General features: G+C 37.6%; 57 protein-coding genes and 5 tRNA genes (2 of these 62 only partly in view). 49 read left to right on the plus strand and 13 right to left on the minus strand.

The window, feature by feature from the left end:
- The 3 genes in view from coaD to LW137_RS02605 are tightly spaced (at most 9 nt apart) and all read left to right on the plus strand, a layout consistent with a single transcriptional unit that may run on beyond the window.
- Positions 1–29, plus strand: the 3' end of a protein-coding gene (gene coaD / locus LW137_RS02595) for a pantetheine-phosphate adenylyltransferase (RefSeq protein WP_233032898.1). The gene continues 454 nt to the left of window position 1, outside the view; the window shows 29 of its 483 coding nt (coding positions 455–483); its start codon lies beyond the left edge, outside the window; it ends in the stop codon at positions 27–29.
- Positions 20–595 (plus strand): dTMP kinase, encoded by a 576-nt coding sequence (tmk, locus tag LW137_RS02600; RefSeq protein ID WP_233032899.1) that lies wholly within the window; start codon positions 20–22, stop codon positions 593–595. The genes coaD and tmk overlap by 10 nt, the downstream gene beginning before the upstream one ends.
- Positions 596–604: 9 nt before the next feature.
- Entirely contained in the window at positions 605–1,165 is a 561-nt protein-coding gene (locus tag LW137_RS02605; RefSeq protein WP_233032900.1) for a ComF family protein, read from the plus strand.
- A 97-nt stretch (positions 1,166–1,262) separates the two neighbouring features.
- Here LW137_RS02605 and LW137_RS02610 read toward each other — a convergent pair whose 3' ends face one another.
- The 5 genes from LW137_RS02610 to LW137_RS02630 are packed head-to-tail and all read right to left on the minus strand — an operon-like array spanning position 1,263 to position 6,258.
- Positions 1,263–2,396: an ABC transporter permease gene (locus LW137_RS02610; RefSeq protein WP_233032902.1), complete on the minus strand. Its 1,134-nt coding sequence runs from the start codon at positions 2,394–2,396 to the stop codon at positions 1,263–1,265.
- The gene (locus tag LW137_RS02615; protein ID WP_233050771.1) at positions 2,393–3,520 is read right to left on the minus strand and encodes an ABC transporter permease; all 1,128 of its coding nucleotides are present in this window, start codon (positions 3,518–3,520) and stop codon (positions 2,393–2,395) included. The genes LW137_RS02610 and LW137_RS02615 overlap by 4 nt, the downstream gene beginning before the upstream one ends.
- Positions 3,514–4,524, minus strand: a complete 1,011-nt coding sequence (locus LW137_RS02620) for an HlyD family secretion protein (RefSeq protein ID WP_233032906.1) — start codon at positions 4,522–4,524, stop codon at positions 3,514–3,516. The genes LW137_RS02615 and LW137_RS02620 overlap by 7 nt, the downstream gene beginning before the upstream one ends.
- Positions 4,525–4,533: 9 nt before the next feature.
- Positions 4,534–5,895, minus strand: a complete 1,362-nt coding sequence (locus tag LW137_RS02625; protein ID WP_233032908.1) for a TolC family protein — start codon at positions 5,893–5,895, stop codon at positions 4,534–4,536.
- Between the two features lie 9 nt (positions 5,896–5,904).
- Positions 5,905–6,258 (minus strand): rhodanese-like domain-containing protein, encoded by a 354-nt coding sequence (locus LW137_RS02630; RefSeq protein ID WP_233032910.1) that lies wholly within the window; start codon positions 6,256–6,258, stop codon positions 5,905–5,907.
- Between the two features lie 191 nt (positions 6,259–6,449).
- Between LW137_RS02630 and gyrA the strand changes: the two genes are divergently transcribed.
- The 12 genes from gyrA to LW137_RS02690 all read left to right on the plus strand — a co-directional run bounded on the left by gyrA (position 6,450) and on the right by LW137_RS02690 (position 17,783).
- Entirely contained in the window at positions 6,450–8,924 is a 2,475-nt protein-coding gene (gene gyrA, locus LW137_RS02635) for a DNA gyrase subunit A (protein WP_233032912.1), read from the plus strand.
- Positions 8,911–9,333: a hypothetical protein gene (locus tag LW137_RS02640; protein ID WP_233032914.1), complete on the plus strand. Its 423-nt coding sequence runs from the start codon at positions 8,911–8,913 to the stop codon at positions 9,331–9,333. Before gyrA ends, LW137_RS02640 begins: the two co-directional genes overlap by 14 nt.
- Complete coding sequence (locus LW137_RS02645) at positions 9,330–10,640, plus strand: sigma-54-dependent transcriptional regulator (protein WP_233032916.1); 1,311 nt, start codon at positions 9,330–9,332, stop codon at positions 10,638–10,640. The genes LW137_RS02640 and LW137_RS02645 overlap by 4 nt, the downstream gene beginning before the upstream one ends.
- Positions 10,641–10,743: 103 nt before the next feature.
- Positions 10,744–10,944, plus strand: coding sequence for a UbiA family prenyltransferase (locus tag LW137_RS02650; protein ID WP_233032918.1), 201 nt, complete (start codon positions 10,744–10,746; stop codon positions 10,942–10,944).
- On the plus strand, positions 10,917–11,507 hold the full coding sequence (locus LW137_RS02655; protein ID WP_233032920.1) for a UbiA prenyltransferase family protein: 591 nt from the start codon (positions 10,917–10,919) through the stop codon (positions 11,505–11,507). Before LW137_RS02650 ends, LW137_RS02655 begins: the two co-directional genes overlap by 28 nt.
- Entirely contained in the window at positions 11,507–12,079 is a 573-nt protein-coding gene (locus LW137_RS02660) for a glycosyltransferase family 39 protein (RefSeq protein ID WP_233032922.1), read from the plus strand. Before LW137_RS02655 ends, LW137_RS02660 begins: the two co-directional genes overlap by 1 nt.
- On the plus strand, positions 12,060–13,100 hold the full coding sequence (locus LW137_RS02665) for a hypothetical protein (RefSeq protein WP_233032924.1): 1,041 nt from the start codon (positions 12,060–12,062) through the stop codon (positions 13,098–13,100). Before LW137_RS02660 ends, LW137_RS02665 begins: the two co-directional genes overlap by 20 nt.
- Positions 13,097–13,459: a DMT family transporter gene (locus tag LW137_RS02670; RefSeq protein ID WP_233032926.1), complete on the plus strand. Its 363-nt coding sequence runs from the start codon at positions 13,097–13,099 to the stop codon at positions 13,457–13,459. The genes LW137_RS02665 and LW137_RS02670 overlap by 4 nt, the downstream gene beginning before the upstream one ends.
- A gap of 2 nt (positions 13,460–13,461) precedes the next feature.
- The gene (locus LW137_RS02675; protein ID WP_233032928.1) at positions 13,462–14,415 is read left to right on the plus strand and encodes an NAD-dependent epimerase/dehydratase family protein; all 954 of its coding nucleotides are present in this window, start codon (positions 13,462–13,464) and stop codon (positions 14,413–14,415) included.
- Positions 14,412–14,999, plus strand: coding sequence for an HAD-IB family hydrolase (locus LW137_RS02680; protein WP_233032930.1), 588 nt, complete (start codon positions 14,412–14,414; stop codon positions 14,997–14,999). Before LW137_RS02675 ends, LW137_RS02680 begins: the two co-directional genes overlap by 4 nt.
- Before the next feature lie 12 nt (positions 15,000–15,011).
- Complete coding sequence (locus LW137_RS02685; protein ID WP_233032932.1) at positions 15,012–16,487, plus strand: DUF6056 family protein; 1,476 nt, start codon at positions 15,012–15,014, stop codon at positions 16,485–16,487.
- Between the two features lie 150 nt (positions 16,488–16,637).
- Positions 16,638–17,783, plus strand: a complete 1,146-nt coding sequence (locus LW137_RS02690; protein ID WP_233032934.1) for a hypothetical protein — start codon at positions 16,638–16,640, stop codon at positions 17,781–17,783.
- Between the two features lie 22 nt (positions 17,784–17,805).
- On the opposite strand, the gene LW137_RS02695 is transcribed toward LW137_RS02690, so the two are convergent.
- From LW137_RS02695 to murJ, 3 genes are read right to left on the minus strand one after another with little or no spacing between them, the layout of a single operon-like run.
- Entirely contained in the window at positions 17,806–18,180 is a 375-nt protein-coding gene (locus LW137_RS02695; RefSeq protein WP_233032936.1) for a group III truncated hemoglobin, read from the minus strand.
- 43 nt (positions 18,181–18,223) lie between these two features.
- Positions 18,224–19,630 carry a cysteine--tRNA ligase gene (gene cysS, locus LW137_RS02700; RefSeq protein ID WP_233032938.1) on the minus strand — a complete coding sequence of 469 codons (1,407 nt, stop codon included), beginning with the start codon at positions 19,628–19,630 and terminating at the stop codon, positions 18,224–18,226.
- The gene (gene murJ, locus LW137_RS02705; RefSeq protein ID WP_233032940.1) at positions 19,627–21,063 is read right to left on the minus strand and encodes a murein biosynthesis integral membrane protein MurJ; all 1,437 of its coding nucleotides are present in this window, start codon (positions 21,061–21,063) and stop codon (positions 19,627–19,629) included. The genes cysS and murJ overlap by 4 nt, the downstream gene beginning before the upstream one ends.
- A 101-nt stretch (positions 21,064–21,164) precedes the next feature.
- Here murJ and LW137_RS02710 point away from each other — a divergent pair, with 101 nt between their 5' ends.
- The 34 genes from LW137_RS02710 to fusA all read left to right on the plus strand — a co-directional run bounded on the left by LW137_RS02710 (position 21,165) and on the right by fusA (position 51,635).
- Positions 21,165–21,800 (plus strand): DUF969 domain-containing protein, encoded by a 636-nt coding sequence (locus LW137_RS02710; RefSeq protein ID WP_233032942.1) that lies wholly within the window; start codon positions 21,165–21,167, stop codon positions 21,798–21,800.
- Entirely contained in the window at positions 21,800–22,702 is a 903-nt protein-coding gene (locus LW137_RS02715) for a DUF979 domain-containing protein (RefSeq protein WP_233032944.1), read from the plus strand. Before LW137_RS02710 ends, LW137_RS02715 begins: the two co-directional genes overlap by 1 nt.
- 11 nt (positions 22,703–22,713) lie before the next feature.
- Entirely contained in the window at positions 22,714–23,355 is a 642-nt protein-coding gene (gene pcp, locus LW137_RS02720) for a pyroglutamyl-peptidase I (RefSeq protein ID WP_233032946.1), read from the plus strand.
- Positions 23,352–25,175 (plus strand): hypothetical protein, encoded by a 1,824-nt coding sequence (locus tag LW137_RS02725; protein ID WP_233032948.1) that lies wholly within the window; start codon positions 23,352–23,354, stop codon positions 25,173–25,175. The genes pcp and LW137_RS02725 overlap by 4 nt, the downstream gene beginning before the upstream one ends.
- Positions 25,172–25,741: a Holliday junction branch migration protein RuvA gene (gene ruvA, locus LW137_RS02730; protein WP_233032950.1), complete on the plus strand. Its 570-nt coding sequence runs from the start codon at positions 25,172–25,174 to the stop codon at positions 25,739–25,741. Before LW137_RS02725 ends, ruvA begins: the two co-directional genes overlap by 4 nt.
- Before the next feature lie 49 nt (positions 25,742–25,790).
- A complete protein-coding gene (gene rpmE, locus LW137_RS02735) occupies positions 25,791–25,994 on the plus strand; it encodes a 50S ribosomal protein L31 (protein WP_233032952.1) in 204 nt (67 codons plus the stop codon).
- Between the two features lie 3 nt (positions 25,995–25,997).
- Entirely contained in the window at positions 25,998–26,831 is an 834-nt protein-coding gene (rsmI, locus tag LW137_RS02740) for a 16S rRNA (cytidine(1402)-2'-O)-methyltransferase (RefSeq protein ID WP_233032954.1), read from the plus strand.
- Positions 26,828–27,511 carry a TrmH family RNA methyltransferase gene (locus LW137_RS02745; protein WP_233032956.1) on the plus strand — a complete coding sequence of 228 codons (684 nt, stop codon included), beginning with the start codon at positions 26,828–26,830 and terminating at the stop codon, positions 27,509–27,511. Before rsmI ends, LW137_RS02745 begins: the two co-directional genes overlap by 4 nt.
- The gene (locus LW137_RS02750; RefSeq protein ID WP_233032958.1) at positions 27,508–28,383 is read left to right on the plus strand and encodes a hypothetical protein; all 876 of its coding nucleotides are present in this window, start codon (positions 27,508–27,510) and stop codon (positions 28,381–28,383) included. Before LW137_RS02745 ends, LW137_RS02750 begins: the two co-directional genes overlap by 4 nt.
- Entirely contained in the window at positions 28,377–29,225 is an 849-nt protein-coding gene (locus tag LW137_RS02755; RefSeq protein WP_233032960.1) for a hypothetical protein, read from the plus strand. Before LW137_RS02750 ends, LW137_RS02755 begins: the two co-directional genes overlap by 7 nt.
- A complete protein-coding gene (locus LW137_RS02760; RefSeq protein WP_233033158.1) occupies positions 29,222–30,499 on the plus strand; it encodes a homoserine dehydrogenase in 1,278 nt (425 codons plus the stop codon). The genes LW137_RS02755 and LW137_RS02760 overlap by 4 nt, the downstream gene beginning before the upstream one ends.
- A complete protein-coding gene (locus LW137_RS02765; RefSeq protein ID WP_233032962.1) occupies positions 30,492–30,818 on the plus strand; it encodes a YraN family protein in 327 nt (108 codons plus the stop codon). The genes LW137_RS02760 and LW137_RS02765 overlap by 8 nt, the downstream gene beginning before the upstream one ends.
- A gap of 182 nt (positions 30,819–31,000) precedes the next feature.
- A complete protein-coding gene (trxA, locus tag LW137_RS02770; protein ID WP_233032964.1) occupies positions 31,001–31,318 on the plus strand; it encodes a thioredoxin in 318 nt (105 codons plus the stop codon).
- 84 nt (positions 31,319–31,402) lie between these two features.
- A complete protein-coding gene (gene trxB / locus LW137_RS02775; RefSeq protein WP_233032966.1) occupies positions 31,403–32,332 on the plus strand; it encodes a thioredoxin-disulfide reductase in 930 nt (309 codons plus the stop codon).
- Positions 32,332–33,105, plus strand: coding sequence for a 4-hydroxy-tetrahydrodipicolinate reductase (gene dapB, locus LW137_RS02780; RefSeq protein ID WP_233032968.1), 774 nt, complete (start codon positions 32,332–32,334; stop codon positions 33,103–33,105). Before trxB ends, dapB begins: the two co-directional genes overlap by 1 nt.
- Positions 33,102–34,067: a tRNA modification radical SAM protein MnmL/YtqA gene (gene mnmL, locus LW137_RS02785; protein WP_233032970.1), complete on the plus strand. Its 966-nt coding sequence runs from the start codon at positions 33,102–33,104 to the stop codon at positions 34,065–34,067. The genes dapB and mnmL overlap by 4 nt, the downstream gene beginning before the upstream one ends.
- On the plus strand, positions 34,057–34,770 hold the full coding sequence (locus LW137_RS02790) for a tRNA (5-methylaminomethyl-2-thiouridine)(34)-methyltransferase MnmD (RefSeq protein WP_233032971.1): 714 nt from the start codon (positions 34,057–34,059) through the stop codon (positions 34,768–34,770). The genes mnmL and LW137_RS02790 overlap by 11 nt, the downstream gene beginning before the upstream one ends.
- Positions 34,771–34,828: 58 nt before the next feature.
- Positions 34,829–34,904 (plus strand) — tRNA-Thr (locus tag LW137_RS02795).
- A gap of 35 nt (positions 34,905–34,939) precedes the next feature.
- Positions 34,940–35,024 (plus strand) — tRNA-Tyr (locus LW137_RS02800).
- Between the two features lie 40 nt (positions 35,025–35,064).
- Positions 35,065–35,141 (plus strand) — tRNA-Gly (locus LW137_RS02805).
- Positions 35,142–35,208: 67 nt separating this feature from the next.
- Positions 35,209–35,283 (plus strand) — tRNA-Thr (locus LW137_RS02810).
- A gap of 96 nt (positions 35,284–35,379) precedes the next feature.
- Complete coding sequence (gene tuf / locus LW137_RS02815) at positions 35,380–36,579, plus strand: elongation factor Tu (RefSeq protein WP_233032973.1); 1,200 nt, start codon at positions 35,380–35,382, stop codon at positions 36,577–36,579.
- A gap of 13 nt (positions 36,580–36,592) precedes the next feature.
- The gene (rpmG, locus tag LW137_RS02820; RefSeq protein ID WP_115569960.1) at positions 36,593–36,751 is read left to right on the plus strand and encodes a 50S ribosomal protein L33; all 159 of its coding nucleotides are present in this window, start codon (positions 36,593–36,595) and stop codon (positions 36,749–36,751) included.
- Positions 36,752–36,771: 20 nt separating this feature from the next.
- Positions 36,772–36,847, plus strand: a tRNA-Trp gene (locus tag LW137_RS02825).
- A 27-nt stretch (positions 36,848–36,874) separates the two neighbouring features.
- Positions 36,875–37,057, plus strand: coding sequence for a preprotein translocase subunit SecE (gene secE, locus LW137_RS02830; protein ID WP_233033160.1), 183 nt, complete (start codon positions 36,875–36,877; stop codon positions 37,055–37,057).
- Positions 37,058–37,083: 26 nt separating this feature from the next.
- Positions 37,084–37,611 carry a transcription termination/antitermination protein NusG gene (nusG, locus tag LW137_RS02835; RefSeq protein ID WP_233032975.1) on the plus strand — a complete coding sequence of 176 codons (528 nt, stop codon included), beginning with the start codon at positions 37,084–37,086 and terminating at the stop codon, positions 37,609–37,611.
- 32 nt (positions 37,612–37,643) lie between these two features.
- The gene (rplK, locus tag LW137_RS02840; RefSeq protein ID WP_233032977.1) at positions 37,644–38,069 is read left to right on the plus strand and encodes a 50S ribosomal protein L11; all 426 of its coding nucleotides are present in this window, start codon (positions 37,644–37,646) and stop codon (positions 38,067–38,069) included.
- Between the two features lie 14 nt (positions 38,070–38,083).
- Positions 38,084–38,788 carry a 50S ribosomal protein L1 gene (rplA, locus tag LW137_RS02845; RefSeq protein ID WP_233032979.1) on the plus strand — a complete coding sequence of 235 codons (705 nt, stop codon included), beginning with the start codon at positions 38,084–38,086 and terminating at the stop codon, positions 38,786–38,788.
- A gap of 79 nt (positions 38,789–38,867) precedes the next feature.
- Positions 38,868–39,350 carry a 50S ribosomal protein L10 gene (gene rplJ, locus LW137_RS02850; protein ID WP_233032981.1) on the plus strand — a complete coding sequence of 161 codons (483 nt, stop codon included), beginning with the start codon at positions 38,868–38,870 and terminating at the stop codon, positions 39,348–39,350.
- An 11-nt stretch (positions 39,351–39,361) separates the two neighbouring features.
- Positions 39,362–39,739: a 50S ribosomal protein L7/L12 gene (rplL, locus tag LW137_RS02855; RefSeq protein WP_233032983.1), complete on the plus strand. Its 378-nt coding sequence runs from the start codon at positions 39,362–39,364 to the stop codon at positions 39,737–39,739.
- Between the two features lie 156 nt (positions 39,740–39,895).
- Positions 39,896–48,541 carry a DNA-directed RNA polymerase subunit beta/beta' gene (locus LW137_RS02860; RefSeq protein WP_233032985.1) on the plus strand — a complete coding sequence of 2,882 codons (8,646 nt, stop codon included), beginning with the start codon at positions 39,896–39,898 and terminating at the stop codon, positions 48,539–48,541.
- A 77-nt stretch (positions 48,542–48,618) separates the two neighbouring features.
- Complete coding sequence (rpsL, locus tag LW137_RS02865; protein ID WP_027326825.1) at positions 48,619–49,002, plus strand: 30S ribosomal protein S12; 384 nt, start codon at positions 48,619–48,621, stop codon at positions 49,000–49,002.
- A 12-nt stretch (positions 49,003–49,014) separates the two neighbouring features.
- Positions 49,015–49,482: a 30S ribosomal protein S7 gene (rpsG, locus tag LW137_RS02870; RefSeq protein WP_233032987.1), complete on the plus strand. Its 468-nt coding sequence runs from the start codon at positions 49,015–49,017 to the stop codon at positions 49,480–49,482.
- 74 nt (positions 49,483–49,556) lie between these two features.
- Positions 49,557–51,635, plus strand: coding sequence for an elongation factor G (gene fusA / locus LW137_RS02875; protein ID WP_233032989.1), 2,079 nt, complete (start codon positions 49,557–49,559; stop codon positions 51,633–51,635).
- Positions 51,636–51,694: 59 nt separating this feature from the next.
- Here fusA and LW137_RS02880 read toward each other — a convergent pair whose 3' ends face one another.
- The 5 genes in view from LW137_RS02880 to LW137_RS02900 are tightly spaced (at most 1 nt apart) and all read right to left on the minus strand, a layout consistent with a single transcriptional unit that may run on beyond the window.
- Positions 51,695–53,602, minus strand: a complete 1,908-nt coding sequence (locus LW137_RS02880; protein ID WP_233032991.1) for a motility associated factor glycosyltransferase family protein — start codon at positions 53,600–53,602, stop codon at positions 51,695–51,697.
- Positions 53,599–54,879, minus strand: coding sequence for an RNA polymerase factor sigma-54 (locus LW137_RS02885; RefSeq protein ID WP_233032993.1), 1,281 nt, complete (start codon positions 54,877–54,879; stop codon positions 53,599–53,601). The genes LW137_RS02880 and LW137_RS02885 overlap by 4 nt, the downstream gene beginning before the upstream one ends.
- Entirely contained in the window at positions 54,876–55,598 is a 723-nt protein-coding gene (gene lptB, locus LW137_RS02890) for an LPS export ABC transporter ATP-binding protein (RefSeq protein ID WP_233032995.1), read from the minus strand. Before lptB ends, LW137_RS02885 begins: the two co-directional genes overlap by 4 nt.
- Entirely contained in the window at positions 55,595–56,002 is a 408-nt protein-coding gene (gene tsaE / locus LW137_RS02895; protein ID WP_233032997.1) for a tRNA (adenosine(37)-N6)-threonylcarbamoyltransferase complex ATPase subunit type 1 TsaE, read from the minus strand. Before tsaE ends, lptB begins: the two co-directional genes overlap by 4 nt.
- A 1-nt stretch (position 56,003) precedes the next feature.
- On the minus strand, positions 56,004–57,089 hold the 3' portion of the coding sequence (locus tag LW137_RS02900; protein ID WP_233032999.1) for a DNA polymerase III subunit gamma/tau. The gene runs 564 nt beyond the window's last position; the window shows 1,086 of its 1,650 coding nt (coding positions 565–1,650); the start codon falls outside the window, past its right edge — the gene reads right to left on this strand; the stop codon is at positions 56,004–56,006.

Here is a 57,089-nt window from a genome sequence, read left to right on the forward strand (position 1 = left end):
TGCAAGAAAAGGGTTATAGATGTATCTAGCATTAGAGGGAATTGATACTGCAGGGAAGAGCACACAGATTGCGCTTTTGAGAGAGAAAATGCCTCAAGCAATTTTTACTTGTGAGCCTGGGGGGAGTGAGCTTGGAAAAAAGCTAAGAAAGATTTTGCTTGAAGAAGAAATGGAACTTGGCAAGGAGGCTGAGTGTCTTTTGTTTCTTGCTGATCGTGCTGAGCATATCCATCGTGTTATTTTGCCCAATCAAGATAGGTTGATTATCTCTGATCGCTCATTGATCTCTGGGATTGCATATGCAAAAGATTTGGATTTTCAAAAGCTTATTGAACTGAATTTATTTGCAGTGCAAAATATTTTGCCTAATTGTGTTGTGCTTTTGGAATTGACGCAAGAAGAATTAGAAAAAAGATTGAGCGTCAAACACCAAGATAGGATTGAGCAAAGGGGAGTGGAATTTTTGCTTGAGATTCAGCAAAAGATGGTTGAGGCTTGTCATCAGCTTAAAATCCCACTTCTAAAAATTGATGCCAAAGAAAGCATTGATTCTATTCATCAACACATTCTGAAGCATATCAAAATCTTTTCTTAGGAGCTTATGATGAAGTGCTTAATTTGTGGCACTTGGAATCTAGGCTCTTTAATATGCCAAGCTTGTTTTCCTTCTATTGTGATGGGAACTAGGATTGTTGAGGGGATGAGTGTGTATAGTTTTTATGCTTTTAGCGATGTGGAGCTTTTGATGCATTATAAATATACTTTGATCGGATCTAAAATATTTTCCTTGCTTGCAAGAAAGGCACGAGATCATCTGCCCTCTGAGATTGTGTTTCCAAAAGGTGTTGTAGGTGTGGGAATAGATGATTGTGTGAGCAAGGGTTATTCTCATACGGGTGTGTGTTTGCATGCATTTAGATCATGTGGGATCATTCCTATTTATGGAGAGTTGAGGGCATCTCATCAAGTGAGCTATGCAGGAAAGGATTTGAAATATAGGGAAACACACCCAAAAGGCTTTCAAACTCATCTAAGAGAAAAAGATGTTGTGATTTTTGATGATGTGATTACAACCGGAACAAGCTTAAAAGAAGCAAAGAGAGTTTTGGAAAAAGAGAGGAATCGTGTGCTTTGTGCATTTACACTTTGTGATGCAAAAAGATAAGAATCTGGACTTTCTATCATTGCGCTTCATCTTTAAAATAGAGCGATGTTTTTTGTATGAAGATATTCTATGATTTGGATTGATAGGGGGGGGGGGATTATAGGAGCTTTTGAGATGAGCTTTTGGCCTGTTTGATATATAAGACCAAAAGAGCAAGGAATGTATAAAAGATTCCTAGTCCAATGAGATGTTGAAAGTAGGGATAAACACTATAAAAACTCGCTCCCATTTCATTGAGACGCAAGAGGGCATTGACGCCGTGATAGACGGGGACAAACTGGATGAGTTGCTGAATTGGAGAGGGGATGGCAAAAGAGGGCCAAATAAAACCAAGAAGGAAGACAAGTGGGAGTGAGCAGAGCAAAATAATGATTGTTGCTTGATAGGCTTGTTTGACTAGAGCTCCAAAAAAATTCCCCATTGAAACAAAAGCAAAAATAAAAGCAAGAGACATCAGCCAAAAATCTAGAATCTGAGCGTGTCGTGTAATCCCATAAAAAGAAAATCCAAATCCAAAATAAAACGCAAACAAAGCAATTGAAAGCAATCCAAATAAAATCAGTCTTGAAAAAACAAGAGAGATGGGAGAAATTTTTCCACGATAATGAGAACCAAAAATCCCCATTCCCACTAAAATCATTTGATGCAGGATCACAACAAAAACTGCTGCAAGGGCATAATTAATATATCCCAAAGAGGGATTGAAGAGGGGGGAGGATTTGAGGTTGAGCAGTTCTTTTTGGATTTGATAGTGGGGGGTTTGGATTCCATAAAGAAGGCGTTGTTTTTCTGAGATTGTGGGTTTGAGTGCTTCTGTGGCTTCATGGAGGCTATTGATAATCGCTCCATAGATGAGGAAGTAAGATGAGTTGGCTAAAAATGCAAGATGCGGAGAGCTTTGCAAGAATGCATCTTTTTCAAATCCCTTGGGAATATAGAGGATTCCAAAGATTTTCCCTTCTTCAAGGAGGTGTTGTGCTTGTGTGAGAGAGGTTGCATATGCTTGGATAGAGATTTCTGGACTAGAATCTGCCAAAAAAGCAAGGGTGCGGGAGAGATGAGTTTGATCTTCATCGATAATGGCAATTTGCTGAGTTTTGACGACATCGTTGGCATAGGGTGTGGGATAGAGAAGAAAATATACCAATGGGCCAATAATGCAGACTGTCAAAACTGAAATATCTTTCAATAAGCGTTTAGCTTCGCTTAAAAAAATTTCAAAAAAGATCATTTTTGATTCCTTAAGACATAAATGACACAGCCGATCAACCCAAAAAGAAGAAAGGGAAGCATCAAAGAGCATAAAGAAAGGGCCAAATCAATTCTCCCTCCATAATTGGCTTGTTGGATATAAAGCTCTAGATAATGGCTTACAGGCAAGAGATCACTCCAAAATCTTGCAAAAGAATCCATGCTATTGGTTGGAAAGGTGATACCTGCAAATGCAAAACTTGGGGCAGAATAAACGCTGATGATACTAATGGCGCGCGTGGAATCTTTGGCAAGTGCAAAAATAAATAATGTAATTGACTGGTAAGCAAGGATTAAAAGCAGTCCTCCCAAAGTCATAATCCCCCAATTTCCTCGCATCGGCAGATGCATAATGGATTCAAAAAACCACATCATCGCCCACCACCAACACAGATAAAACACTGTGATATTAAAGAGTTTAACGCCTAAGATCTTAAGCACTTCTGTGGGCTTTGTATGGGCTTGAAGAGAGGTGTAGGGATCTCTTAGGAGAGAGCAAAGAAGTGAAGCGCAGATTAAAATCGCAAGCGAACAAGGAAGGATTGCAGTCAGTAAAAATTGTGCATAGCTACTATCTGGGTTGTAAAGTGCGGTGATTTGTTGTGTGATTGGCATAGATTTGGATAGTGCACCGATAAAGACTTTGTTCTCTACTAAGTTTTTTGCAAGTTTAAGTTTGACATTTTCAGTTTGAATGATTTGGAGAATCTTAGATTGTAAGGTTTTGGCCACAAGTAAAAATTGTGCGTTGTAATAGAGGGGGATCTCTGTGGGAATGCCTTTTTTTGCATTGCTTTGGAGTTGGTGAGGCAAGACAATGAGAGCAAAAATAGATGCATTTTGAAGATCGCTTTTGGCATCTTCTAAGCTTGTGTAGAATTTTTGTACTTTTAGGGCGGGTGAAGCTTGAAGGGAAAAAATGATTTGGCTTGAAGTGCTGGATTGATCAAGATCTAAGATCCCAATAGGCATCTTTTGCAAGATTCCATTTCCTAGAGTAAAGAAAAGTAAAAGGGCAATTAGGGGCATTGGAACACATAGGACAAAAAGCGAAAAGGGGCTTTTTGCCAAAGAAAGCAAATCGTTTTTGAATGCTTCTACCATGAAGAGACTTGCTTTTGAGATGAGTTATTTTGATGGATAATAACACTCATACCAATGCGCAAATTAGGAATGGGTTGTGTGGGCTTGGCATTGATTTCAAATGTGCGGATATCATATCCTTTGTTGCTTGTTGTGCTCTTCCACGTTGCAAAATCTCCCATTACAGAGACGAAAGTCACCTCAAAACTTGCATTTACATCAAGGGCAGGAATATAAGCTTGAAAAACTTTGCCTTTGGGGTAGTTTTTGAGCTCATCTTCGGTGATATTGAGGCGCAAATATGCTTCATTCATATCAGCCAAAAGAACAACAGGGAATCCGCTAGGAGCAAGCTCTCCCTCGTGGAGCAAAACATTGCTTACCTCTCCATCTGCTGGAGCTAAGACTTGAGAGTCTTTGGCATAAGCCTCAACTTCTGCAACAGTTCCCGCAGCAGCCTTTTCCTTTTCTTCGACAGCTTTTTTGGTTTCCTTGCTTGCCCCTTCAAGCGCAAGTTGATATTGTTGATATGCGGTGTTTTCTTTGAGTTTTGCTCCCTCAAAATTGGCATAAGCTTCATCGCGTTTTTGCAAACTTACAACACCGCTTTTATAGAGATTTTCTACTCGCATATAGGTTTTTTCGGCAAGATTGCGCATTGTTTTTGCACCTAGCCACATATCTTTGGCGGAGATGATTTGCTGTTCTCTTGCTCCTTTTTGAGTTTCTGCACTCAAGGCTTTTGCTGCTTCATATCCTGCTTGGGCTTGTTGTAATTTGGCCTCAAGTTCTGGAGAATGGATTGTGTAGATCAAATCACCTTTTTTGACAATCTGTCCTTTTTGGACATAAACCTCTGAGATGCGACCTGCAAGCTTTGAAGATACATTGTATTCGCGTGCAGAAATCTGTCCTTGGAGAATCTGTGGTTGGGGCTGATAAGCTTTTTGAAAGCTTTGAATTAGCCATAAACCTAGTCCAAAGATTCCGATACCTAGGATGATAAAAGGAATTATTTTTTTCATTTTTTCTCCTTATTGATAAAGCTTAAAATCATAAATTGAATTGCTCAAAGCCATGAGTTTGGCGACAGATAAGATGTATTTATAAGCAATGCTTTTTTGTTCGATTTGAGCTTTTGAAAGCAAATTGCGTGCATCAATGACTTGTGAGCTTGTAGCCATTCCTTGAGCAAAGGCTTTTTCTTGCAGTTTAAGATTTTCCTCAGCAAGAGCGATTGAGGAATCTAGAGTGAAATACAGTTTTTTTGCTTGGATAGCTTCTTTGTAGGTTTTCTCAACAAGCAGTGAGATGTCTTTGATGGCTTGCTTTTTGCGTTCTGAAATTTCAAACTGAGCGACTTTCCCTGCTTGATACTTTTGATAAGAGCCTGTATTGTCAAGAAGCGTCATTTTTGCTCCAATTCCGACAAACCAACTTGGGAGAGATTTTCCAAGAATTGAATTGTGATCGTGGTAGCTATAGTTTCCAAAAAGAGCAATGGTGGGAAGAAATTTTGAGCGTTCTAGTTTTGTTAGTTCTTGAGCTTGTTTGGATTTGATATCAACAGATTTGAGTGCAGGATAAGAATCAAGAGTTGTTTTTAAAATAGGATCAAGGATAAGCTCTTTGGCATGTTTACTAATCACGAGTTTTGAGCTTAGTGTGTAGTGCTGGTCAAAATCAGAAAGAAGGTTTTGCAAGGCAAGTTTAGACACTTCTAGAGAATCTTGAGCTTTGAGGGTGTCGTTTTTTGCGCGATCATAGGCAACTTGAGCTGAGAGAGTTTCAATTTTGGCAATCTGCCCTGCTTTTTGAAGCTTTTGTGCATTTTCTAAGTGGAGTTTATGTCCTTTTTCTACATCTTGAAGTGTTTTGAGAATCTCTTGATTGAGTAAAACCCCATAATACACATTGGCTAACTGTTCAAATGTGGAAAGTTTTTTGAGTTTAAGTGCCTCTTGTGTGTCTTCAAATGCCAATTTCCCTAAACGATTGGCAGCATAAGTCGCTCCTCCTGTATAGAGAGGATAGATGATTTTAAGTGAAGCTGTCATAATGTGCTGATTGCTTAGATCAAGCGGGGTTAGACGATCTGTGATTTGGGGGATTGGAGGGAGGGGATAAGGAAGAGAAGAGTTGAGTGCTTCTAGCCCACTTTTGAGATCAAGTTGAACTGGGCTTCCAAGGTAGGCATATCCTGCAGTTAGCTCGATTCTGGGCAAATACAGCATAATATTTGCTTGTTTAAGTTTTTCTGTTTTTTGCATAGCAATTTGTTCGGCTTTGATCGCGTGATTATTAGCCTCCACAATCGACCATGCTTGATAAAAGTCAAGAGAGTTGGCAAAAACACTTGAAAAGAAGCCTGCAAAATAGATGATTTTTTTAATCATAACCACTCCTTAAATGTTTTCAAGAGGAAAGTATTCTTGGACAATTTGCAAATATTCATCTAAAAAATAAATCTGTTTCAATCCGGATTCTACAAGTTGTGTTCCAACCTTTGCTGCTTCTAATCCCCCATTGCATACAAGGAGAATTTTTTTGTCTTGATTTGAAAGGCAAAATTGTTTGATTTCTTCAAAATGATTGAAATTTAAAGCTTTAGGGAAATGAGGGGTAGAAGAATACACTTTAGGATCTCGAACATCAATAATGAGATATTCAGAGGGGAGGAGCGCTTCAAGTGAAACTTTTGTTGCTTTGCTTGGATGATTTTGGCTTTTAAGAAATTTTTTGAGACTTTCTTTGCTCATATCTAGATCCTTAACCTTCAAAACTGTTAGTTTAACTTAAAATGTTTTGATTTTTTCATGGAGTTAAGATAAATTAAGAATTGAGCGTTTCAAAAAAACTTCCTATTCCCCAAAAATCTTCTTTTTGTTGCAAAATACTATAAAATGCTATGAATAAAGAAATCTAAAATGAAATTTTGTTTGGAGTATGGATGGCTGAGAACCTACTTGATCATAGTGAAATCGTAGATATTTGTATTGATGATTCGATAAAAGAGAGTTATCTTGATTATTCGATGAGTGTGATTGTTGGGCGTGCCTTGCCTGATGCAAAGGATGGGCTTAAGCCTGTTCATCGTCGGATTTTGTATGCAATGCATGAGTTGGGTGTGACTTCGCGTGCTGCTTATAAAAAAAGCGCAAGAATTGTAGGTGATGTGATTGGTAAATACCATCCTCATGGTGATAGTGCTGTATATGAAGCATTGGTGCGTATGGCTCAGGATTTTTCTATGCGACTTGAGCTTGTTGATGGGCAAGGGAACTTTGGATCAATCGATGGGGATAATGCAGCAGCAATGCGTTATACAGAAGCAAGGATGACGCAGGCAAGCGAAGAGATTTTGAGAGATATTGAAAAAGATACAGTGGATTTTGTCCCCAACTATGATGATACGCTTAAAGAGCCTGATGTTCTTCCAAGTCGGATCCCCAATCTATTGATTAATGGATCAAGCGGGATTGCAGTAGGGATGGCGACTTCTATCCCTCCTCATAGGATTGATGAGATTGTGGATGCTTTGGTGTATATGATTGATCGCAAGCATTGTGAGCTGGAAGATTTGATGGAGTTTGTAAAAGGTCCTGATTTTCCAACAGGAGGGATCATCTTTGGAAAACAGGGGATTATTGAGGCCTATCGCACTGGAAGAGGACGCATCAAAGTGCGCGCAAAAGTGCATATTGAAACAACGAAAAATAAAGATGTTATTGTGATTGATGAGATTCCCTATCAAGTCAATAAAGCGCGTCTTGTTGAGCAAATCTCCGAGCTTGCCAAAGAAAAGGTGATTGAGGGAATCTCTGAGGTAAGAGATGAGTCCGATCGAGAGGGGATTCGGGTAGTAATTGAACTCAAAAGAGAGGCAATGAGTGAGATTGTGCTCAATCATTTGTATAAATCCACAGCAATGGAAACAACCTTTGGAATCATCCTTCTTGCGATCAATAATAAAGAGCCCAAAATCTTTACTCTTATGGAGCTTCTTAAGCTCTTTATTTCTCATCGCAAAACCATTGTCATCCGTAGGACGATTTTTGAGCTTGAAAAAGCTAAGGCAAGAGCTCATATTTTGGAGGGCTTAAAAATCGCTCTAGATCACATTGATGAAGTGATCAAAATCATTCGTGCAAGCAAAGATTCTGAAGAAGCTAAGAGTGCATTGATGGAGAGGTTTGGGCTATCTGAGTTGCAAAGCAAGGCAATTTTGGAAATGCGCCTACAGCGTCTTACGGGGCTTGAGAGGGATAAGATTGAGCAAGAATATGCAGAACTTTTGGCACAAATTGAATATCTTAACTCTATTCTTAGAAGTGAAGATAAGCTCAATGAAATCATCAAAGCAGAGCTCTTGGAGGTCAAAGAGAGATTTAGCTCTCCAAGAAAAACAGAACTTGAAGACGATTATGATGCGATTGATGTGGAAGATTTGATTCCCAATGAAAAAGTCGTTGTTACAATGAGCCATCGAGGATATGTTAAGCGTGTGCCCTTGAAAACCTATGAGAAGCAAAATCGTGGAGGCAAGGGGAAAATCAGTGGCAATACACATGATGATGACTTTATCGAATCATTCTTTGTAGCCAATGCGCACGATACGATTATGTTTGTAACAAATCGTGGACAGCTCTATTGGCTCAAGGTGTATAAAATCCCAGAAGCAGGAAGAACAGCGATTGGAAAAGCGGTGGTGAATCTCATTCAGATTCAGCAAGATGAAAAGATTATGGCCACAATCACAACGAGTGATTTTGATGAAAGCAAATCTCTTGTTTTCTTTACACGCAATGGAATTGTCAAAAGAACAAATCTAAGCGAATATAGCAATATTAGAAGCGTTGGGGTAAGGGCGATCAATCTTGATGAAGATGATGAGTTGGTTACAGCCAAGATTATTACTAGCGAGATTAAAGAGCTCTTTATTGCAACTTATGAGGGAATGTGTATTCGGTTTAATATCGAAGATGTGCGCGAAATTGGCCGTGTAGCTAGAGGGGTAACAGGGATTAGATTCAAAGATGAAAAAGATTATGTTGTGGGTGCTGTGACGATTGGAAGCGATGAAGATAAGCTTTTGACAGTGAGTGAAAAAGGAATTGGTAAGCAAACTACAGCTGCATCTTATCGCTTGCAAAGTCGCGGAGGAAAAGGTGTGATTGTGATGAAGCTCACACCAAAGACAGGAAAGCTTGTCAGTGTTGTAAATGTCAATGATGAAAAGATGGATTTGATGGTTCTTACAAGTAGCGGAAAAATGATCCGTGTAGATACTCAAGCGATCAGAGAAGCAGGACGCAATACAAGCGGAGTTAAAATCGTCAATGTTGCTGGTGAAAAAGTTGCCTATGCAAGCCAGTGTCCAAAAGAAGAGCAAGAAGAAGAGCTCCTTGATGATGGGGAAGAATAATTTTGCGGTCGTATTGGTTTTGATGCAAGCTTTGAATGCAGAGGAGTTTATAATCTCTTATCGCGCAAAAATCAAAAATACTCTTTTTGAGGGGGAGGAGTATCGTGTCTCAAAGGTCATTGATTCTAAAGGAAGTCGTGGGGTGAAAAACGGAGAGTTTGAAATCATCAAAAAATGCACTTTTGTTCCCCTAGGGGTTTTAGAGCAAAGAGATGTAGAAAAATATCTAAAACAAAACAAGGATCAAGTTTTAGAGTGCTTGTATTCAAGCGGAGTGGGAATCTATGATGAGGTGATCACAAAAGATCTCCAAGCCAAGAGTAAAACAATTTTCAAAGTTCCTCCAAAAAGAGTGATTGCACAACTTAAAGATGGAGTGATTGAGTTTAGTGTATTGGAGAAAAAATGAAAATTGCAGTGATAGAAGATGATATTAACTTAAGAAAGGCTCTTGAAATCTCGCTTAAAGATTATGAAGAGTTTGAGGTCGAACTCTTTAAGGGTCCAAAAGATGCGCTCAAAAAACTTGATGAGAGTTTTGATTTGATTGTGACAGATATTAATATGCCTCAAATGGATGGTTTGGAGTTTTTGACACAGCTTGGTGGAAAATATGAGGCGATTGTTATCACTGCCAATGCTTCTGTAAATAATGCAATCAAGGCAATTCGATTGGGTGTAAAGGACTTTTTGACAAAGCCGTTTGAAATTGAGGATTTGGTAGAGGCAATCAAAAAAAGCAAAAAGATTCAAGAGGTAACTTCCAAAAAACTTCCAAAATCTCAAAAAAGCGAAAAGAGGGACGGCTTCATCGCCTCTTCACCAGCCCTTGAAGAAGCTAAGAGCAAGGCTCTCAAGGTGGCTCCAACACAAGCAAGTGTCATGCTTTTGGGGGCAAGTGGAGTAGGAAAAGAAGTGTTTGCAAATTTTATTCATAAAAATTCCCCAAGAGCTTCCTCTCCATTTGTAGCTATCAATATGGCAGCTATTCCAGAACATCTTTTAGAATCAGAATTGTTTGGCTATGAAAAGGGAGCTTTTACAGATGCAAGTCAAGCAAAAAAAGGGCTTTTTGAAGAGGCTGATGGAGGTAGTATTTTTTTAGATGAGATTGGGGATATGCCTCTTAACTTACAAGCCAAGCTTTTGAGAGCCTTGCAGGAGAGAGAAATCACACGCTTGGGAAGTGCCAAGCCTATCAAGATCGATGTGCGTGTGATTTGTGCGACCAATGTGCAAATCCAAGAGAAGATTGCAAATAAAGAATTTAGAGAAGATTTATTTTTTCGTCTCAATACCATGCCTATTGCTATTCCTCCCCTAAGAGAAAGACGTGAAGAAATTTTGCCCTTGGCACAATGGAAGTTAGATGAGGTTTGCAAGCAATATGATTTTCCTGTAAAAACTTTTTCTTCTTGTGCTCAAAAGGCTTTGATGGAGTATGCTTGGCCAGGAAATATCAGAGAATTGCTCTCTGTGATTGAAAGGGCAGGGATTTTGAGTGAAGGTCAGGAAGTCAAAGAAGAAGATTTGTGTCTTCAAGTGCGTAATGAGGTCTTTTTTGGACAAAAAGAGGGTGCGCGTGTAGAAAATTTAGAAAAAGAATTGATTGTTGAAATTTTGGCAGAAACAGATGGAGATCTTCAGAGAGCAAGCGAGATGCTTGGAATGAGTTTGGAGGTCTTAAAAAGTAAAAAGGCAAGATATGGGATATAAAGCACTCCAATATTTTAAATTGATGAGAGTGCATCAATATATTAAGAATTTATTTATTTTTGCTCCATTGTTTTTTGCTTTTAATTTCTCTTTAGATTCTCTATTGAAGGTTTTTTTCGTTTTTATTACCTTTTCTTTTGTCGCAAGTGCGGTTTATATTTTCAATGATGTAAGGGATGTAGAGCAAGATCGTCTGCACCCCAAAAAGAAGAATCGTCCCATTGCATCAGGAGAAATCAAATATCGTGATGCGATTATTTTTGCTGTGCTTTTGCTGTGTATTGGGGGGGGGGAACATTTTTAGCTGATCCTAAGCTTTTGCTTCCTTTTTGTATTTATCTTTTTCTAAATTGCGTCTATAGCTTAGGGCTTAAAAACTATGCCTTGATTGATGTGTTTATAATTTCCCTAGGTTTTATTATCCGACTTTTTATTGGGGCGATGAGTGTTGATATCGAGCTTTCGCATTGGATTGTTATCACAACTTTTTCCCTTTCTTTGTTTTTGGCTTTTGCCAAGAGGCGAGATGATGTTTTGCTCTTCTGTCATACTGGAGAGAAGATGCGAAAATCTATTGAGGGATATAATTTAGGGTTTGTGGATGCTTGCTTAGTCATTAGTGCAGTGATGAGTATTCTTTCTTATGTGATGTGGAGTATCTCTGAGCCAGCACTTGCTCATTTTTCTTCTTATCTATATCTAACAAGTCTTTTTGTCGTGCTTGGAATCTTGAGATATTTGCAACTTGTTTTTGTTGATTGTAGGGGTGGAAGTCCTACAGAGGTTGTTTTGACAGATAAAGCTTTGCACTTGATCGTAATTGGGTGGATGATGAGTTTTGTGATTTTGTATTTTTGGAGATTTTAATGATAGAAAAGCGTTATGTGGATTTTGTGCTATTTGTTGTATTGTTCTGTGTCTTTTCTTGGTTTGCATTTGTTGCTTATGATGGGCTAGATATTCAATTTCTTGCCTTTACATCTGGAGATGAATTGCCACAATTTAAACAACTTAATCATATTCTTAATGGGTTTTTAAATCTTGACTTAGAAGAGATGTTTCGATTTGAATTCTACAATTATGGGTATATCTATTATTTGCTCAATGTTTTGGTGACTGCCCCTTTTAATCTTTACGAAAAATATGAATGGGCAATTTATGCTCCAAGACTTTTGAATGCTTTTTTTACCATTCTCAATCTTTGGATGGTCTATAAGATTTCTAATCTTTATCTTTCTTCTCGCATTAGTCTATGGATTGTGATTTTTTGCTTGTGTTTGCCTGGATTTTGGGAATTTGGCTATGTTTTCAAGCCAGATACATTCCAAGCATTTTTTGTTTTGTTAAGTGTATATTATTTATGCCTAGATTCCTTAAAGTTTAAAAAAAAATTATTACTTGGGAATAGTCAGTTTAGGTATGGCAATAGGGGTTGCTAAATTTCAAGCAGTTATGTTTTTCCCACTGATTTGTTTTTATGCTTTTTTGCCTTTTTGGAAAACGCTTGAGGTAAAAAGTTTTGTTTCTTCGTGTTTGGAGTCCCTAAAGGGTATTGCATTGGGGCTATGTATTTGGGTTATAACCAATCCGTATCTTTTGCACCCAAAGGGAGTGGGGATTCAGGTGTGGTGGAATATGTTTGTTGCTAATATGCATAGCAATGCTACAAATCATGGCACATATATTGATTTGAGTGTGTGGGATAAGATCATTAATGTTTTACTTGGATTCTTTATCAATCCCCTATTGATGGTTTTGGGTTTTGTCGCATTGGGCTTGATTTTTATAAAAAATTTTAAAAATCCAAGGTTTTATATCTTTTGGACAATTTTTGTTGCTTTTGCTATTTCAATTCTTTATCTTCTGTTGGCGGTTAATAAGGATTGGGGTATCTATTATGTTAGCTCGATTTATTTGGGTATTTTGTTGTTAATACCGCTTTGTATGGTATTTCAAGCAAGAAATGTTTTATTGATCGCTTTTGTTGTTCAACTGGGTGGAATCTTTTTGAGTGGAGTGCAAAAGAATTTTTTAAAACATCGATCCGATATTAGTGCCATTCAGACTAAGAGCCAAGAGCTAGAAGAAAACCTCGCTCCACTATTGACGCAATACAAAGACCCTAAGATTTGTACAAGTTGGGTTAATTTCTCTTATTTATCGATGGGCTTAAAATACTCCAATCTCTATCAAATCTTTGGAACGATTGCTCCTTATGTCCTTGATGAGCAAGAATTTCAAAAGCGATTTCCCTATAAGGATTCAAAAAAATACTTTAAACAATGTGATGTGGTGATCATAGAGAAGAGAATGTATGAGAAAAATTGTTCTGCTCAATCTCTTGAAGATTTATCACAAAGATTGAGTTGCGAAACCCTAAAAAATATGGCTCATTTTCGCTATCAGCTCAAAAAAGAAAGCGAAAACTTTTTGATTTATGTTTTGGAGGAGAAAAAATGAAATTGATCTATATTCCTATTGTTTTGATTTCTGTTTGCTTGAATGCAATTGCGCAGATTCTGTTAAAAAAGGGAGCATCTTCTTTGAATTTTGATCGTGGGCTTTATCTTCTTGTGGAGTGCTTGAAAAACTTTTATTTATGGTCAGGTTTTTTGTGCTATGGGCTTAGTATCTTGATTTGGATTTATGTATTGAGCAAAATGAATGTGAGCTTGGCTTATCCTTTTTTGAGCTTTGGGTTTGTTGTCTCTATTTTTCTTGCAAATATCTTTTTTGGAGAACCTATCACCTTTTATAAGATTTTTGGAATCACCCTTATTTGTTTGGGATTGGTTGTTTTGAGTTTAAGTAGGGGGTAGGTATGCGTTTTGTTCTTGTTGGTGGAAGTGGATTTGTCGGACAATATGCCTTTAGGGCTCTTAGAGATGCTTATCCACAATGTGAAATTTTGGTGCTTGATAAAGTCAATAATTTTCTTGGTGATGCTCATCCTTATATTGAACTTGATTTGACAAAGGATATTGATTTTCAATTTCGTTCTACTGATATTGTGATACATCTAGCAGCTCGACAATATCATCCAAAGCCTCCCAAAAAAGATCGCGATGAATATTTTTTTGAATTGAATTTTTATGGGACAAAAAGATTGATAGAGAAAATGGCACAAGATGGTTGCCATCGTATGATTTACTTCAGCACAGATATGGTGTATGGGATTCCAAAACATATCCCACTGACAGAATCCCATCCAACTCATCCTTTTGGTCCCTATGGGAGAAGCAAACTTGCATCAGAAGAATTGCTGCAACAGTATTGGAAAGAAGGGTTTAAGATCACAATTTTTAGGCCAAGGATGATCGTCGGAAAGGGAAGGTTTGGCTTATTGACAAAGTTGTTTTGGCTTATTGATCATCATTTGCCTGTCCCAATGATTGGGAATGGAAAAAATTGCTATCAAATGGTAAGTGTGGAAGATTGTGCCACTGCTATTGTTTGTGCTATCAAAAGCGAAATCCCCAATGTTTGCTGTAATTTGGGAAGCAAAAACCCTCCTTCTGTCAAAGAGCTTTTGTCAGATTTGATTGCATATGTTGGTTCTCGATCTATCTTGATTCCAACATGGGGAGATGGAATCAAAGTGATCTTAAAAACATTGGGTGCAGTAGGGGTGGAGCTGATGTTTGAAGAGCAATATCAGATTGCTGATCAAGAATATATTGTTGATCTTGAAGGAACTTATAAGAGCATAGGATGGTCCCCAAGATTTTCAGATGAGGAGATGTTGCGATTGGCTTATGCGGAATATCGATCATGAATATTGCATTTTTTGATTTTGATGGGACAATCACGCGTCAAGATAGCCTTTTTTTGTTCCTTAAATTTTTATTTGGGAAGAAAGTATTTTATTGGGGGATGCTCAAAAACTTGCATTATCTGTGTGGATATGTTTTGGGAATCATCAATAATAGTAGAGCTAAAGAAAGACTAATGAGATGCTTTATGGCTGGTATCAATGAAACAGAACTCTTAGAAAAATGCAGTGATTTTGTTTTGGTTTTGGAAAAGATTTGCAGAGATGATGCAATCAAAAGAATCAAGTGGCATCAAGATAGAGGCGATCGTGTTGTTGTCGTGAGTGCAACTTTTGGATGTTATTTGGGAGAATGGTGCAAGGCAAGAGGATTGGAATATCTTTGCACGGAGCTTGAGAGTATTGATGGGGTTTTAAGTGGAAGATTCGCAACTCCTAATTGTTATGGAGCACAAAAGGTGGCAAGGATTATGCAGAGCTATCGCCTTGATTCGTATAAAGAGATCTATGCCTATGGGGATAGCAAGGGAGATCAAGAGATGCTTCAGCTGGCAAGCAAGGGATTTTATAGATTATTTAACCAATAAGGAGGCAAGGGTATGTTGTATTTTGATAGAAAAGTCGTTTTGTTGTTTATCTCTGTTTTGGTGGGTTTTATTTGTTTTAATTTGATTTTCCCTCCCCAAACGGATGATATTGTATTTCATATTGAGACATTGGTTTATCCTGATCGTTCTTTTTTGCAACCTTATTTTGAAACAAATGGAAAGTTCGGAGAGCAAGTGTTGAAATATTTTGCTGCCCGATATATCAATGAACCTTGGCTTGATGTGCTGAATTCTTTGGTGAGCACACTCTTTGTTTTCTGTGTATTTTTGTTTGTTTTTGCTCGATTCCCAAAAGATAAGCTTGATTATCTATCTTTTGCACTTTTTTGCACAATGATTTTGAGTGTGAATTTTGCAGGCACTTTCCTTTGGGTGGCTGGAAATTTGAATTATATTTGGGGTCTTGGTTTGATTTTGCTCTTTTTGATTCCTTATCGATTCTTTTGGAGTGATAGAAGTTGGGGAGAACCTAAGGGGTGGGTCTTTTGTCTTTATCCTCTTTTCTTTGTGCTAGCAATTCTTGCTGGATGGTCAAGTGAAAATATTGGAGCAACGCTATGTTTATTGTCTATGCTTTCCTTGATTATTGCTCGATACAAAAAGCTAAAACTCCCCTCTTGGTATTATGTTGGCATATTGGGCTTTTGGTGTGGATGGATGATTTTGTTTTTCTCTCCTGGAAGTGCAATTAGGGGAGAGGGATTGAATGTTGTGAAAGACTTGCCATTTTTGGAAAAAAACTTCATAACCGTTGGAGAATTTTTTAGAGCTTCGTTTTGGGATCAACTGATGAGAATTAACCAAACGCTCAATGCCGGATGTAGGAAAAGTTTTGGTTTTTTCTTATTGGTTTTGATTTGGTTTTTCTTGTGGAAAAAAGGCTTTGAGAGAAAAAAGATTTTGATCTATGGGATTTTTTCTTCAATTGTTTTGATTGTTGCTTATTTTTTGCTTAAACAAAGTTTTGCGATTGCTTTGTATGTGGTGACTTTTGTGTTGATTGCTGAGTTGATAAAAATATCTAAGCATTATGTTTTGTTTTTGTGTTTGTTTGTGATTTGGGTTTTTATTGTTTTAACTCTTGTTCAATTTCACGGACAAGTAGGTTTGAGGGCGCGATTGGGAGAAGGGTTAATACTGGCCACAATGATTATTTTGATGTTTCAAGAAGCTTATAGGGCATCACAAAAATTGCAAACTTTTTTGACAAAAACCGTATGGGTTGCATTATGTGGAGCAGTGATGGTCAATCTTGTAAATTGGGGATATTATGCCTATCAATGGAAGCTTGTAAATTTGGAGATCGAAGAGCAAAAGAAGCAGGGCAATATGCATATTGTGATCGATAAAAAAAGATTCTATTCTTTTCTTGATAAGGATTTTGGAGAAATGGGAGAAGATAGTACTGATTTGACTAACCAACGATATGCTCAATACTTTGGTGTTGAAAGCTTTTCTGTGAAATAAATCCAATGAGATAGGCGCTGGGGACAAGTGAGGAGAAGCTTAGCTGGCAAACAAGGGAACTTTATAGAAGATAAATACCCAAACAAAGGAGAGTAATGAATCAATATTTAAAATTTTATTCAAATTATGAGAAAAAACTATGGATCATCTATGCTTGTCTTTTTATGTGGATATCGTATCGATGTTTTTGGTTTGCGTTGGATAGTAGTTTGGATATGCAGTGGTATCCGACAATGCAGTTCTGGGGGGGGGGGGCACTTTGAGCAAGCACTAAATCCATATAGTGCAAGCTTATCGGGCGATAACTTTATGGCTAATATTCCCAATTATATGCCATTGCTTTATATTGTGATGTATCCTATTGGCTTACTTGAGTGGGAAGATGCAAAAATTGTTTTTGCTTTTTTAAATTATTTTTTCTTCTTGGCGACAGTTTTTCTTTTTCTGACCAAAAGTGGAGTGGAGCGGGGGATTGTTTTTGTTTTTTCGACTCTGGTGATTTTGGGCTTTACATATGGGAATGTTGTTTCTAATGCACAAACGACTATTTTTATGGGATTTTGTGCAGTGATCGCCTACTGCTATAGAAAAAACTCGACAATTCTAACCATCGCACTGACATTTTTGCTGATCAAGCATTCTGTGGGAGTGCCTATTGTCTTTGGTTTTTTCCTTGCTGGGTTTAGAAAAGAGAGCATTTTGTCGGGCATTTTGATGTTATTGATTATCAGTGTTACCGCTTTAGTCTTTGGAGTTACTCCTGTTGAGTTCTTGCAATCAATGCTTCAGGTTAATTCTCAAACATACACATCTCAAGGATCTTTGGGTGGCCCAGGAGATCTCATAAGTCTTTCTCAAAAACTTTTTCATACACCTTATTCCCCTATTGGCTTACTAAGTCTTTGCTTGTATCTTTTCTTTGCACTCATTGTGTATCTAAAAAAACCACACACCTCTCAAATCATTGCTACATCGATTGTTTTGTCTTTGGTTTCCTTGCCACATTTGGGATATGACTATTATTTGTTATTTATTGCTCTTGTGTTGGCTTTTAAAAATATGAGAGTGACTTATCTTCACTTATATGTTGTTTGTTTTACGCTATTTTTGTGGAGATGTAGTTTTTTGAAGCCTTGGATTGATGCGATCAATTTAACACTTTTCCCAAATTGGGGGAAAACCCATTGGGCGATGGATATGGGTATTCCCTTTTGCGTGTTTGTCGTGATGAACTTATTTTTAATGGGCTATGTTTTCTTAAATGCAAAATCATCTGCATCTAAGCAACCTTTTTGAGATGAGAAGGTTGCTTGAAGTTTTATCTATAAAGCACGCTTTGGAATCTCTGAGCGATCATTTGGGCTCTTTGTAAGAAGACCTGCACAAGATTGCTTTCAAAAACAAGATTTAAACTCTCCTCAAAAAGAGCAAGCCATAGGGCAAAAAATTCTTGAGGGAATGGAGGAAGCTCAATGTGTGCTTTAAGTGGATGTCCACTATAATCCCCACTCCCTAGGATCATTCCCTCCCAAAAACTTGCAATCTTTGCTTTATGGTGTTTCCACTCCTCATCGCTTGTTCCGATTGTTTGATTGAATAGATCTCCTAGTCCATTTTTGTCATTTCGAATTTTGGTATAGAAGACATCCATGAGCTTGTTGATGCCCTCTGTTGTGACTTCTTGATATTTCATAAAAATCCTTTAAAAAAATATCCGTCCTTATATCACAAGAGGGCTAAATTTTTTCCCAAATCGTCCCCTCAGCAGTATCTAAAAGAGCAATGCCTTGTTTTTCTAACTCGGCACGAATGGAATCTGCAAGAGCGAAGTTTTTGTTTTTTTTGGCTTGGGTTCTTAGAGAGATTTTGGCACAGATTTCATCTTTTTGCTCTTGGGTGATTCCAAGTTGAAAATACTCAATCGCATCCATTCCCCCAATTCCTAAAAGCTTGAAGATATAATCAAGATTGGCTTGGATGGTTGCCTTGATTGCTTTGTCTTTGGGGTGTTGATCTAGAGCTTCATTGCCCTCTTTGATCATATTTTCAATAATTGAGAGAGCAAGCGAGATATTAAGATCATCGCTCAGTGCCTCTAAGAGATGATTTTGAAATTTTAAATCAAGACTACCTGCAGAAATGGAACCAAGCCGTTTTTTGAGACGATAGAGTTTGTCAAGCCTTTTTTTGCTTGAGAGAAGGTCTGCTTCACTAAAATCAAAGTTGGATCTATAATGAGTTCCCAAGAGATAGTTTCTGATGATTTCTCCATGATAGTACTTCAAAATATCTTTAAGAAAAAAGCTATTGCCAAGGCTTTTGCTCATTTTTTCGCCATTGATTGTGACAAATCCATTGTGAAGCCAGTATTTGGCAAGCTCTCTATGCGTGGCGCATCGTGTTTGACAAGCTTCATTTTCATGGTGTGGAAAGAGCAGATCTGCACCTCCTGCGTGAATATCGATCGCATAATCTTGATTTTGGTAGGCAAGATGTTCTTCAATCATTGCTGAGCATTCGATATGCCATCCAGGGCGACCTTTCCCAAAAGGACTCTCATAGCCAACATCTTCAGAGCCTTTATAAGCTTTCCATAGTGCAAAATCTCTTTCGCTCTTTTTTTCTTGCCCTTGGATTCGGGATCGAAGTTCAAGCTCTTCATTGCGATGGCTTAGATTCCCATATAGTTGATCTTTTGAGCTATCAAGATAGATATCCCCATTGCTTGTCTGATATGCGTGATGAGAATCTAAAAGTTTGGCAATCATTTTTTGCATCGCTTCAAGATTTTGTGTTGCTTGAGGTTCGATATCTGCACGCATTACATTGATTGCTTCCATATCTTGAAGGTAGGATTGGGTGTAAGTTTGGGCGATTTCTTCAGGAGTTTTTTGCATTTCTTGAGATTTTTTAATGATTTTGTCATCAATGTCTGTGAAATTTTTGACAAATGTGACTTCATAACCCAACGCAATAAAAAGCCTACGCCATAAATCAAAAGCAATAGAACTGCGCGCATGCCCCAAGTGCGCATCATCATATACAGTTGGACCACAAACATAAATTTTGACTTTTCCTGGTTGGATAGGGGAAAAGGAAAGCTTGCGTTTTTGGGCGCTATCAAAAATCTCAAGTGATTTCATTGAATATATCCTTGTAATAAAAGTTTGATTCCATAAAGTAGGGTTCCCTCAAGAAATAAGAGTGTGAAAAGCAAGAGAATCGCCTTTTTGTGCGTGATTATACAAAAAAAGTTTTTTTTACCTAAAGCGTAGCCATTGAGGGCAAAGAGAATAAACCCTGCGATAGAGCTAGAAAGTGCAAGTCCTAAAACACCAAGGGGTTTGATTAGAATCAATGACAAAACAGTCCCACAAACCAAAGAGATAAGAGAGTATTTTGCAGCTCTGCCTTGGAGTTTGTGAGAATAAAGCCAAAGGGAAAAAATGCGACTTAATCCAAAGGGGAGGAGACCTATGAGATAGAGGGCAAACACTTGTGCAGTGATGTGGGTATCTGAAGCACTAAAAGATCCTCTTTGATATAAAAGCCAAATAATTTCTTGACTAAGCATAATCCCTCCAAGGGTGCAGAGACATAAAGCAAAGCATAAAAACCAAAATGCTTTTTTCATCGCTTGTAGGGCTTGAGTGTTTTGCTGATTTTTGATTGCTTTGGCGACCATTGGGAATAGGGCTGTAGAGATGGCAATAGCAAAGAGAGCAAGTGGAAGTTGAAAGATTCTATTTGCATAATAAAGATAAGAAATGCTTCCAAAACTTAAAAAAGAAGCGATAAATGTTTCAATAAAAGCAATAATTTGTGCCGTTGAACTCCCTAAAAGAGCTGGAAAAAATTGCTTGAAAAACCCTTTGATGTCTGCAATGAAGATCTGATGTTTTTTTCCTTTTTTGATCCAAAAATCTTTGAGATGAAAAAGTGAAAGCCAAAAGAGCTTAAAAAAACCAAAGCGATAAAGGGGATAAAAATGCAAGGAAATTTGAGCAATTCCTCCAATAACAACACCATAACTGAGCATATAGACAATTTGGAGCTTATCCATATCTTTGGCATAAAACAATGCCCCAATCATTGCAAGATTTAAAAGTGCGGTATTGTAAGCATTGACCCAAAAAACATTTTTATATTGCAAAAGTGTGCTCAAAAAGGTCACGATAAAAACAAGCAAAAGATACCAAAAATTGATCGCTACAATGGGCGCTGCTAGCTGGATATTCTCTTGAGGGAATCCATAAGCAAGAAGTTTTGTAAAAAAGGGAGAAAAACACCAAACAATCAAACTTAAAATCAATAAACAAAGTGCAAAAATACCTCCAATGCTTAGAGCAAAGATTCCTTTATAGCGTGCATAGATAAAGGAGGGGAGGAAGCTTTGGGTAAAAGCACCTTCACCAAAGATACGGCGAAAAAGATTAGGAAGCTTAAAGGCGACAAAGAAAATATCGCTATAGATTCCTGCCCCCAAACTAGAAGCCATATAAACATCTCTAAAAAAACCACAAATTCTAGAGCATAAAATCCCGCTACTATTGGAGAAGAAAGCTTTTTTTAGCAATTTTAAATGTCCTTAGGTTAAAATTTTGATGAATTTTAGCCCACATTCTTCTAAATAAGCACAACTAAGCATAAAGGGGAAAAAGGGAGAGAGGATGGTAGATGGAACTTATTGGTGTTGTGATCATTGTTGTTGGTTTTGCCTTGAAGTTTGACACAATTGCGATTGTTTTGTGTGCTGGGATCGCTACGGGGATTGCAACAAAAATGGATCTTTTGGGGATTTTGACTTTCTTAGGTGAGGCATTTGTAGATACTCGATATATGTCTTTGTTTCTCTTGACTCTGGGCGTTATTGGAATCTTGGAAAGAAATGGATTGCGCGAAACCTCAGCGCGCTTGATTGGAGGCATACAACGCGCTACAAGTGGAAAAGTTTTGAGCATTTATGTCTTTGCAAGAATGGTATTTTCTGCTTTGTCTTTGATGGTTCAGGGGCATATTCAATTTGTAAGGCCTCTCATTTATCCTATGGCACGCGGTGCTAGCGAGCTTAAAGAAAAAGAAGAAGAAAAGCTCAAGGGGCTTTGTAATGCCAATGATAATTATGGTAATTTTTTTGGACAGAATCTCTTTATTGCCTCTCCAGGTGTTTTGCTGATTGTGGGGACCTTGCAGGAAGCAGGGATCAGGGTAGATCCTTATTCTATAGCAATGGCTTCGGCTCCTATTGCCTTTTTTGCTTTGTGTTATGCGTTATTGCAAAATTATCTATTTGATCAGAGAGTGAAGCAATGATGCTAGAGCTAATGTATATATTGGCAGGGTTAGTGTGCATCTGTTCAGGTTTTTATGCCTTTTTTGATTCTCAAAACCCTAGACGCATTGGAAATGGAATCTTTTGGAATCTCTTTGGTGGGATTTTAATTTTTGGTCCTCATATACATCCAGCATTTGTGGGAGCGATTTTAATGCTTATGGGGGTTTTGACTGCAAAAAAATTTGTTGGATTTGGAACATTAAAAGAGGCGAGTCAAGAGTATCGCAATCAAAAGAGTCTCTTGATTGGTAAGAAAATTTTTATTCCCGCATTGGCTTTAGGTGTGATTGCTTTTGGAATCGCTCAATTTACACAATTGGGTGGATTGGTCGGATTGGGTATTGCATCAGTGATCGCATTGGGATTGAGTCTTTTTTATACGCGTGAAAAAGTGACATTAGTCCCCTATGAAAGCTCAAGAATTCTTCAGCAGATGGGACCTGCAGTGATTCTTCCTCAACTTCTTGGAACTTTGGGGGCACTGTTTTCTCAATCTGGAGTGGGTAAGACGATTGCAAACTTTATGGGATCGCTTTTCCCACAAGGTCATCCTTTGCTAGGAGTTGCTTTGTATTGCGTATCTATGGCTCTTTTTACGATGGTTATGGGAAATGCATTTGCAGCCTTTGCTGTGATTACTATAGGGATTGGTCTTCCATTTGTGATCGCCTTGGGTGGAGATCCTGTGATTGTGGGAGCTCTTGGATTGAGTGCTGGATATTGTGGGACATTGATGACGCCAATGGCTGCAAATTTCAATATTGTCCCTGCAATGATTTTGGAAATGAAAAATAAAAATGGAGTGATTTTAGAGCAGATTCCCGTAGCTATTGCTTTGCTATTGACGCATATTGGATTGATGTATATTTTGGCATTTTAGGGAGGAGTAGAGTGAGAGTATTATTGGGTGCATTTGATCCTTTTGGAGGAGAGAAGATTAATCCTGCATTGGAGGCCATCAAAGGGGTTTGTGAGCGACTTGGTGAGATTGAGATACGAAAGGTTGAAATCCCTACAGTATTTGTCAAATCCTATCAGGTGCTTTTGGAAGAGGCAAGGGCATATCAGCCTGATGTGATTTTGGTGATTGGGCAGGCTGGAGGGAGATATGAAATCAGTCTTGAGCGTGTAGCGATCAATTTAGATGATGCACGCATTGAGGATAATGAGGGAAATCAGCCTATTGATCAAAGAATCTTTGAGGATGGAGAAAATGCATATTTTAGTAATCTTCCGATTAAAGCAATGCTTAAAGAGATGAGGGGGGCGGGGATTCCAAGTGCGATTTCAAACACAGCAGGAACATTTGTATGCAATCACATTATGTATGCAATGATGCACTATATCTATAAGTTTCAAATTGCCAAGCGAGGTGGTTTTATTCATATCCCTTATTTTCCTAGTCAGGTTGTTGGTAGGGAAAATACTCCATGTATGGATCGCCAAACTGTTGTTAGGGGCATTGAAATTGCGATTGAGGCGATTGGGAAGTATTCCAAAGATATTCAGTGGATTGGAGGGAAAGAGTTTTGAGAGAGGAAAAGAGTGCAGAGAAAATCTTACATATTCAAAAATGTTTTGAAATTGATCATGAAGTACAAAAAGCTTCTATTTTATTCAAGTGTCCTGCAAATGAGGTTTGTTTTGAGGTCCTAAATGTCTTGACTTTTTTGGAGGGGGGGGATGGAGAGAGGCGAGAGCTTTCGCCTCAAGAGTGCGAAGAATTTTTTGCTTCTGGAAGATATGAAAGTGAAATTTGTGGAGTGACTCAGGCTTATGATATTGCTCTTTGGAGAGAGAAGAAAGAGTGGGAGATTGATCTTGAGTTATTGATGCAAAATGCAGTTTTGCTCTTAGTGTGCCAAGAAAATGATTATGAGGTTTTGTTGGGAAATCTAAAAGAAGTGCATCGTCAAATTAATGCAAAGAAAGCGCGATTGGGTGTGATTTTTAAGGAATTTTCTTTGGAGTGTGATGAGGTCGGATTGCGATCTAAATTGGCAAAGATCTATGACGCATTCGGAGGGATGAAAAAAATCCTTTTAGAAAAAAGTGAATTTTATTGTCCTGCTTTTGATTCTTATTTTTTCTTTACTCTTGAGAAAGAATGGGAGCTTAAAAATGGAAAAATTTTAGAAAATTCTTCATATGCTGTGAGGAGTGGAGAAGAGGTTGGAAAACTAATTGTGGGGAATCGCGGAAATGATGGGCGTGATTTGCTTGGAGAGTATCAGCGTGTCACAAAGAAAGAAATGGGTTCTGATGAGTTTGGGGGATTGCCAGAAGATTTTTCTCATGAGGAATTTGAGGGAAGAGTGGTTTATCGGGCACTCAAAGATGGATTTGTAGGAATCAATGGAAGTGGATTGATTTTGGTAAAAGATGTGAGTTTTGAAGAGATTAATCATCGCAATATTGGCAATTTGCTTGGAGGAGTGGAAAAGGACTTTGAAATTGAAGTCAAGGCTTCTTCTCCTGAGCGTGATGCGATTGGGGCGGGTATTGTCTTGGAATCTAAAAAAATTAAAGTCAATGGGGGAGTTGATCAAGGTGTTGTGCTAAGAGCCAAAGAATGCAAGATTGAAGGTCTGACACATCAAGGAGCAGAAATTTATGCAGATCAAGTAGAAATTTCTACACACAAAGGGAAGCTTCAGGCCAATCAAGCAGTGATTAGATTGTGTGAGGGGGGAGTAGTGGATTGTGAAAGTGGAACGATTGAAGAGCTTGTGGGGAGTGAAATTTCATGCAAAAATGCACAGATTCAGAATTTAAGAGCTAATAATAAAATTTCATTTTGTCAAACATTAGAGATTGATTCTGCGATGGGGGGGAATAATTCTTTTAGAATCGACAGCTCTGCCTTTTATGAGTATCGAGATAAGGTGAATGCGATTCAGCAAAGATACCAAAAACACCTTGCCTTTATTGAAGAAGCCTTAAAAATTTATCGTCAAGAGCTTAACAAGGTATCTAAGATGAAGTCAGCTGTTGTGCGATTTAAAAATATCTTTTTGAAAAATGTCAAACAGGGTGTATCTACACAACAATATATTATTGATACGATCAAGCAATATACGCAAATGTGTGAAAAACTTCAATTGATCAAAGAAAAAATCCAAGCCCATCAAAAAAAATCTGAGGAGATTAAGCAAGAACTTGCGCCTATTGCTCATTTGTGTGTTCAGGCAAAATTAATTTGTAAGAGTGCTTGGGTTGATCAAAATCAAGTTGAATATTTTGATGTTTATCAGAATCATAAAGAATGCTTGATGATTGAAAATGGAGAAGAAGTCAATATTATGATTGATTCTGTGCATCATCAATTGATGAAAGAGAGGGTTGCAAGATGATTGTTGGGCTTAAGGGAGAGATTGAGCGTATTGATCCTCATTTGCTTGTTGTGGATGTGCATGGGGTGCTTTATGGTGTTCAAGTATCGCTTATGTGTGCAATGAAGATGAAAGTGGGTGATAGGGTTCAACTTTTGGTGACAGAGATTGTGCGTGAAGATGCATATTTGCTGTTTGGATTTTTAGAAAAGCTAGAGCAAGAAATTTTTGAGAGATTGATCAAGATTAATGGAGTGGGGCCAAAAGTAGCCTTAGCGATCCTTTCTACTTTTTCCCCTACAGATTTTGCAAATATTGTGGAGTCAAAAAATATTCAAGCATTGCAAAAAGTGCCAGGAATTGGAGCTAAGGGGGCTAGCAAGATTATGGTAGATTTGGCTGGATTTTTTGATTTTTCAATCCAAAATAAACAAGGCAAGGAGTCTCAAGCTTATATTCAGGCATCACAGGCATTGGAGAATTTAGGATTTAAAAAGAGTGAAATTGATCACGTTTTGAAAAAGATTGTTGCTACAGATACGCCATCAATCATTAAAGAAGCATTGAAATTATTTCAAAAAAAATAAAGTTTTTAGATAGAATCTGCAGTTTTTAAATCATTGAAATGGAGTAACTATGAAAAAGGGTATTCATCCAGAGTATGTCCCATGCAAAGTAACTTGTGTTACAAGTGGAAAAACAATTGAAGTGATGAGCAATAAAAGCGAGCTTCGTGTTGATATTTCAAGTTTTTGCCATCCCTTCTATACAGGAAGTGACAAAATTGCTGATGCAACAGGGCGTGTAGAAAAATTCCGTCAAAAATACAATATGAAGTAATTCGTGCTCTATTTATTGCCTACTCCTCTTGGCAATTTGGCCGATGTAACGCTTCGCACTCTGCAAGCTTTGCAGGAATGTGATGTATTGCTGTGTGAAGATACACGAGTAGCACAAAAACTTCTTCTCCTTCTTGAGCAAAAAGGAAAGCTTCTCAAAAAGAAAAGAGAATTTTTCTCTTTTCATTCACATAATCAAGTTTCATTCTTAGAAAACATTTCTCCTGATTTTTTTGAATCTTGTGTTGGATTTATGAGTGATGCAGGGATGCCTTGTGTAAGTGATCCAGGATCTATTTTGATTGGGTATGCTAAGCATCATAAAATCCCCTTTGAGATTCTTCCTGCAGGGAGTGCAGCGACATTGGCTCATGCTTATAGTGGTTTGGGAGATTCGGGATTTGTATTTGATGGTTTTTTACCTCACAAGAGTAATGATAGGCAGAAAAGATTGGTATTTTGGAAAGATGTTTTAAACTCTCAAGATTTGGCATTGATTGTTTATGAATCTCCGCATCGGCTTTTGGATAGTTTGATGGATCTTCAAAAGATTGATCAGAACTGTCATGTTTTTGTAATTAAGGAAATGACTAAAAAATTTCAAGCAAGTTTTGAGGGAAATGTTGTAGAGGTTTTGCAAGGAATAGGGGAGACAAAAATTTTGGGCGAGTGGGTTTTGGTATTGAAATTTTCAAAACAAGAGAAGGAATATAAGCTTGGGGTGTTGGAGGTTATGCATTCAGATATCCCCCCCAAAATTAAAGCAAAACTGTTATCACAAATCACAGGAGAGAGTATAAAAGAGTGGTATCACAGAATCATTAAGGAAGGAAAATGATTGTTTATGGAAAGCAAATTGTTTTGCATCTTCTGAATCGGTCTCCTCAACGCATTCGGGAGGTTTTTTTGGCCAAAGAAATTGATGCAAAGCTTTTTAGACAAATTGCGAGATTGAATATTCCCATTGTGCGATTGGATTCTAAAAAGGCTCAAGCAATGGCTAGAGGAGGGAATCATCAAGGTTTTCTTATTCGCATTGAACTGTTAGAACCAACCCCTTGGAAAAGTATGCTTGAGTTGTCTTCTCTTTTGGTTTTGTGTGGTGTGAGTGATGTGGGAAATATTGCATCTCTTGCAAGAAGTGCTTATGCCTTGGGGGTGGGGGGAATGATTTTAGATTCTATCTCTCCAAAAGCTTTGGAAACAATTGTGCGTTTAAGCAGTGGAGCGATGCTTGAGCTTCCTTTTTACTATTCTTCTTCTTTATTAGATGAGATTCATCAAATCAAGCAAGCTAGTTTTGAGTGTTATGGTGCTGATATGAAAGGTGAGGAAATTAATTCTTTTCATTCTTGTTGTAAATGGGCTTTGTTTTTGGGAAGTGAGGGAAGCGGGCTTAGTCAGAAAATCATCCAAAAAATGGATAAAATGGTTTCTATTCGTATGCGAAACAGTTTTGATTCTTTAAATGTGGGTGTAGCTGGAGGGATTTTAATGCATAGGTTGGTAAAAGAATGAGTGAAGAGTTGTTTAACCATCAAGATTTTGAAACTTTAAAATCAATCGGAGTTGAAAAAATTAAAAGAGACACTAAGATTGATGCTTCAAGGATTTTGGATATTTTAGAGAGGCGTTTTGAAAAATTTGATTATATTCGCGCCAAAGGCTTTATTCATATTCTTGAGAAAGAATACCGCTTAGATCTTTCAAGCTGGCTTGAAGAATATCGTCTTGTTCATTTGAGCTGTCAGAGTGATACCTGTGAAGATCAAGCAGAAGAAGAATATCACAAAAAGATTCGACGTAAAAAGATGGTTTTTATTGGAGGATTGGTTGTTTTCTTGTTTGTTGCCTTATTGCTTTTGGCAAAATTATTAAAAAGCGATGAAAGGATTGATACACAATCAAGCACAATTGAAAAGCAAACTAGGTCTCAAGAAGAGGATTTTGTTGCAGAAAATAATGAAGATATTCAACCCCCTCATGAGGAAAATGTAGTTGAAAAAAATAAGGGGTTGGGAGAGGAAGATGGGCAGAGCCAAGTGGTGATCAATAAGTCACTCAATGAGCTTGGAACACCTATATTTGGAGAGATTAAAATTTCTTCTGGCGAGATTCTCTCACTTGTATTTGAGCGTCCTATTTGGGTGGGCGTAGTTGATTTGCAATCCAAAAAACGCTCTGCTCAGATTCAAAAAACGTTTGAAATTCCTCTTGATCGAGAACGATTAATTTATTCTGCTTATGGGAGTTTTAAACTATCGGTTGGCTCTAATGAAATGCGTTTTAATACCTATAAGCCTATTTTTTTGATTTACACTCCAAGCGGAGGAATTAGACAGATTTCTAAAGAAGAATATCTCTTTGCCAATGGTGGAGTAGAATGGTAAAAAAAATTTTTTTATTGATGATAAGCTTCTTGATCCTTAGTGCTGATCAGATTGATGATGTTGTTATAAACATTATGGGAGAAGATGCTTATCAAGTCAATCAAAATTTTGTCAATCGTCTTTTTGCAGACAAAAAGAAATTTTTTCTTGATGAAGATCAGAAAAAAATTGATTATTACAAAATCACCAAAGTCTTAAAAGACAACGGTTTGCTTTATCTTGGATTCCAAGAACCAAAAGAAGTCAATCTTGGATTTAAAGCCAAAACAAAGCCTGTTTTTCTTATGCGAACTATCAATGGTGTGCTTTCTTCAATCGGATATTCCTACTTTACTGTATCAAAGGCAAAGTATACTCAAGATAATGTTTTTCTTACTTTCTCTTTAGTTAGCGAGCATGGCGTAGCTCCAGAGATTATTTTGTCTGAGTTAAAAAAGAGAGGGATTCTGGTTTCAAGGGTTGCAAGGAAAAACCAAACAGATTGGCTTTATGAGCTTCAGATCCTTGACCCCTCTGTTGCAAGCGCAATTGCTTTAAAAGACAATGATCGTTTGGAGCTAAAAAATATTTCTGGAGAATATTGGTTTAGCGTTCAGAGTGCAGGTATTATGAGTATCTTAAAAAAGAATTCTAAAATTGGCTGGAGTCCACGAATTGTTCTTTATGATCGCGATTTGCAAATTTTGGAAATTATGACTCAAAAGGATTTTGCAGTCAGTGCAGAAATCAATATAACAGATCAAACTGCTTTTGTGATGGTGACAGATCTTAATAATCCTTCTCGCCTCAAGAGTGGTATTACTGTAACTTTTTTTAGTTTTGATCAAATAAAGAGTGAATAATGGAGCGTATTGGAATTGGAATAGTTGGACTTGGGACAGTAGGGGGGAGTGTTGCAAAAATTATAGAAGAGCATGGAAAAAGATTAGCCCAAAGGGCTGGAGTTGAGCTTTATGTTAAGCGTGCTGTTGTAAGGAATCCTAGTAAATATCATCATTTTTCTTTTCCGATAAGTTGTGATGTTGAGGATCTTTTAAAAGATGATGATGTTGAGATTGTTGTTGAGTTAATGGGGGGTGTTGAAACACCCTTTGAGATTGCCAAAAAAGTTTTTAAATGCAAAAAAGCCCTAGTCACGGCCAATAAAGCGATGCTTGCCTATCACGCCCAAGATCTTATTGAGCTATCCAAAGGACTCCCTTTTGGGTTTGAGGCAAGTGTATGTGGAGGAGTTCCAATTATTGAAATTTTAAGAGATAGTTTGGTGGCCAATGATTTTGGGGGCTTTGAGGGGATTTTTAATGGCACGAGCAATTTTGTTTTGTCTAAGATGCTTGAGGATAGATGCGATTTTTCTCAAGCATTACATAAAGCACAAGAGCTTGGTTATGCAGAAGCAGATCCTAGTCTTGACATTAATGGTGGGGATGCTGGTCATAAGCTTTTGATTCTTGCAAAACTTGCTTATGGAGTTTGTGTAAAGCCTGAAGAGATTCTAGTTGAGGGAATCGAGCAAATTGGCTTAGAGGATATGTGTTTTGCCGATGAACTTGGTTATGCAATCAAGCTTGTGGGAATTGCCAAAAAGGATGGAGAGGTTTTGGATCTTAGATTACATCCCGCTCTTTTGCATAAAGATAATGATTTATCCAATGTGAATGGGGTAAAAAATGCAATTAGCTTGCATGGCGATTGCGTGAAGGATTTGTTTGTAAGTGGTTTTGGAGCTGGAGGAGAAGTAACAGCAAGTGCTGTTATTGCCGACATCGTTCATATTGCGCGTTTGAGGAATGCCTCTCCTTATCCTTGTCCACCATTTGGATTTTTTGAATATCAAAATTTATTGAAAATAAAACCATTGGAAGAAATACAAAGTGCCTATTATTTGCGTTTTATCGTGAGAGATGAATATGGTGTTTTGGCAAATATTACTTCAAGTTTGGCCCATTTTGGAATTTCTGTAAAACAGATTTTGCAAAAAAGTTCTCATTCTGAAGCGACTATTATTCTTATCACACATTGTGTGCAGGAAAAAAACATTACTCTTGCACTTCAAGAAATCCAAAAGATGGACTGGATCCTCACATCTCCTTGCAAGATTCGCATCAATGAGTAGAAAAAAGGGAGAAATTTATGAAAAAAGAGCTTGTGAATTTTTGATTTCAAAAGGTTTTGAAATTATTGAATGTAATTTTTATTCACGCTTTGGAGAGATTGACATCATTGCAAAGAATCAGGGAGTCTTACATTTTGTGGAAGTAAAAGGGGGGAAAAATTTCAACCCAATTTATGCAATTACATCTTTAAAAATCCAAAAAATTATTCAGACAGCCAAGTATTATCTTCTACTTCATCATTTAGAAATGCCTTTTTGTATTGATGGAATCAGTATTTGTGGAGAGGACATTGAGTGGATTGAGAATATTACATTGTAGTGTGGGGGTTTGAAATTTTATAGTTATCTTGGCGATCAGTATTGAAGCAAAATAGGGGTGAGAAAGTGTATTGAGCGATTGGGAAAACCTCATAGTCTCCATCGATTCAGTTAAATATGGCTTAAATACAGAGATTGAAGATTCGTAGTATAATCTTAATAAAAATAAAAAGGAGAAAAACAATGGGACAATACATTGAATTGACAAAAGAAAATTTTGAAGAAGTTGTAAAAAATGGCCTTTCGCTTGTGGATTTTTGGGCTCCATGGTGTGGACCATGTAGAATGCTATCCCCAGTCATTGACAAACTCGCACAAGATTATTCAGGAGTTGCAAATATTTGCAAGGTGAATACAGATGAGCAAGAGGAGCTTTCTGCTCAATTTGGGATTCGCAGTATCCCAACAATTTTATTTCTTAAGGATGGCAAGGTAGTTGATCAAATGGTGGGTGCCACTTCAGAGCAGGTTTTAAAAGACAAGCTTGATTCTCTCAAATAAATTAGTAAAGGGTTTCCCCTTTGCTAACTTATGATTTTCTTTTCCCTTATACAATCAATAACAATTTTTATTAAAGGAATGAAAATGTTAGACTTAGCAATTATTGGAGGAGGTCCAGCAGGACTTAGTGCAGGTTTGTATGCCACAAGAGGTGGTTTGAAAAATGTTGCCTTATTTGAAATGGGAATGCCTGGAGGGCAGATCACTGGAAGTAGTGAAATTGAAAATTATCCAGGTGTTGCACAGGTTGTAAGTGGAATGGATTTTATGCAACCTTGGCAAGAACAATGTTTTCGTTTTGGGCTTAAACATGAGATGGCAGAAGTTGTTCGAGTTTCTAAACAGGGTGATATTTTTCAAATCATTCAAGCTGATGGGAAAAGTGTTGAAGCCAAAAGTGTTATTGTTGCCACAGGTGGGAAGCCCAAGAAAAGTGGAGTAAAAGGTGAGCTTGAATTTTGGGGAAAGGGTGTAAGTACGTGTGCAACTTGTGATGGATTTTTTTATAAAAATAAGGAAGTAGTTGTATTAGGAGGAGGAGATACTGCTCTTGAAGAGGCTATTTATCTTTCAAGAATCTGCTCTAAAGTATATCTTGTTCATCGTCGAAATGAGTTTCGTGCAGCTCCTAGTACAATTGCCCATGTCAAAGAAAATGAAAAAATTGAAATCATCACTCCTGCTGTTGTCAAAGAAATTGGTGGAGATTCTATGGGGGTGAGTTTTGTCACAATTGAAACCAATGGAGAAGAAAGGCGACTTGATGTTCCAGGGATTTTTATTTTTGTTGGTTATGAGGTCAACAATTCTGTTTTAAAACAAGAAGATGGGAGTATGCTCTGTGAGTGCGATGAGTGGGGGAGTGTTGTGGTGGATTTATCTATGAAGACAAGCCTTAAGGGACTCTATGCTGCTGGGGATCTAAGGATTCAGGCTCCAAAGCAAGTTGTTTGTGCTGCTGGAGATGGAGCAACAGCAGCATTAAGTGTTTTATCTTATTTGGAAGGACATTAGTGTTAGAAGTTGGACTTGTTGGGTATGGTGGGAAAATGGGGGGATTGATTTGTGATCTTATTGCTCAAAGCGGGGATTTAAAGCTTACAAGCGTTTATGATCACAAAAATCAAAGAAATTTACAAAGCAGGCAAGAGGATATCTATTTTTCTAATGATTGGGGGGAATTTTTAAAACATTCGCAAGCCGTGATTGATTTTTCAACTCCTCAAGCAACCTTTTCCTTGCTTGAGGCATGTTTAGAGATTCCTAGGCCATTGGTTATAGGAACAACAGGCTTGAGTGAGGAGACACATCAATTAATGAGAAAGGTGTCACAAAGTGTTCCTGTTGTCTATGCAACAAATACAAGTCAAGGGATCAATCTTTTGAATCAATTTGCATTTCTAGCCTCAAAAATTTTAGAAGATTGTGATATAGAGATTGTCGAAATGCATCATCGCTCCAAAAAAGATGCGCCAAGTGGTACAGCTATGACTTTGGCTGAGTATTGTGCCAATGCAAGAGGTCTAGAATTGGAAGAAGTGAGGGTAAGTGGGCGTGATGGAAATATTGGCAAGCGAGATAAGCAAGAAATTGGTGTAATGAGCTTGAGGGGGGGAGATATCGTAGGTCGACATACGGTAGGTTTTTATTGTGATGGGGAGTATTTGGAGCTTACACATACTGCTACAAATCGCAAAACATTTGCTCTAGGAGCTTTGAGGGCTGTACGATGGGTCATGGTTCAGAAGAATGGGATTTTTAGTATGAAAGAAGTTTTGGGTCAATGAGAGAGATTCTAACTCTAGGCAGATATTTTAAAAAAAGATTTGGACAAAGGGTGAGAAAGATCCCAATTTCTTTGCAGGGTTTTACATGTCCAAATATCGATGGAAGAGTTGCTAGGGGAGGGTGTATTTATTGTTGCAATGAAAGTTTTTCTCCAAGTTTGGTCAAGATTAATCATTTGGGAAAACAAGTCAAGATGCATTTTGATCTCAAAGAGAATCCTATTTTGGATGCTCAAGTTCAGCAACTCAAAGAACAATTCTTTTGGCATGCAGATTTTCATAAAGAAAAATTTGAAATCCAAAAATATATGATTTATCTTCAATCTTATACCAATACATATGCCCCATTTGAAACGCTTAAAAGAATTTTTGATGAGGCCTTAAATCTGCCCAATGTGGTTGGAATTAGTATCGGCACACGGATTGATTGTGTTTCTTTAGAGGTGCTTGATTTGCTTGCAGAGTATGTTAAGAATGGAAAAGAAGTCTGGCTTGAATATGGGATTCAATCCGTATTTCCAAAGACTCTTGAGCTTATCAATCGCGGTCATGGAATCGAAGATGCACAAAATCAATTTATTTTGGCTCGACAGAGACAAATTAAAGTTTGTGCGCATTTGATTTATGGACTTCCTCAAGAAAATGAAGAGATGATGTTGCACTCTTTAAGAGAGGTTATTGGTTGGGGGATTGATGGCATCAAGCTTCATCCTTTATATGTTGTAGAAAATACAAAACTTGCCAAAATGTATAAAAATGGCGAATATATACCTATTTCTTTAGAGGTTTATACGCGTTTGATTTTGCAGTCTTTGCAAGAAATTCCAGATGACGTAGTGATTCACCGCATTAGCTCTGGAGCACATGATGAGATGTTAATTGCTCCTAAATGGTGTTTTGATAAAAATATTCAAATGCGTTACATTCGAGATCGTTTAAGGGAAGTGGGGCTTGAATATTAGGGAATCTGTAAGTGCAGATGGAAGCCATACACTGTTTAATGAAGAGTATCAAGAGAGCTATCATAGCTTAAAAGATGGTGCTATAAATGAAACGATGCAGAAGCACGTTTTGCCTCCATTGGATTGCTTGGATTTAATGTCAAGACCAAAGATCAGAATCTTGGATATTTGTTTTGGTTTGGGGTATAACTCTTTTTTTACAATTTATGCATTTCTTTTGCGACAATATTGTGGAGAGATTGAGATATATAGCCCAGAAAAAGATTTGGAAATTTTTTCTAAACTCCTTAAGATAAATTATCCTAAAGAAATATTGACGCTTGATGGGACGGAGTTGAAGGAAATTTTATCTGCATTGAAAGATGAGGGGGAGTACTCTCAAAATCAATGGAAGATACAGTGTTTTAGGGGTGAGGCATTAGAGTATTTGGAGAGGTTTGATTGTGGGTTTTTTGATGTTATTTATCAAGATGCATTTTCTCCTCAAAAAAATCTAGAACTCTGGAGTGAGCAGTATTTCTCAAAGCTCTTTATTCTTTTGAAAGATGATGGGGTCATCACAACATATTCTCAAAGTAAGCAAGTAAGTGAAACAGTCAAAAAGATTGGCTTTTATGTTTATGAAATTCAGCAAAAAGAAGTACGCAATAGTCGTTTATTTGCAAAAAAAGAAATAAATCTTCCATTTTTGGTAAAAAAATAATATTTTCTCTTGACAAGAAGGTAAAAAATCTATAAAATGCGATTTTCATTTTTAATTTGCTGGTTTAGCTCAGTTGGTAGAGCAGCTGCCTTGTAAGCAGCAGGTCGGGGGTTCAAGTCCCTTAACCAGCTCCATAAATTTTGGTGTTTGACCGGTAATAAGCTAATTTGGTGAGATACTCAAGTGGCCAACGAGGGCAGACTGTAAATCTGCTGACTATGTCTTCCGTGGTTCGAATCCACGTCTCACCACCACTTTCTAGCCAGAAGTGGTAGTCGATTTGCTTTTGTTTTTGCGGGAATAGCTCAGTTGGCTAGAGCATCAGCCTTCCAAGCTGAGGGTCGCGGGTTCGAGCCCCGTTTCCCGCTCCATTCTGGGAGCCATTTTCTTCATAGAAATTTTTCCCTTATATTTTTTATTGTTTTTTGGAGATATCTTGCCCATATAGCTCAGGGGCAGAGCACTTCCTTGGTAAGGAAGAGGTCGGCGGTTCAAATCCGCTTATGGGCTCCAGTTCAGTGTTAGATGCTTTTATCTAAAGATAATATTGAAATAGAAATTTGCTATAATTTGAGGCATTTTGAATTTTAAAAAGCTAGGAGAATAAAAATGGCTAAAGAAAAATTTGTAAAAAGCAAACCGCATGTTAATGTTGGAACAATTGGTCATGTCGATCATGGTAAAACAACTCTTAGTGCTGCAATTTCTGCTGTTTTGGCAACAAAGGGATTGGCAGAACTAAAAGATTATGACAATATTGATAATGCCCCAGAAGAAAAGGAAAGAGGGATTACAATCGCAACTTCTCATATTGAATATGAAACAGAAAATCGACATTATGCGCATGTAGATTGCCCAGGGCATGCTGACTATGTTAAAAATATGATTACAGGTGCAGCTCAAATGGATGGAGCAATTCTTGTTGTATCTGCTGCTGATGGTCCTATGCCTCAAACTAGAGAGCACATTCTTTTGTCACGTCAAGTAGGTGTTCCATATATCGTTGTTTTCTTAAATAAGCAAGATATGGTCGATGATGCTGAATTGCTTGAACTTGTTGAAATGGAAGTAAGAGAACTTTTGAGTAGCTATGAATTCCCAGGAGATGATACTCCAATTGTTGCAGGATCTGCTCTTAAAGCACTAGAAGAAGCAAAAGCTGGAACAGTCGGTGAGTGGGGAGAGAAGATTCTTAAGCTTATGGCTGAGGTTGATGCTTATATTCCAACACCAGAGAGAGACACAGAAAAAACTTTCTTGATGCCAGTTGAGGATGTGTTCTCGATTGCAGGAAGAGGAACTGTTGTGACTGGAAGAATTGAAAGAGGTGTTGTAAGTGTAGGTGATGAGGTTGAAATTGTTGGAATCAGAGATACTCAAAAAACTACAGTTACTGGCGTTGAAATGTTTAGAAAAGAGCTTGACAAAGGTGAAGCAGGTGACAACGTTGGTGTTCTCTTGAGAGGAACAAAAAAAGAAGAAGTTGAAAGAGGTATGGTTCTTTGTAAACCAGGATCAATTACTCCTCACAAGAAATTTGAAGGAGAAATTTATGTTCTTTCAAAAGAAGAGGGAGGAAGACATACACCTTTCTTCAATAACTATAGACCACAATTCTATGTAAGAACAACAGACGTAACAGGAGCTATTACTCTCCCAGCAGGAACAGAGATGGTTATGCCTGGAGATAATGTAAAGATTTCTGTTGAACTAATTAGCCCAATTGCTCTTGAAGAAGGAACACGTTTTGCGATTAGGGAGGGTGGACGAACTGTTGGTGCTGGTGTTGTTACAAAAATCATTGAGTAATTAGGAATTTAAGATGAAGGTAAAAATAGGTCTTAAGTGTTCTGAGTGTGGTGATATTAATTACAGCACAACAAAAAATGCTAAAACTAACACTGAAAAATTGGAGCTCAAAAAGTTTTGCCCTAGGCTCAATAAACATACGCTTCATAAAGAAGTTAAGCTAAAGAGTTAATCTCTTTAGCTTATAAATTTAGGTCAGTAGCTCCAATGGTAGAGCGTCGGTCTCCAAAACCGAGTGTTGGGGGTTCGAGTCCCTCCTGGCCTGCCAATGAATAAAAAGAATGAGATATTAGAAATGATCAAAAAAATAACAAATTATTATCGAAGTGCTAAAGAGGAATTATGGAAGGTTATTTTTCCTACAAAGCAACAGTTGAAGATTTCTTTCATTGCAGTTGTTGTTGTTGTAAGTGTAATAACTCTTTTTTTGGCCTTGGTAGATTTGATTTTGTCAAGTTCTATGTCAAGCATTTTGTAGAATTTACTTAAATAGAGAGGTGTAGCTTGGATTGGTATGCTATACAAACTTACTCAGGAAGTGAACAATCTGTAAAAAGAGCTATTCAGAATCTTTTTCGTGAATGTCATATGCAAGATCGACTCAAGGATATTGTCGTTCCAACAGAAGATATTATTGAAATGAAGAATAGTAAGAAAAGGGTAGTAGAGCGCAGCTTGTATCCTGGATATGTTTTTATTCAAGTTGATGAGCTCGATACAAGTTTATGGCATATGATACAATCTTTGCCTCGTGTTGGACGCTTTATTGGAGAAAGTAAAAAGCCTACACCTTTAATGGAGTCTGACATTAAGAATATTCTAGAGAAGGTTGAGAATAGGGCTGCTCCAAAACCCAAAATCTTTTTTGATTCTGGAGAAGTGGTGCGAATTGTTGAGGGGCCTTTTGCAAACTTTACGGGAATTGTTGAAGAATATGATATGGAACATGAAAAATTGAAGCTAAATGTTTCTATTTTTGGTCGAAATACGCCTGTAGAGATTCTGTATTCCCAAGTTGAAAAAATTATTTAATTTTGTAAATCTATTTAGAGAAAGGAGTAAAAATGGCAAAAAAAATTATTGGCGAACTTAAGTTGCAAATTCCTGCTGGAAAGGCAAATCCTTCTCCTCCTGTTGGTCCAGCTCTAGGACAAAGAGGTGTAAATATTATGGAATTTTGTAAAGCTTTTAATGAGAAAACAAAAGATATGGGAGACTTTAATATCCCTGTTATCATTACTGTCTATCAAGACAAAAGCTTTACATTTGTAACAAAGAAACCGCCTGTTACCGATTTGATTAAGAAGGCAATCAAACTTCAAAAGGGATCAGATAATCCATTGAAAAACAAGGTTGGACAATTAACTCTTGGTCAGCTTGAAGAAATTGCAAAAACAAAAATGGAAGATCTTAATACTTCGGATATTGAAGCAGCAAAAAAAATTGTCGCTGGAAGTGCAAGAAGCATGGGTGTTGAAATCATAGATTAGGAAGGTTGGAGTAAATGGCAAAAAAAGTATCGAAGCGTTTGAGAAATTTAAATGAGAAAGTTGATGTTTCTAAAACTTATGATATAGATTCTGGAGTATCTGTTCTTAAAGGATTGGCCTCTACTAAATTTGATGAAACTGTAGAGATTGCTTTAAGATTAGGTGTTGATCCAAGGCATGCTGATCAAATGATTCGTGGGGCAGTAGTTCTCCCACATGGAACAGGAAGAACAGTAAGGGTTGCTGTATTTGCTAAGGGAATCAAGGCTGATGAAGCTCGCGAAGCAGGTGCAGATATTGTTGGTGATGAGGATTTGGCTGAAGAAATCAAAAATGGCAATACCAATTTTGATATGGTAATTGCTACTCCAGATATGATGGCTTTAGTAGGAAAGGTTGGAAGAATTCTTGGACCTAAAGGATTGATGCCTAATCCAAAAACAGGGACTGTAACTCTTGAAATTGCAAAGGCTGTTGGCAATGCAAAGGGAGGTCAAGTTAATTTTAGAGTGGATAAAAAGGGTAATATTCATGCTCCTATTGGCAAAGCCAGCTTTGAAACACAAAAGATTAAAGAAAATATGCTTGAATTTGTGCGAGCAGTGAATCGTTTAAAGCCAGCAAGTGCCAAGGGAAGATATATTCGCAATAGTTCATTGTCTCTTACAATGAGTCCTGCTGTGAGAATTGATTCTCAAGAACTTTTAGAAGTTAAATAATTTTATCTTAGACTAAGACTATTGGTGTCCTTGTGGCTTAATTTCCAATATATGTCCTTAAGTCTGAAAGGAGGAAAAAATGACCAAACAAGAAAAGCTTGAAGTCGTTGAGTCTCTTAAGGCTGAGTTTTCTGCTTCTTCTGCAATTGTTGTATGTGATTACAAGGGTCTTAAAGTTAAGCAGCTTGAACAATTAAGAAATAATGCTAGAGTTGCTGGAGTTAAGGTTCAAATTGTTAAAAATACATTGGCAAAAATTGCTATGAATGCAGTAGAGTTACCAGAGCAAGAGCTCAAGGATACAAATATCTTCATTTGGGGAGATGATCAAATCATTCTTTCTAAGATTTTGTGTAAGTTTGCACAAGATCACAAAGATAATTTTTCATTGAAATTTGGATACTTTGATAAAGAAGTTGTTGATGTTGCGCATATCGAGTCTATTTCTAAGCTTCCAAGTAGAGATGAGCTTATTGGTATGTTGCTTTCTGTATGGACTGCACCAGCAAGATACTTTGTAACAGGTATGGATAATTTAAGAAAACAAAAAGAAGAACAATAAAGGAGATAAAAATGGCAATTACAAAAGAGGATGTATTAGAGTACATTGGTGGTTTATCTGTTTTGGAGCTTTCAGAACTTGTAAAAGATTTTGAAGAGAAATTTGGGGTTAGTGCTGCTCCTACTGTTGTTGCAGGAGCTGGTGTTGCAGCAGGTGCTGCTGCTGGAGCAGAAGAAAAAACAGAATTTAATGTAATTTTGGTTGATGGTGGTTCTAACAAAATCAATGCAATCAAGGCAGTAAGAGAGCTTACTGGACTTGGTCTCAAAGAAGCTAAAGAAGCAGTTGAGCAAACTCCTTATACAATTAAAGAGGGAGCGAGCAAAGATGATGCTGAAGCAATGAAAAAGAAGCTTGAAGAAGCTGGTGCTAAGGTTGAGATCAAATAAGTTTCAATCAAAACAGATTTTCTTTAAGTTGAAAATGCCCTTAGATTTTTCTAGGGGCATTTTTGTATTTATTAATGTAGGTTTTCTTATTAAGGTTCTTTTTTGGAACTTTATTCAGAGTACTTACTCTTCAAATCTTAATTCGAGGATTCAGTAATGCCAATGAAAAATGATTTAAAAAATAGATTACGCGTTGATTTTACACAAAATCCACAAAGCCTAGAAGTCCCCAATTTATTACTTTTGCAACGAGGAAGTTATGATTCATTCCTATCAACTAACCCAGATTGTGAAAGTGGAATTGAAAAAGTCTTTCGATCTATTTTCCCAATTCAAGATGCTCAAAATCGTATTACTTTGGAATATTTGGGTTGTGAACTTGGTAAGCCAAAATATACAGCTACAGAAGCCATGGTGCGAGGGATTACATATTCCATTCCTCTAAAGATGAAGGTAAGACTTGTTCTTTGGGATAAGGATGAAAAAACGGGTGAAAAAATCGGAATTAAAGATGTCAAAGAACAAAGCATCTTTATTCGCGAGATTCCTTTAATGACTGATCGAACATCTTTTATTATTAATGGGGTTGAAAGAGTTGTTGTAAATCAGCTTTATCGAAGTCCAGGTGTAATTTTTAAAGAAGAAGAATCCAATACAGCTTCCAATAAGCTTATTTATACTGGACAAATTATTCCAGATCGAGGATCTTGGCTGTATTTTGAATATGATGCAAAGGATATTTTGTTTGCCAGAATTAACAAAAGACGTAAAGTTCCTGTAACAATTATTTTTAGAGCAATGGGATATGACAAACAAGATATTCTTAAAATGTTCTACTCTAATCTTGTTATCAAGCAAAAAAATGGAAAGTATCTGACTTTATTTAATCCAAGCAATTTTGATGGTCGTTTAGAATTTGATCTCAAGGATGAAAAAGGAAATGTGCTTGTTCAGGCCAATAAGCGACTTGGAACAAAAAAGGCAAAACAACTTCAAGATGAGGGATTGAAGTGGATTGAATATCCTGTTGAAATTCTTTTAAATCGCTTTTTGTCTGAGCCAATTGTAGATGCACAAAGTGGAGAAGTGCTTTTTGATTCTCTAACGCAACTGGACGAAATGAAATTGAAAAAAATTCAAGAATTAGGCATTACAGAATTTCAGATTGCCAATGATTTGGCAAGTGGTTCGGATAAATCAATTATCAACTCTTTCTTCGCCGATGCAGAATCTCTTAAGCTCTTAAAGCAAACAGAAAAAATTGATGATGAAAATGATTTGGCTGCAATCAGAATCTATAAGGTTATGCGTCCTGGAGAGCCTGTTACTAAAGAAGTTGCTAAGGCATTTGTACGACAACTTTTCTTTGATCCAGAAAAATATGATTTGACACGAGTTGGGCGTATGAAAATGAATCATAAACTCGGTCTTAAGGTTCCTGACTATGTGACTGTCTTGACGCATGAGGATATTTTTGAGAGTGTGAAATATCTCATTAAGGTCAAAAATGGTCAAGGGCGCATTGATGATCGTGATCATTTGGGAAATCGAAGAATTCGGTCTATTGGAGAGCTTTTGGCTAATGAGCTTCATGTAGGGCTTGTGAAAATGCAAAAAGCGATTCGCGATAAGCTCACTACTATGAGTGGGCAGTTTGAAACAATTATGCCTCATGATTTGATTAACTCTAAAATGATTACAAGCACAATTATGGAGTTCTTTACAGGTGGCCAACTCTCACAATTTATGGATCAAACCAACCCATTATCAGAAGTAACGCACAAAAGAAGGCTTTCTGCTCTTGGAGAGGGTGGGCTTGTTAAAGAGCGTGTTGGTTTTGAGGCAAGAGATGTGCATCCAACCCATTATGGAAGAATCTGCCCAATTGAAACTCCAGAAGGTCAAAATATCGGACTAATCAACACTCTCTCAACATTTACGCGTGTCAATACATTAGGCTTTATTGAAGCTCCTTATAAGAAGGTCAATCAGGGAGTTGTGAGTGATGAGATTATTTATTTGACTGCAACTCAAGAAGAGGGTCTTGTTATTGCTCCTGCAAGTACAAAAGTGGATGAGAGTGGGCGTATTGTTGAGGATCTGATTGAAGTCAGAAAAGATGGAGAGATTATTCTGAGCGAAAAGAATAAGGTAGATTTGATTGATCTTAGCCCAAGAATGCTTGTTGGCGTTGCTGCATCCTTGATTCCGTTTTTGGAGCACGATGATGCAAACAGAGCATTGATGGGATCAAACATGCAGCGTCAGGCAGTTCCATTGCTTAAGCCGGACGCTCCAATGGTGGGAACAGGGATTGAAAAAGTAATTGCAAGAGATTCTTGGGAGGCCATAAAGGCTAAGCGTGCCGGAATCATTGAACGTGTTGATTCTAGAAATATTTATGTATTGGGTGAAGATGAAAATGGAGCCTTTATTGATCATTATGCTTTGCAGAAGAATCTTCGAACCAATCAAAATACAAGTTTTTCTCAATATCCAATTGTAAAAGTGGGAGAAAAGGTTGAAGTAGGACAAGTGATTGCAGATGGTCCAAGCATGGATAGTGGGGAATTGGCTCTTGGACAAAATGTGCGTGTTGCTTTTATGCCATGGAATGGTTATAACTTTGAGGATGCGATTGTTGTCAATGAAAAACTCATTAAAGATGATGCCTTTACTTCAATTCATATTTATGAAAAAGAAATTGAAGCAAGAGAACTCAAGCACGGCGCAGAAGAAATTACAGCTGATATTCCTGGTGTGAGAAGCGAAGAGATTGCACATCTTGATGAAAGTGGAATTGTTAAGATTGGAACATATGTTAGTTCGGGGATGATTCTTGTTGGAAAAGTTTCTCCAAAGGGAGAAGTGAAGCCAACTCCAGAAGAAAGACTTTTGAGAGCAATTTTTGGAGAGAAAGCTGGGCATGTTGTCAATAAATCTCTTTATTGTCCTCCGTCTTTAGAGGGGACTGTTGTTGATGTTAAGATTTTCACTAAGAAGGGATATGAAAAGGATGCACGAGCCATCAGTGCATACGAAGAAGAAAAAGCTATTTTAGATGTTGATCATCATGATCGCTTAACAATGCTTAATAAAGAAGAAATGCTAAGAATCACTTCAATTTTGGCAAAAGAAAAATTGATTGCAAATGCAAAAATTGGAGAGAAGACCTACCAAAAAGGTGAGAGCATCTCTAAAGAAGAGATTGCAAACATCAATCGTTTTGCACTAAATACTCTTATCAAGAGCTATTCTGAAGAGGTTCAGGCTCAATATGAACAAATCAAGAATAATTTCTTGGAGCAGAAGAAGACTCTTGGCGAAGAACATGAAGAAAAACTTGCGATTTTGGAAAAAGATGACATTCTTCCTAGCGGAGTGGTTAAGCTTGTTAAGATCTATATCGCAACAAAAAGAAAGCTTAAGGTTGGGGATAAAATGGCTGGTCGCCATGGAAATAAGGGGATCGTTTCAAATATTGTGCCTTCAGTAGATATGCCTTATACTGCTGATGGAGAGGCTGTAGATATTGTTCTTAATCCTCTAGGGGTTCCAAGCCGTATGAATATCGGACAAATCTTGGAAGTGCATCTAGGGCTTGTTGGTAAGAATCTTGGAAAACAAATTGAGGCGATGATGCAACAACAAACTGGAGATTGGCTTGAGGCAGTCAAACAAAAGATTATTGAAGTTGCTGAGCTTGTAACACCTAAGAGTTCAGAGGTAAGAAAATGGGTTGATCAACTTACTCAAGATGAGCTATTAGCTTATGCAAAAGATTGGAGTCGAGGTGTTAAATTTGCTATTCCTGTGTTTGAAGGAATTGAGCAAGAAAAGTTTGACAAGCTCTTTGATATGGCCCAAATTGCTTCTGATGGAAAATGTGATCTTTATGATGGAAAAACAGGAGAAAAGATTAGAGAGCGTGTTAATGTGGGGTATATGTATATGCTCAAACTCCACCATCTTGTGGATGAAAAAGTGCATGCAAGAAGCACAGGACCTTATTCTCTTGTGACGCAACAACCTGTGGGAGGAAAGGCGCTATTTGGAGGACAAAGATTTGGAGAAATGGAAGTTTGGGCTTTAGAGGCTTATGGGGCAGCTCACACACTTAAAGAAATGCTAACCATTAAATCTGATGATACAGAGGGAAGGGTGCGTGCATATAAAGCTATTACGCGTGGAGAGCCTATCGGTGAATCTGAAATCCCAGAAACCTTTTATGTTTTATCAAAAGAATTGCAATCTTTGGGGCTTGATGTTAATGTTTATAGCGATGAAAAAGATGAAGATGGCAATCCTCAACTTTTGACAATCAAAGAAGATAGTCGTCCAAAAGATTTCAATGCCTTCCAGCTTGTATTGGCAAGTCCAGAGAAGATTCTTTCTTGGTCAAATGGCGAGGTTAAAAAGCCAGAGACAATCAATTATCGAACACTTAAGCCAGAAAGAGACGGGTTATTCTGTACAAAGATTTTTGGACCTGTGCGTGATTATGAGTGTTTGTGTGGCAAATACAAGAAGATGCGCTATAAAGGCATTGTTTGTGAGAAGTGTGGTGTTGAAGTAACAAGTGCAAAAGTGAGACGTTCAAGAATGGGGCATATTGAGCTTGTGAGTCCTGTGGCTCATATTTGGTATGTGAGTTCATTGCCAAGCCGAATTGGAACGCTTTTAGGGGTGAAAGTTAAAGATTTAGAAAGAGTGCTTTATTATGAGGCTTACATTGTTAAGGAAGCAGGTGAGGCTTACTATGATAATGAAAAAACAAAGCCTGTAATGAAATATGATGTTTTGAATGAAGAACAATTCCAAAGTATTAATCAACGCTTTGAAATGACAGGGTTTGTTGCTCAAATGGGAGGAGAGGCAGTTAGGGACTTGCTTGAGGGGCTTGATTTGGTTGCACTTTTGGCTAGCTTGAAAGAAGAGGTCAAAAGCACAAATTCAGAAGCTAAGAAGAAGACAATTATTAAGCGTCTTAAAGTAGTTGAAAGTTTTGTAGCTTCAGGAAATCGCCCAGAGTGGATGATACTCAGTGTCTTGCCAGTTCTTCCACCAGATTTGAGACCATTGGTTGCATTAGATGGAGGTAAGTTTGCCGTAAGTGATGTGAATGACTTGTATCGTAAGGTGATCAACCGAAATCAACGTCTTAAGAGGTTGATGGAGCTAGATGCACCAGAGATCATTATCCGCAATGAGAAAAGAATGCTCCAAGAAGCAGTTGATGCTCTTTTTGATAATGGACGCAATGCAAATGCAGTGAAGGGTGCCAATAAGCGGCCATTAAAATCACTCTCTGAAATTATCAAAGGAAAGCAAGGGCGATTCCGTCAGAATCTTCTTGGAAAGCGTGTGGATTTCTCAGGAAGAAGCGTTATTGTTGTTGGTCCAAATCTTCGAATGGATCAGTGTGGATTGCCTAAAAATATGGCTCTTGAGCTCTTTAAACCTCACTTACTTGCTAAGCTTGAAGAAAAAGGCTATGCAACAACATTAAAGCAAGCCAAAAAAATTATTGAGCAAAAAAGTAATGAAGTTTGGGAATGCTTGCAAGAAGTTGTTGAGGGTTATCCTGTATTGCTCAATCGTGCGCCAACACTTCATAAGCAATCAATTCAAGCTTTCCATCCTAAACTGATTGATGGAAAGGCAATTCAGTTGCATCCTCTTGTTTGTTCTGCTTTCAACGCAGATTTTGATGGGGATCAGATGGCTGTCCATGTCCCTCTTTCGCAAGAAGCTATTACTGAGTGTAAGGTTTTGATGCTAAGCTCGATGAATATTTTGCTTCCTGCAAGTGGAAAAGCAGTAGCTGTGCCTAGCCAAGATATGGTTTTGGGGCTTTATTATCTCTCATTGAGCAAGGAAAAAGTAAAAGGTGAGCATAAACTCTATAGCGGAATCAATGAGATTATGATGGCCTTAGAGGTGGGAGATCTTGATATTAATGCCAATATTCGTGTCTCTTGCAATCAAAAGATGATTCAAACAACAGCAGGGAGAATGATTCTCAAGTCTGTATTGCCTGATTTTGTGCCTGTTCATTTGTGGAATAGAGTGATGAAGAAAAAAGATATTGGTGCATTGATTGATTATGTCTATAAGGAAGGCGGAATCGGAATTAGTGCCACCTTCTTGGATAGCTTAAAAGATCTAGGATTTAAATATGCAACAAAAGCTGGTGTCTCAATTTCTGCTGCAGATATCATTGTTCCTGAAAGTAAGCAATCTGTGATTGATGCTGCAAAAGCAAAAGTCAAAGAAATTCAAGCTCAATTTGAATCTGGACTTCTTACTGAGCAAGAACGCTATAACAAAATTATTGATATTTGGACAGAAACCAATAATAATATGAGTAAGGAGATGATGAATCTTGTTGAAAATGATAAGGGAGGCTTTAATTCAATTTATATGATGGCTGACTCTGGAGCGAGAGGAAGTGCTGCTCAGATTCGTCAGCTTTCGGCAATGCGTGGATTGATGGCAAAGCCTGATGGAACAATCATTGAAACACCTATTGTCTCAAACTTTAAAGAGGGATTGAATGTATTGGAGTACTTTACATCAACTCACGGTGCGAGAAAAGGTCTAGCTGATACCGCTTTAAAAACAGCAAATGCTGGTTATTTGACAAGAAAACTGATTGACGTTTCGCAAAATGTTAAGGTTGTGATGGAGGATTGTGGAACACATGAGGGTGTTGAAATCACTGATATTACTGTTGGAAGCGAAATGATTGAGCCAATGGAAGAGCGAATCTATGGTCGTGTTTTGGCTAAGGATGCAATTGATCCAATTACAAATGAAGTGGTTGTTAGCGAAGGTACAATGATTGATGAAGAAATGGCTCAAAAAATCAAAGAAATTGGGCTTAAATCTGTCATTATCCGTACCCCTGTGACTTGTAAAGCTGAACGAGGAATCTGTGCAAAATGCTATGGACTCAATTTGGGTGAAGGAAAAATGGTTAAACCTGGAGAGGCCGTAGGGGTTCTTGCTGCTCAATCAATCGGTGAGCCTGGAACACAGCTTACTCTAAGAACATTCCATATCGGTGGAACAGCCTCAAGAAGCGCAGAAGAAAGACAGGTTGTGGCAACAAGTGAAGGTTATATTCGCTATTACAATATTAAGACCTTTACTAATAAAGAAGGAAAAGAGATTATTGCAAATCGCAGAAATGCATCAATCTTGATTGTTGAGCCAAAAATCTTTGCGCCATTTGATGGAAAGATTGGCATCGAAATTGCTCATGATGAAGTCATTGTGAGCGTGATCTCTAAGAAAGAGCAAGCGCGCTTTACATTGAGAAAAGATGATTTGGTTAAGCCCAATGAGCTTGCCGGTATCAGTGGAAAAATTGAAGGAAAAATTTACCTTCCTTATGAGCATGATGCAAATATTCAAGAGGGTGATAGCATTGTTGATATCATCAAAGATGGATGGAATGTTCCAAATAGGATTCCTTATGGAAGTGAGCTATTGATCAAAGAAGGAGTTTCGATTGCTCAAAATATTTATGCGCAAACTTCAGGAGCCGTGCATTACTATAAGCTTGAGGTAGATTCATTGCAAAGAGTGCAGTTTAAAGCCAAAGATCAAGTCGAAAATGATGGAGTCTTTGCCGTCATAGTAGATGAAAATGATCGAGAAGTTTCAAGACACTATATTGCAAAAGGCTCAAACATTGTGGTTGCAGATGGGGATAAAGTGGCGCAAAATGAATTAATTACACAAGCATCAGTTGCTCAACCTGTGATTGCAATGTGGGATCCATACAGTACTCCAGTGATTGCAGAAATTTCGGGTAGAGTAAGCTATGAAGATATTATTCCTGGAATCACTGTGGCTGAACAAGTAGATGAAACAACAGGACAGACTTCATTGGTTGTCAATGAGTACTTCTCAAGTGTGTATAAACCTGCAATTGTCATTGAAGATCAAAATGGAGAAAGGGTGAGCTACCGTTTGGAGGCTAAGAGTTCCATTATGGTTGCTGATGAGATGCATGTCAATGTTGCTGATATTATTGCCAAAACGCCTAAGGCCCTTGCAAAATCTAAAGACATTACAGGGGGTCTACCTCGAGTTTCAGAACTCTTTGAAGCAAGAAAGCCAAAAGATATGGCGGTTCTTTCTGAGCTTGATGGTGTGATTAGTTTTGGAAAGCCTGTAAGAGGAAAAGAAAAAATCATTGTTACAGCAGAGGATGGGCGTGTATGTGAATACTTGATTGACAAAAATAAGAAAATCTTAGTCCATCAAAATGAATTCATTCATGCTGGAGAAGCAATGACAGATGGAGTAATTTCAAGTCACGATATTTTAAGAATCAGTGGAGAGAAAGAACTTCATAAATACATTATCAGTGAAGTACAACAAGTGTATCGAAGACAAGGGGTGAGTATTGCTGATAAGCATATTGAGATTATTGTGTCTCAAATGTTGCGTCAAGTCAAAATTGTTGATAGTGGCGATACTAAGTTTATTGAAGGGGATTTGGTAAGTAAGCGTCACTTTAAGGAAGAGAATGAGCGGATTCAAAGACTTGGAGGTTCTCCAGCGATTGCTGAATCTGTGCTTCTTGGAATCACAAGAGCAGCTGTAGGAAGTGACAGTATTATCTCTGCTGCTTCTTTCCAAGAAACAACAAAAGTTCTTACAGAGGCCTCTATCGCGGCAAAAACAGATCGCTTAGAGGACCTTAAAGAGAATGTTGTTCTTGGAAGAATGATTCCTGTTGGAACAGGACTGTATAAAAATATGAAATTTAGGTATCAGATCAATTAGGGGAAAGTAGAAAAAATGCGAAAAATATTGTAAAATTTTCGCATTTTTTGATTTAATTTTTGCAAAAAGGAAAAAAAGTGCCTACGATAAATCAATTGATTAGAAAAGAAAGAAAAAAAGTTGTCAAGAAGACAAAATCTCCAGCGTTAATGGAGTGTCCTCAAAGAAGAGGAGTTTGTACTCGTGTATATACTACAACTCCTAAAAAACCAAACTCAGCTTTGAGAAAAGTTGCAAAAGTAAAATTAACAAGCAAGGTCGAAGTGATTAGCTATATTCCTGGTGAGGGTCATAACTTGCAAGAGCACTCTATTGTTTTGGTTAGAGGGGGAAGGGTGAAGGACTTGCCAGGTGTAAAATATCACATTATTAGAGGGGCTCTAGATACAGCTGGTGTTGCAAAGAGAACTGTATCACGCAGTAAATATGGTGCAAAAAAAGCAAAAGCAGATAAAAAATAAAGGAAGGTGTGAATGAGAAGAAGAAAAGCTCCAGTTAGAGAGGTTTTGGGTGATCCAGTTTATGGAAACAAGGTTGTGACAAAATTCATCAACAAAATGATGTATGACGGAAAGAAAAGTGTTGCTGAAAAAATTATTTATGCAGCATTTAACAAGATTGAAGAAAAAAGTGGAGAAAAGGGAATTGAGACTTTTGAAAAAGCCCTTGAAAAAGTTAAGCCTCTTGTAGAAGTTAGAAGTCGAAGAGTTGGGGGAGCGACTTATCAAGTCCCGGTTGAAGTGCGCCCCGCAAGACAACAATCTCTTTCTATTCGTTGGATTTTGGAAGCAACAAGAAAGAGAAATGAGAGAACAATGATTGATCGTTTGGCAAATGAGCTTATTGATGCAGCCAATGATAGAGGTGCAGCATTTAAAAAACGAGAAGATGTTCATAAAATGGCTGAAGCTAACAAAGCCTTTGCTCACTATCGCTGGTAATAATTTTGTATTTTTACATTTCCCAATTTTGGGAGATGTTTATCTTCTAATAAACTCATAAATAAGGACAACAAATGGCAAGAAAAACCCCTTTAAATCGAATTAGAAATATTGGTATTGCTGCACACATTGATGCAGGTAAAACAACAACTTCTGAAAGAATTTTGTTTTATACAGGTGTAAGCCATAAGATTGGTGAAGTCCATGATGGTGCTGCGACAATGGATTGGATGGAGCAAGAAAAAGAAAGAGGAATTACAATTACTTCAGCTGCAACAACATGTTTTTGGAAGGATTGCCAAATCAACCTGATTGATACTCCTGGACACGTAGATTTTACAATTGAAGTTGAGCGTTCTATGAGGGTTTTGGACGGAGCTGTTGCTGTGTTTTGTTCTGTAGGTGGAGTTCAGCCTCAGAGTGAAACAGTCTGGAGACAAGCTAATAAATATGGTGTTCCACGCATGGTTTTTGTTAACAAAATGGATAGGATAGGAGCTAACTTCTATAATGTAGAAGAGCAAATTAAAGCAAGACTTAAGGCCAATCCTGTGCCAATCAACATCCCAATCGGGGCAGAAGATAGCTTTAAGGGTGTTGTTGATCTTATTGCGATGAAAGCAATTGTTTGGAATGATGAAACAATGGGGGCAAAATACGATATTGAAGAAATCCCCGCAGATTTGGTCGATAAAGCTAATGAGTATCGAGAGAAACTTGTAGAAGCTGCTGCAGAGCAAGATGAAGCTTTGATGGAAAAATATCTTGGTGGAGAAGAATTGAGTGTTGAGGAAATCAAGAAAGGGATTAAAGCTGGATGCTTGAGTATGAATCTTGTTCCAATGCTTTGTGGATCTTCTTTTAAAAATAAAGGTGTTCAAACATTGCTTGATGCAGTGATTGATTTCTTGCCTGCTCCAACAGAAGTTGCTGATATTAAAGGTATTGATCCAAAAACTGAAGAAGAAATTAGTGTTCAATCTGGGGATAATGGAGAGTTTGCTGGTCTTGCTTTCAAAATCATGACAGATCCATTTGTGGGACAATTGACTTTTGTGCGTGTTTATCGAGGAATGCTTGAATCTGGAAGCTATGTACTCAACTCAACTAAAGGCAAGAAAGAAAGAGTTGGACGTCTTCTTAAAATGCATTCAAATAAAAGAGAAGATATTAAAGAAGTTTATGCGGGAGAAATTTGCGCATTTGTTGGCTTGAAGGATACGCTAACTGGAGATACACTTTGTTCTGAAAAAGATCCTGTAATCTTGGAAAGAATGGAGTTCCCAGAGCCTGTAATTCATATTGCTGTTGAGCCAAAGACAAAAGCAGATCAAGAAAAAATGGCAGTAGCTCTTGGAAAGCTTGCTGAAGAAGATCCCAGCTTTAGAGTAAGTACTCAAGAAGAAACTGGTCAGACTCTGATTGGTGGAATGGGTGAGTTGCATCTTGAAATTATTGTCGATCGTTTGAAGCGTGAATTTAAGGTTGAAGCAGAGATTGGACAACCTCAAGTTGCGTTCCGTGAAACAATTAGAAGTTCTGTAGAGCAAGAATGCAAATATGCTAAGCAATCTGGTGGTCGTGGACAATACGGACACGTCTTTATTAAGCTTGAACCCAAAGAGGCTGGAAGTGGATATGAATTTGTCAATGAGATCTCTGGTGGGGTGATTCCAAAAGAATATATTCCTGCTGTTGATAAAGGGATTCAAGAGGCTATGCAAAATGGTGTATTGGCTGGCTATCCTGTCGTTGATTTTAAAATTACATTGTTTGATGGAAGCTATCACGATGTGGATAGTTCGGAAATGGCATTTAAGATCGCAGGATCTATGGCATTTAAAGATGCGTGCCGCAAAGCAAATCCTGTATTGCTTGAACCAATGATGAAAGTAGAAGTAGAGGTTCCTGAGGAATATATGGGTGATGTGATTGGGGATCTCAATCGAAGAAGAGGACAAATTAACTCAATGGATGATCGTATGGGATTAAAGATTGTCAATGCCTTTGTTCCTTTGGCTGAGATGTTTGGCTACTCTACAGATCTTCGATCAGCAACTCAGGGGCGCGGTACTTATACAATGGAATTTGATCATTATGGTGAAGTTCCTTCAAATATTGCAAAAGAAATTACAGAGCAAAGAAAGGGATAAATTCCCACTCCTTGCTCCCCCCCCCTTTTTTTTACCTTAGAATAGCTTCCTTAGTCTTTTTAAAGAATAAGCCTTAATTTAAGTTTGTATTTATCAAGTGCAATAAGAATCAAATCAAGACATTGTGCATAAAGTGGAGTGATGAGATTGTGTGGATAGTGAAGTGCACAGAGCATTAGGCTATGCAAAATATGTGAGACGCTTCCTTCAAAAAGGGTTCCGATACTAGGATTGGATGCGCTTTGAGATAGACAAAAATAATAAATAGAATCAATAAGGGTGAAAAGTTCTTCTTTACTATGAATTGAGACTTGAAGCATTTCTTTAAGCCGATCAATAAAGGTCTGACATTGGTTGATAAATTCTTTTTTATCAAATTGTGTAGAGGGCTTAGAAAAGCATTGTTTTAATAAATCAATTGCCTGAGTTTTATTTTTGGGTTTAAGTTCAAATTCCTCAACTTTTATGCTTCTACTTCCTTGAATGTAGGCTCCATCTCCGAGATTGAGAACATGATTGGGTTTAAAGTGGTTGATTGCTAAACTCATCATCTCTGATGAGAGAGAAAAAATAGAAGTGGAATAAACTTTTTTGTTTTGATTCCCTTGGACTTCAAAAGCATCTCTTGGAATCTCTGTTGTCTCCTCTCCATAAAAACTGCCCTTGGCATGTTTGCTTTGTCCTTCAATGTATCCGCAATCCAATCCACATAAAATCACATCGCTTCCTAATGCGCAGGCAAGTGCAACTCCAGCATTTCCTACAAAAGGTGAGCTAAGCTCAAGAATAAAAGAGCGGATTAAATATGCGCTTGCGCTTCCTCCTCGCATAAAGAGAAACTTTTCTTTTGCTAGGGCAAGGGCAGATGGGTTGATCATATTCCCTGCAATTAGTGGAGTGTCATCCAATGGGGCATCTTTGAGGACATCATAAAGATAGTCAATGCGTTCAATTTCAATTTGAAAATCTGGTCGAATATGATGATTTTTGAGCACTTTAAGTGCGGTTCCACAACTAAAAATAATCATTTTATCTTGGTTTTTTTGAATAAAAGGAATGAAGCTATTGAGACTTGAGCCATTGCCAACCACACATATGGGAATATCAATTCGCCTAGGGGCAGATAGGATGGGGGGAGGTGAGGCGAGATTGTGAAGTGTGTTTTTAAGTCCAATGACTTCATCTTCAAAACTTCCCCAACCGCGAGAATTTTTTGCATGCATTTCATGCACGATTTGCTTGGCATTTTCAATCTTTGGAGAGGAATAAAGAGAAAGCTCAAGTCGTAAAAAATTGTTTGTGATTTTGTGAGATTGAAAATATTGTTTGATGAGATGACGACTGATGAGATCTTGCACGAAGAGATAGCAAGAGCGTTTGGCACATCTTTCAAAAAGAAGTGGGAAATCTACAAAAAATAGGGCAATACGAAAGAAATCAATTTCTTCTTCAAACCACAAAAGAGAATGAAAAAATACTCCCTCATCAATTAGAATTTGAAGAAATAGCCCCCCTAAAGCCCCATAGATACAAGTATTTGGCAAAAATGATGAGGGAAGGTGAAAGTGTCCAACTCCTCCAAGCTGATCTAGAGAATCAATCATTTGATTGATGACTTCTCCTGTGATTGGGAAACGATTTGTATCCATTTTTTGTAGATAGAGATGGTTGTGCGAAAGAAGCCATTTGGGATTTTGCAAAGGGGAGTGTGCAAGATCTAGGTGAGTTTGCAAAAATAAATGTTGGTGATTGGTCTTGGGATAAACAAAAGAATGATTGGGAAGATGAATGAGATTGATGCCTTCTTGATCAAAAAAGAGATTGTAGTTTTGGGGAGGGAGCAGAAGCTTTTCATAAAGTTTTGGATTGATAGAGGAAAAAAAAGTGAGATTTTGAGAAAAGCGTTTTTGTAGTGTCGATTCTATGAGGGTTTGATTGGAAGTTTGCAAAAGATCAATGAGTTTCATAGGCTCATCTCATATAACTTTTTGCGCTCACTTGAGCTTGCAATATTGAGTTTTTGTCTGTATTTTGTGATTGTTCTTCGCACGATTTTGATGCCAAATTTCGCTTCAATCAGTTCTAGAATTTTAGAATCACTGAGAGGTTTTTTGCGATTTTCATTTTTAATAAGATCCAAAATAAAATCTTTGATCGCGCTATTGCTGATATCTTCATCAAGTGCAGTAGAAAAAAAACTTTTGATAGGAAAGATTCCTCGATCGCATTCTAAGTATTTGTTCGAGATCGCTCTTGATATGGTGCTTGGCGCATGTCCAAACTCATCGGCTAAATCTTTTAGTTTCATGGGTTTGATTTCGCCTCCATGAAAAAAGTCATATTGATATTCCACAATCATTAAGCCAATCTTTTGCAGTGTTGCTTTTCTCATTTCAAGAGCATCAACAAGCAATCGAGCCTCTTTGAGTTTGGTTTTGATGAATTGCTCTTGAATGTTTTTAGATGCCATAAGTTGGATAGAGGAGTCAATTTCAATACTGGGAGAGGCAAAATCATTGAGTTTGACTTCAATCTTTCCTTCATCAAAGTAGACAAATAAATCGGGCTTGATATATTGTTCTTGGGCTAGAAAGTCAATAGCTGGAGGGTTTTTGAAGCTTTTGATGGTTTGCATTACTTGAAGATAGAGGGGATGGTTTTTGTATTTAAAGTGATTATTGAGATCTTGCAAAATTTCATCTGCCAATGTATAAGCATCTCCATTGAGTTCGCTTTGCTGTAGTTGAAAATGAAATGATTCAAAGCAATCTAGTGCGCCAATTCCGTAGGGTTCAAGATAAGCAAAGCGTTTGCGAATTTTTTCTACCTCACAAGAAGAACAAAAGTGATTTTGTGCAATTTTTTCCAAATCACCCTCAAAGTATCCCTCTTGATTAAGATTCTCAATGATTTCTTGTGCAATTTCTTGGGAGAGGGGTGTGGGAAATAAAGGGGGTGCAATTTGATCTTGCAGGATTTGATAAAGACTCTCCTCATAAAAGCAAAAATTTTCAAATCCTTCCGGAGCACCTTTGCTTTTTTTGGGAATCTTATTTTGTGCATTTTGATGTGTAAAAGTTTGCATTGAATGATTTTTGACTTCTGCATAAGGGTTGTCTTTAATCATCTCATTGAGTGTTTCCTCAAGTTCCTCATTGGAGCTTTGAAGGATGGGAAGCCAATTTTTAAGTGTTGTGGAGAGTTTTGTTTTTGTGCTTTGGTTGAGCCTTAGGCCTGTTTTCATGCTTTGAAGTTTTCGCCTAGATAATGTTTGCGAACCAGTTCGTCATTGTAGATCTCGCTAGCCTTTCCACTTGTAAGAAGTGTTCCACTTTTGATGACATAGGCTTGATCACAAACTGCCAAAGTTTCTCGCACATTGTGATCAGTGATGAGGACACCAATATCCATAGAGACAAGCTTTTCAATAATTTTTTGAATATCAATGACAGCTAGTGGATCAACACCCGCAAATGGTTCATCTAGCAAAACAAATTTTGGATTTTTGACTAGAGCGCGTGCAATTTCTACTCTGCGTCTTTCTCCTCCACTTAAACTAACTCCTTTTCTAGCTCGAATAGGCTCGATATTAAAAGCACTGAGCATCTCTTCAATCATATGCCGTCTTTCTTTTTTGTCTTTGATAGAAATTTCTGCACTTAGCATTAGATTTTCTTCTACGCTCAGCTCTTTGAAGATGCTTGATTCTTGTGGGAGATAGCCAATGCCAAGATTGGAGCGTTTATGTAATGGATAATGAGAAATCTCTATATCGTTAAGATAAACATTGCCACTTGTGGGTCTCAAAAGGCCACAGATCATATAAAAAGTCGTTGTTTTTCCTGCTCCATTAGGTCCTAAAAGTCCAACAACTTCACCGCTTTTTACCTCTACAGAAACATCATTGACAATATTTGTTTTTTTGATTTGTTTGCTAAGATGAATGGCTTTTAAGACGTTCATTGAGATATCCTGTAGGTTCGATTTGTTCCGTTTTTGACAATTGTAACAATAATCATAGCAAAACCACTTTCTTTTAGGATTCCTTCTAGTGTTTCATCTCCCCATTCAACAAAATGCCATCCTTGAGTATCAAGCATATCCAATAATCCTAATTCAAGACATTCTGCGAGTGATTTGCGATACAAATCATAATGAAAAAGGGTAAGCGAGCTAGATGAGTAGATGTTCTGGATCCCAAATGTTGGGGAGGTTACTGGGAAGGAGAGGTTGATTTTTTGAGCAAGGTTTTGAATAAGGGTTGTTTTTCCGCTTGCTAAATCTCCGCGTAATAAGACAATGTGGTGGGGAGAAAGAAGGGGAATGAGATGATTAATTGTTTGTTGCAAGGAAGAAAAGATCTGCACTTTAGATCCTTTTGGCGGTCGTTAAATCGACTTGAAGATGTTTTTTGAGATTGCCTAGAAGTGTTTGATGTTTGATTGCAAAAGTTTGTGGTGATGCTGGGGGATTGGGCGAAGAGGAGCTAGCGGGCTCTTCTTGGGTTTGTTGGATTTGAGGGGAGGTTTGATTGGGTGGCGTAGATGGATTAGATTCTGGCGAGTGAGATAAATCTGGAAGATGTGTATTGCTTGGCGAGAGATGAGATGTATTGTGAGTAGAATCTTGCTGAAATTTGATTTGGGTTTGTTCTCCAAAGATTTGGTGGACAAATGTTTTGATGAGAGGAAATTGTTCTCTGAGTAGATTTTTATCTTCTTGAAGGGTTGCAATGCTCTTAAGAAGAAGAATAGAATCTTTAAAATCGATGAATTGAATATTTTTTTCAAAGCATTCTCCAAGATGATAGTGCCTATCATAAAGTCTTTCAACAAGAGATTGAAAGGGGGGGTGATGGGGGGATGATGAGTCTTGTGTATAGCTTTGTATTTCTGTATTTGGCTGAGTTTGTTCTGTTTGGGGTGGAGTATTTTGACTTTGGGTAGTGGGATGGTTTTGCAATTCAGGCAAAGTGTGTTGCTCAAAAGAAGAAATAAGAGTGTGAATATCTCTAAGTTTTGTAGCTTCTTGCATTTTAAGGAGGCTCAAAATCAAAACAAACTCTCCATCACTGTTGAGCGAAAGGAGAGTTTTACTTTGAGCAAGGATAGAGAAAAAACGATTGAGTAAAGTGGTGTTGAAAGTTTTTGTCAATGCTTTTTCTTTGAGAAAAAGGAGCATCTCATCAAGCACCATTTCGCACTCATATTCCTGCATAAGATTAAGAAGCTCATTTGCTTGAGCTTCATTTTTTGTAACAATAGCATCAAAAAATTTTTCTAGAATTTGTGGATCGATGATGCCAAGCATATCTGTTACACCACTAAGCGTGATTTGATTATCTCCAAAAATAATGGCTTGCTCAAGCAGTGTGAGTGTATCTCTAAGGCTTCCTGATCCGCTACGCGCAATCATATTGAGCGCTTCTTCTTCATAAGGGATTTGTTCTTTTTG

This window comes from Helicobacter kayseriensis, assembly GCF_021300655.1.
Lineage (GTDB): Bacteria > Campylobacterota > Campylobacteria > Campylobacterales > Helicobacteraceae > Helicobacter_G > Helicobacter_G kayseriensis.

Excerpts from the sequence above, each read along its gene's own strand:
- rplK (WP_233032977.1), top strand. The coding sequence starts at position 37,644 with ATGGCAAAAAAAATTATTGGCGAACTTAAGTTGCAAATTCCTGCTGGA.
- LW137_RS02695 (WP_233032936.1), bottom strand. The coding sequence starts at position 18,180 with ATGAAATATCAAGAAGTCACAACAGAGGGCATCAACAAGCTCATGGAT.
- LW137_RS02690 (WP_233032934.1), top strand. The coding sequence starts at position 16,638 with ATGCTTGTCTTTTTATGTGGATATCGTATCGATGTTTTTGGTTTGCGT.
- LW137_RS02880 (WP_233032991.1), bottom strand. The coding sequence starts at position 53,602 with ATGAAACTCATTGATCTTTTGCAAACTTCCAATCAAACCCTCATAGAA.
- secE (WP_233033160.1), top strand. The coding sequence starts at position 36,875 with ATGATCAAAAAAATAACAAATTATTATCGAAGTGCTAAAGAGGAATTA.
- LW137_RS02610 (WP_233032902.1), bottom strand. The coding sequence starts at position 2,396 with ATGATCTTTTTTGAAATTTTTTTAAGCGAAGCTAAACGCTTATTGAAA.
- tuf (WP_233032973.1), top strand. The coding sequence starts at position 35,380 with ATGGCTAAAGAAAAATTTGTAAAAAGCAAACCGCATGTTAATGTTGGA.
- LW137_RS02755 (WP_233032960.1), top strand. The coding sequence starts at position 28,377 with ATGGTAAAAAAAATTTTTTTATTGATGATAAGCTTCTTGATCCTTAGT.
- LW137_RS02640 (WP_233032914.1), top strand. The coding sequence starts at position 8,911 with ATGGGGAAGAATAATTTTGCGGTCGTATTGGTTTTGATGCAAGCTTTG.
- LW137_RS02860 (WP_233032985.1), top strand. The coding sequence starts at position 39,896 with ATGCCAATGAAAAATGATTTAAAAAATAGATTACGCGTTGATTTTACA.
- LW137_RS02685 (WP_233032932.1), top strand. The coding sequence starts at position 15,012 with ATGTTGTATTTTGATAGAAAAGTCGTTTTGTTGTTTATCTCTGTTTTG.
- rplJ (WP_233032981.1), top strand. The coding sequence starts at position 38,868 with ATGACCAAACAAGAAAAGCTTGAAGTCGTTGAGTCTCTTAAGGCTGAG.
- mnmL (WP_233032970.1), top strand. The coding sequence starts at position 33,102 with ATGAGAGAGATTCTAACTCTAGGCAGATATTTTAAAAAAAGATTTGGA.
- lptB (WP_233032995.1), bottom strand. The coding sequence starts at position 55,598 with ATGAACGTCTTAAAAGCCATTCATCTTAGCAAACAAATCAAAAAAACA.
- LW137_RS02605 (WP_233032900.1), top strand. The coding sequence starts at position 605 with ATGAAGTGCTTAATTTGTGGCACTTGGAATCTAGGCTCTTTAATATGC.
- LW137_RS02645 (WP_233032916.1), top strand. The coding sequence starts at position 9,330 with ATGAAAATTGCAGTGATAGAAGATGATATTAACTTAAGAAAGGCTCTT.
- gyrA (WP_233032912.1), top strand. The coding sequence starts at position 6,450 with ATGGCTGAGAACCTACTTGATCATAGTGAAATCGTAGATATTTGTATT.
- LW137_RS02625 (WP_233032908.1), bottom strand. The coding sequence starts at position 5,895 with ATGATTAAAAAAATCATCTATTTTGCAGGCTTCTTTTCAAGTGTTTTT.
- rpmE (WP_233032952.1), top strand. The coding sequence starts at position 25,791 with ATGAAAAAGGGTATTCATCCAGAGTATGTCCCATGCAAAGTAACTTGT.
- LW137_RS02885 (WP_233032993.1), bottom strand. The coding sequence starts at position 54,879 with ATGAAAACAGGCCTAAGGCTCAACCAAAGCACAAAAACAAAACTCTCC.
- rpmG (WP_115569960.1), top strand. The coding sequence starts at position 36,593 with ATGAAGGTAAAAATAGGTCTTAAGTGTTCTGAGTGTGGTGATATTAAT.
- cysS (WP_233032938.1), bottom strand. The coding sequence starts at position 19,630 with ATGAAATCACTTGAGATTTTTGATAGCGCCCAAAAACGCAAGCTTTCC.
- rplL (WP_233032983.1), top strand. The coding sequence starts at position 39,362 with ATGGCAATTACAAAAGAGGATGTATTAGAGTACATTGGTGGTTTATCT.
- LW137_RS02710 (WP_233032942.1), top strand. The coding sequence starts at position 21,165 with ATGGAACTTATTGGTGTTGTGATCATTGTTGTTGGTTTTGCCTTGAAG.
- LW137_RS02680 (WP_233032930.1), top strand. The coding sequence starts at position 14,412 with ATGAATATTGCATTTTTTGATTTTGATGGGACAATCACGCGTCAAGAT.
- tmk (WP_233032899.1), top strand. The coding sequence starts at position 20 with ATGTATCTAGCATTAGAGGGAATTGATACTGCAGGGAAGAGCACACAG.
- LW137_RS02745 (WP_233032956.1), top strand. The coding sequence starts at position 26,828 with ATGATTGTTTATGGAAAGCAAATTGTTTTGCATCTTCTGAATCGGTCT.
- LW137_RS02630 (WP_233032910.1), bottom strand. The coding sequence starts at position 6,258 with ATGAGCAAAGAAAGTCTCAAAAAATTTCTTAAAAGCCAAAATCATCCA.
- rpsG (WP_233032987.1), top strand. The coding sequence starts at position 49,015 with ATGAGAAGAAGAAAAGCTCCAGTTAGAGAGGTTTTGGGTGATCCAGTT.
- ruvA (WP_233032950.1), top strand. The coding sequence starts at position 25,172 with ATGATTGTTGGGCTTAAGGGAGAGATTGAGCGTATTGATCCTCATTTG.
- LW137_RS02765 (WP_233032962.1), top strand. The coding sequence starts at position 30,492 with ATGAGTAGAAAAAAGGGAGAAATTTATGAAAAAAGAGCTTGTGAATTT.
- LW137_RS02620 (WP_233032906.1), bottom strand. The coding sequence starts at position 4,524 with ATGAAAAAAATAATTCCTTTTATCATCCTAGGTATCGGAATCTTTGGA.
- trxB (WP_233032966.1), top strand. The coding sequence starts at position 31,403 with ATGTTAGACTTAGCAATTATTGGAGGAGGTCCAGCAGGACTTAGTGCA.
- LW137_RS02715 (WP_233032944.1), top strand. The coding sequence starts at position 21,800 with ATGCTAGAGCTAATGTATATATTGGCAGGGTTAGTGTGCATCTGTTCA.
- rplA (WP_233032979.1), top strand. The coding sequence starts at position 38,084 with ATGGCAAAAAAAGTATCGAAGCGTTTGAGAAATTTAAATGAGAAAGTT.
- trxA (WP_233032964.1), top strand. The coding sequence starts at position 31,001 with ATGGGACAATACATTGAATTGACAAAAGAAAATTTTGAAGAAGTTGTA.
- LW137_RS02615 (WP_233050771.1), bottom strand. The coding sequence starts at position 3,520 with ATGGTAGAAGCATTCAAAAACGATTTGCTTTCTTTGGCAAAAAGCCCC.
- LW137_RS02665 (WP_233032924.1), top strand. The coding sequence starts at position 12,060 with ATGGCAATAGGGGTTGCTAAATTTCAAGCAGTTATGTTTTTCCCACTG.
- fusA (WP_233032989.1), top strand. The coding sequence starts at position 49,557 with ATGGCAAGAAAAACCCCTTTAAATCGAATTAGAAATATTGGTATTGCT.
- LW137_RS02750 (WP_233032958.1), top strand. The coding sequence starts at position 27,508 with ATGAGTGAAGAGTTGTTTAACCATCAAGATTTTGAAACTTTAAAATCA.
- LW137_RS02675 (WP_233032928.1), top strand. The coding sequence starts at position 13,462 with ATGCGTTTTGTTCTTGTTGGTGGAAGTGGATTTGTCGGACAATATGCC.
- LW137_RS02670 (WP_233032926.1), top strand. The coding sequence starts at position 13,097 with ATGAAATTGATCTATATTCCTATTGTTTTGATTTCTGTTTGCTTGAAT.
- LW137_RS02660 (WP_233032922.1), top strand. The coding sequence starts at position 11,507 with ATGATAGAAAAGCGTTATGTGGATTTTGTGCTATTTGTTGTATTGTTC.